This is a genomic window from Paraburkholderia sp. RL17-347-BIC-D (assembly GCF_046027915.1).
Taxonomy (GTDB): Bacteria; Pseudomonadota; Gammaproteobacteria; order Burkholderiales; family Burkholderiaceae; genus Paraburkholderia.
In genome coordinates this window covers 1-57671 of the sequence record NZ_JARESS010000036.1, presented here as the reverse complement: position 1 = coordinate 57671, position 57671 = coordinate 1, and the positions used below count along the sequence as shown (strand labels likewise).

The following is a 57671-nucleotide window of genomic DNA, read 5'->3' as shown; positions in this document are numbered from 1 at the left end:
GCCTCCGCCAGTGAACGGTCGCTGTCCTGTCATCTTGCGCTGGTCGCATGCCGCGACGGACATGGCAACAGCCATCTGGTCAATGAACTTATGCGCGCGGTGTACCTGAGCTGGTATCTGCAGCGTGCTGGTTATGGCAACCAACTGGTGGAGCAGTTCAAGATCGCCGAATATGCCGTTGAGAACACCCTGGCGCACGCTCATGAGACGGGAGAGTGGCTGCTCGCGTCCGAGGTAATCAGCGACTTTGAAGCGCTGCTGGCGCTGTATGACGCCCAGCTCGCAAGGGCTCCTCTTCACGAAGTATTCGAAGCGGAGCGGCAGTTGAGGGTTTTTCTGACGGGAACGGACCATTCCCCGATCCCGTAATCGACGTATCGGCAAGCCTTGGCAGATTGCGATTCAGGTGGAGCACTTGCCGAAGAGGTCGTTGCATTATTGATTTCGTCTGCCGATAAATTTCGGATTCCTACATTTTACATAAAAAGAATTATCACCAATTGAACGGTCGTGCTTTTTTGTGGATCGGAGACGCATCGCGACGCGACAGTCATCGTCAGCCATCGGTCGGTTACCGGGTCACGAAGTCGTTCACGGTCAGCCGCAGCGGTTCGTCGGGCCGCGCGAGTAACTTTCTTTGTGCGACCGCGACGATGCGGTTGCGGCCGCTTTCGAATGTCTTGAGTGTGCGTGCCGCGTCGGCGTCAGGTGGCAGCCAGAAGTGTTCTTCGAGTGCGTCACGTGCAACCGCGGCTTCGACGTCTCGGCCGCGGACCGACAGCATGAACACCACGGCGCGTCCGTCCGGCGAGACGGCGGGCGCGCGATCAAGAACTTCCATGACACACCTCAACGATATCATCCGCGGTCTTTGTATTTGTACTGCGCCGCGCAGCGATTAATTTACCAGAAGTCACAAGCAGATCAATCACCAACGACGTAACGATCTGGCGCGCGGCTGCCGCCCGTGGTCGCTTATCACCATAACGCATTTACCTGGATCTTCATCGCCCTGAGCCTTAGTTGCCAAGCGGGTTTTTGTTCTCGGGTGTGGGCGGTTGAAACCGACACTAGACAAGTGGGCTGCAACCGACAGCGTACGATTTGAACTAAAAAGGTTCACGAGAAGTGATCAATATAATTATGTCAAATCATCAGGGCGATTAACAAAAACTGACAGCCGTGTCGGCTTTGGCAACCAGACAAGGAGGATATAAGACGGCGCTGCACTGGCCATTGCGAGCGGCGAGTGCGAACTAAACTAGAAGCGACGTCCTAGTCATCTCTCTCGAGGAGCAAAGCGTCGAGGCAAGGCTAGCCGACCACCATCATAATCTAGGAGTGTCCGACCGACGGCATCACAAAGAGGCGTTCGTCCCACACCACGGGTTGCGGCCCGGTCACGGCAATCCGCGTCGCGTCGGGGTGTGCGGGATTGACCAGCACATTGAACTCTGCTCGGACGACGACGGAAGGTACGATCAGGAGCGCGGTACGCGACTCGGTCAGCCAAGCGTCGCCGAACTCCCTTGCCGCCTGCAGTGCTGGCGCATCCCATCCCCCCGGCAACGATTCGGCCGAATGGCGTTCGACGCGAATATCGTCGGGAACCGCTGCTTCAACCCATCCGTGTGTCTTCGGTACCTTGCCAATGCGCGCATGAACAAGAACCTCGAGCATCGCACCGGCGAAGGTCGACGCGGCGTAGATAACCGGTCGCCCCGGGCTATTGAAGCGGCCGCCCACCAGCATCGCGCCGGTACCACTCCAGACCGTGTGTCGAGTGTCGGCGATCCGAAACAACTTCACGCCGGCAACCCATAAAACAGTTTCCAGAGCAGTTCTTCGACCCGGCGCGCGCCGAGTTCGGTCAGCGCAACATCGAGCGGCGCCCGCCCTTCGAGCTCCGGGTGCGGCGTCGACAGGAATTCCCGCGCGTCCTCTTCGTCGTTCCAGACGTAGGCCGTCGTCGCGACGATCCTAGCCAGCCGCTCAGTCTTTTCCGATTCGTCTGGCGTCAGCCGATCGCGACGCCGCTTATAGGTCGCTTCGGGGATGATGCGGGCAAGTAGCGCACGCCGGGCGTCGGCACCCTGCGTCGCATGTTCGACGCCCGCGCGCAGCGCGGACTTGGGCAGGCCGTCGCGGACAAGTGCCTCGAGTTCCGCGAGCGTGTGCGGGACCTGCCGCAGTTCCATGACCGCGGCCACTGCTTCAGGCGTAATCAGTGACATGCGACTCCCGATCAAAGTATCAGTTGATACCTAATCATAGCGCAATTGATACTGCCAGCAAATCCATTTTCAATCTAGCTGGCTCCAGCGGGGAGACTGTCGGGGCGGCCACCTCGACATCGTCCGTGCCTGCGAAAATCGCCCACATCGCATGACGGCGCGTTACGACCTACAGAAACCTTCATACACGAAACGCTCAAGCAATTAAGCATCGGCTGGCGGCAGGATGTCGCACTGGCCACACGGATAAACCATTTATAGTGCACTGCACAAGCCCGTGTGGTCGGTAGGTGCGATCTGACGGTCGTGTTATAGTGCACTGCACAAGTTCTGTCCGATCGGCAAGTGCGATCCGATGACCGCGTCCGGCGTTGCCAGGTTGCGGACAGACATGCTGCTGAAGGTGAGTCGACACGCCTGTCAGCTTCGCCCAGTTTCTGTCTACACCATCAAAATGAGGTCCCTGTGAAATACCTTCCCCGCATCGCCGCGTCTGGAGCACTCCTGGTCGTCGCTCTCGGTATCGTCACCTTCGCCCAGATCAAGTTCGCGCCGCAATCCGCAGACAACAACCCGGTCGCACGGATCGTCCTGAACGTCGAGTCGCAACTGAACGGCTGAGCGACTCCACCGCTGTATGTAGCCCGCGCCCCGCAGGCAAAGAAAAACCCGCCAGGTTCTGAAGAGAACTCGCGGGGGCACTTTCAACTTGCCGAGAGTGGGACGGCACTACGGCAGATGTGCCGATTGGTCAGAAGACAGTCGACGGATTTTGGGCGAGTTCGGCGAATTCGCGCCATGCAACGAACCGGGCTGCGAGTTGTTTGCGAGAAAGTGAGGCGCGTAGCAGGTGCCGCTTCAGTGCGAAATGTTGCCGGATCGGTCCGAAGCATGAGAGGAATTCTTGCGTGCGTTTCGGGTCGCGAAAGCCACGCATGCGACGCTCGCGTTCGCGTGTCGGTTGGTGGCTGTTCTCCGCGCGGTTGTTCAGGCGGGCGGCCGCTTTAACGAATACATGCTTCACATTCACCAAAGCTGGAATTTCGGCCTTTGCGGCCGGATAACTTCGCAGCTGATCGGTGCCGATCTTGCGCGGCACAGGGCTGGAGCGCAGCACACGCTTGAAGAAACGTTTGGCTGCGGCTTTGTCGCGCCGCTTTTGTAGCAGGATGTCGAGTTCGGTACCATGCTCGTCGACCGCACGCCACAGCAGATACGGTTCGCCACGCAGCGTGACGAACATTTCGTCGAGGTGCCACGTGCTACCCGGCTGGCGTCTCGCCGCTTTTACCCGGTGCGCAAAGCTTTGACCAAACTTGTCGCACCAGCACCGGATCGTCTCGTATGTAACGGTCACACCGCGCTCGAAGAGGAGTTCCTCAATGTCGCGCAAACTCAACTGAAAGCGGAAATACCAGCGAACTGCCTGGCTGATGACCGCCGCCGGGAAACGATGACCGTGATACAGCGATTTTGCTTTCTTCATTGCTCAATCTTACGCCACAGCCTCGTCAACCTGACAGAGCCCGACAACGCTGCGCGGGCGTTGATGTCCCGTAAAACCCGGACGGTCGGCATCGTGTCACTGCCCGGCGTTATGGAGCCATTCCGGGATCGGCGTATTGGCGCCACCAGATGATCGGCGCTTAGGCGCCAGCGCAGGATCGGCGTTTTGGCGCCAGTCCGTGACCGTTAAGGGTTAGCATCGGTCATTCATACGCGACTGCGTCACCGTCCGTTCCTGGCCGATGTTGTTGAAAAATGCTGTACGCTTTTAGCAAGGCGGAAGCGGCGCCGGTAACACCAACCCAATCGCCCATCCCTCCGTCCAATCGCGCACTTGCATTTTGTGGCGCAAGAGTCCCGCGCGACGGGCTCAGCCTATCCCCAAATGTGCCTGCGTCATCTCGTCCGCATGAGCGTTTGCCTCCTCTGGGCTTTCATAGATATACGTCGAAACGCTACGCTGCTGTAGAACGTCTCCGAGCTTCAGTCTAAGAAAACTGCTCGTCGTATATCTTGTCACTCCGGAGTAATACCGGGAGACGAGGTACGTCACCATGTCCGAATAGGCATCAATGATCTCCGGCCGGATAGAAAAATTGTCGTAATTGACAATCGCATGAGGCTTAAATCGAACGTCGTGCAACCTTGTTTCGACCTCGAATAGAACGGCCTCGACGTCTTCGAGACTGGCAATCTCGTGTCCTTCAAAATTGATAAAAAACATGTTCTGTGCGGCGTCGTAGCTGAATCGTTCGCTAAGGCTCAGTCTGAGAATGACCGCCCGCAGCCCCATCGGTGCAGGCCGAAATATGCGCTCGTCCATCAAACGCGGCGCTCTATCAACGATGGGCACAAATCCCATCTGTGCGACAATATCTCTCCGGATATCGATTCCCGGCGCAATTTCAATAAGCTCAAGGCCAGCGGCGGTCAGCGAGAACACGCACCGCTCGGTAATGTAGAGCACTGTCTGGCCACGCTTTTGCGCGTACTCTCCACTGAAAGTCCGGTGCTCGACCGCATCGACAAATTTCTGGCAGGTTCCATCGCGCATGATTTTTAGCCGTCCGTCTTCAATGGCGATATCAAGGTTGCCAGCGTTAAATGTGCCGACAAAGACAACCTTCTTCGCGCTCTGGCTGATGTTAATAAAGCCACCCGCACCCGCAAGCCTCGGACCGAATTTACTCACGTTCAGATTGCCCTGCCGGTCAGCCTGTGCGAGGCCTAGAAACGCGATGTCCAGCCCCCCTCCATCATAGAAGTCGAATTGATAAGGCTGATCGATGATCGCTTGAGTATTCGCCGCTGCACCAAAACTTAAACCGCCTGCAGGAATGCCCCCGATGACACCCGGCTCGGTCGTCATCGTGAATAGGTCGATGACTTTCTCTTCATTCGCGACGCTAGCGATGCCCTCCGGCATACCGATACCCAGATTAACAACACTATTAGCCATGAGCTCGAACGCGGCCCGGCGCGCGATGACTTTTCTCACGTCCATTTTCATCGCTGGCAGCGACGTCGCAGCAACCCGAAGCTCGCCGGAGAACGCAGCGGAATACTGCTCCCCAAAGGTCTGCCAGTGATTTTCCGGCTTCGCGACCACCACACAGTCAACCATGATGCCCGGTATGCGTACGTCTCTAGGATTGAGAGTGTTCGAGTCCGCCAGTCGTTCGACCTGGACAATCACGACACCACCGGAATTGCGAGCCGCCATGGCGATCGACAGAGACTCGAGTGTGAGAGCCTCTTTCTCCATCGTTATATTTCCCGACGCGTCCGCAGTAGTGCCTCTGATGATGGCGACATCGATCGGAAATGTCTTGTAAAACAGGAACTCGTCGTTGTCGACAGACATCAAGCGAACCAGATCATCGGTAGTCCGTGAGTTAAGCTTTCCTCCACCGTGGCGCGGATCCACAAAGGTCCCTAGCCCGACTTTCGACAGGTGTCCCGGCTTATGCGCAGCGATGTCACGAAACAGATGGGAAATGACGCCCTGCGGAAGATTGTAAGCCTCGATCTGGCCGGCGATTGCCAGTTTCTGTAAGCCGGGGACCAAGCCCCAATGACCGCCGATCACACGACGGACCAGACCCGTATGAGCGAAATGATTCAAACCTTTTGTTTTACCGTCTCCCTGCCCGGCCGCGTAAACCAGCGTCAGGTCTCGTAGGGATTGCCCCTCGGTTTCGCCTACATCGAGGAAGCGCTGCTCCAGCGCAACGGCGATTTCTTCCGCAAATCCGATCCCGACGAAACCGCCAGTCGCGATGGTGTCGCCAGAGCGCACCAGCTGAACCGCTTCCCGTGCGCTCACAACCTTTCCACGCTCAACGCTCCGCGTCGAGGACGGAAACGGATGGTGAAATCCTCCGCTCATGACGTCTCCTTATCGCGCCGCTGGCGTCGATGCGGCGCTGTGTAATAGGCCGAACTCTTTGGCAGTTACACGCGGCAAGCATCGCTGGACTATGCGCGCCCGAACGGAACTGCATTTCCGTTCGGCCGGCTGACTTCTCCCATGCGAAATCGCCGCGGCATAGCCTCCCTCGATGATTCTGCGCCTTGTCCCGCCCAAGCACCAGATGCCGCACCAGAGCGTGCGAAGCGGCCCGTCCACCGGGCAAGTCAATCCGAATGCAATTGCGTCTCGCAACGTCGTCGGCTGCACGTAACAGTTGACGCCACGCCATCGTCGGCCAAAGGCCCTAAGGGTTAACCGCGATGCCTAGTAGCAAGGGAATATCCCGACCATCGCCGACGCTAAATGCTCTCGCATGATGCGCCGTCAGAGCTTGTCAGTCGGAGCAAAGGTTCTTCCTGCACAGGCACGTTGTTCGGCTTGAGTGTCACTCTTATCCTTAGACCCAATCACAGAGATGGGCGAAACAACCATCGAACGCGATCGTGGCCCGGTCGACTTACTCAGACACCCAAGGACGGCTGCTTCGGCTGTTGAAGCCAGTATCCAGTGGCAAGAACGAATACGAATGACGTAGGGCTACAAGCATTCGAGTCGCTGACGCGACAGAGGGCGAATGATTAGGTGGCTCCGGCAAGACGGACCTCATCCGGTGAGACGTCTTGTTGACGTTGTTCAAAGCAGACAAAACAGATCTGCTCTCGAAAAACACCAATTGCATTATTTGCAAGGAGACAAAGTGAAAACTTCTATCAAGCTCGCAGTTCTTGCGGTTGCTTCCGTTGTTGCCCTCGGCGCAAAGGCCGACGAAACAATCAAGTTTGGAGTGTCTGCGCCACTTTCAGGGCCCGGTGCACCATGGGGCAAGGGTGCCGAATTTTTATGTAAGGAGGCGGCCAAGGAGATCAAGGCGACGGGTGGCATCAAAGTCAAAGGCACGAGCTATAACATCGAATGCATCGCCTACGACAACAAGTACACGGCCACCGACGGCACGAAGGTAGCGCAGACACTGCTGAACCGGGACGGTGTGAAGTACATGTGCGCGGTCGGCAGCGCGCCTATCCTAGCGGCGCAATCACTTACCGAACGTCAAGGCGCCCTCCTCTTCACTCAGACGTGGACCAAAAGCGGGAAGGGGCCCGATTTTCCCCTGACCTTTTCGGATATCGTCACGCCGTTCGAAGTGGCCCCGGCAATGATTCAGTACGTGACCAAAGCCTATCCCAAGGCCAAAACGATTGCACTGCTGAATGTGGACGACGCAAACGGCCATGGTGCGGCCGAGATCGTTCGCCCACTGTGGGAGAAAGCTGGCGTCAAGGTGCTCACAAGCGACTTCTATGCGCATGGCACAACTGAGTTCCAGCCGGCCGCCCAGCGACTTGCGGCCCTCAAGCCGGACATGATCGATATTGCGTCAGCTCCGCCAGCCGTTATCGGCCAGGTTCTCAAAGAGCTATCCGTCCTCGGGTACAAGGGCATCAAGATCGCTACCGACGGGACCGCTGCGGAAGGCATCGTAGCCACGGGCGGAGCCGCGGCGGAAGGCCTTTACATGGGCGCCGCCATTACGTTCGACGGACCTAGCGTCACTGAGCATCAGCGCAAGTTGAACGCGGCGGCGAAGCCTTTGATCGGCGAATCCCTGAGCATCGCCAGCAATCCCTGCTATGACGCGGTCTACATGCTGAAAGCTGGCGCCGAGAAAGCACAGAGTCTTGACCCCAAAGCAATCGCTGCAGCCCTACCGACCACGCGATATACGAGTTTCTACGCAGACAACGTTGGCTTCGGTGGCAAGGCTGTCTACGGATCCGACGTTCAACCGAAGTTGCCCGTCTACATCACTCAGATCGAGAACGGAAAAGTCGTCGAAAAGGCAAAGATCATGCCGAATTATTAATCGATGCGTGCCCAACGGACCAGTAGGCATTGCGGGTATCCGCGTCATTGGATTGCGGATACCAACGCAGTCTAGGACTGCATAAGGTGCGGAAAGCGTTTCAAGGTGATTCATCGGTAATCAGGAGTTATTCTCATGCAGACTGCGATGCAGTTGTTTGTGACGACACTGCAGATAAGTGCCGTCTACATCCTTTTCTCACTCGGCCTCACCTTGGTCTTCGGGATCTTGCGGGTCGTCAATTTTGCGCATGGTCACTTCTTCGCGATATCCGCGCTGCTGGTCGGCGTGCTGGTTCCCATGATCGTCGCCGCTGGGTTCGCCATGCATGCCGCCTACCTGATGGCGGCTGCGATTGGGATCCTCGGTTCGTTACTACTTGCACTGCTCGTTTACAAGTTCGGGGTCTCTCGTTTCCTGCGCGATCTTGAGGGCGGTTTTATTCTCACCATGGGGATAGCGCTGATCCTGGATGGCGCCTTTGTCCAGGTTTTCGGTGGAGCTGTCCGTTCATTGCCGCCGATCATCTCGGGAAACACCTCGATCCTGGGTGCTGTTCTCACAACCCAGCGGTTCTTACTGTGCGTAATCGCTGCGGTGATGACGGGCGCCTTGTACTGGACCCTGGCGTCGACAAAACTTGGAAAGGCGCTCCGAGCCGTCGCGGCCGATCGAGAAGCTGCGATGCTGCAAGGCATCCCATACAACCGGCTCGCCCTCATCGGCTTTCTTCTGGCCGCGTTGATGGCAGCTCTCGCAGGTGCACTCATCGCCCCAGTCTCGATGGTCACGCCAACGATGGGCACGGATTACTTGATGAAGTCGTTCGTCGCAGTCGTTATGGGTGGGCTTGGCAGTCTACCTGGCGCCATCCTCGGCGCGCTCATTATCAGCGTCATCGAAGCGGTTGGCGGTTACTTCTTCGATGCTTCGACCGCCACCATCGCGATGTTCGTCCTTGTCATTATGATCCTGGTTTTTAGGCCGAAGGGGCTGATTCCTCATGCGTAATCTCCATATCCGTTGGTGGGCAGTTGGCACCGCTGTCGCAATCGCTATAACGCTCACACTGAAAGGCCCCTATGTCACCAGCGTCATCAATCAACTCGCAATTTCGGCATTGATTGCAGCGAGCCTGCGATTCGGTATGCTCATCGGCGAAGTCAGTTTTGCCACATCGTCCTTCGTTGGCCTGGGGGCCTACGGGGCAGGTATCGCAACCACACTTCTAGGCTGGCCATTTCCACTTGCGATGCTCCTCGGCCCCGCAGTGGTCATCGTTATCAGCGTTTTGTTCGGCCTGATCACACTTAGGGTCAAAGGTCCCTACTTCATGCTGATCGGCTTTGCGTTCGTGGAAGTGGTGAGAATCACGCTCGGCAAAATATCCATCATCGGTGGGGTTGCCGGTATGGGGAACATCTTTCCGCCCCGCTTTCTTGACTCCTGGATGTCCACGGTGGTCATGGCGGTGGTTATCGTCCTATTGCTGGGCCTATATCTGATCGAAAAATCGGACTTCGGAAAGGTGCTGGTCGCGATTCGCGACAACGAGGACATCGCCAAGACTGTGGGGCTGCGGGTCCTCTCCCTGAAGATCACGTGCTTTGCAATCGCCTCGTTTTGTGCCGGTGTTGCCGGCAGCCTCCACGGATTCGTAAACAACGTGATCAGTCCCGACGACTTTGGCTTCCTGGTTACCGTCTTCGCCCTCGCTTTTGTCAAGGTTGGCGGCGAATCGTCGATATTCGGCGCAATTCTCGGCGCGGTTGTTCTAGTCCTAATCAACAGTGTTGCATTGGGTTTTGGCGCGGCCGAGCAGTATGTGTATGGAGGCGCCATCGTACTTGCCATGCTGCTCATGCCGCAGGGTCTAATCGGATTGCCATGGCGCAAGCTCCGGAGCCGACGCGGGACCAAGCGCGCTGCGCACGTCTCCAAATCAGTTGCACGCTAAGTCTGGAGAAAACTATATGACTGGCGAAAACGCTATCCTACTCCGAACGACCGGGCTAACTCGAAAGTTCGGCGGCCTCGTCGCGGTCGCGGATTTGAACCTCGAGATTCGAGAAGGCGAAGTCCTTGGTCTCATCGGGCCCAACGGGGCCGGCAAGAGCACGACCTTCAATCTCATTAGCGGCTTTATCAAGCCATCGTCGGGCTCGCTCGAAGTGTTCGGGCGAGACTGCACTGGACTGTCACCGACGACAATCAGCCGCTTGGGCCTTACCCGTACGTTTCAGCACGGCAGTTACCTGCGCACGATGACCGTGCGCGACAACATTCTCGTAGGAACAGTTCACTGGCTCGCGGGTGCATCGAGCACACAGCGGATGAAGCGTGTCGAAGAAACCGCTGCGATTCTGGGACTCACGCCTCACCTGGAGTCCATCGCAAGCTCTCTTCCACACGGACTTCAGCGACTCGTCAGCATAGCCATTGCATTCGCGACGCGCCCAAAGCTGCTCTGTCTGGACGAACCTCTGACCGGTCTCAACCAGACCGAAGTCGGGACGACCCTCAACATACTTCAATCGATCCGCCGCGATTTCGGCAGCACCATCCTGCTGGTCGAACATAACATGAAGGCCGTGATGTCAGTCTGCGACCGCATCGTTGTGCTGCATCACGGGCGTCAGTTAGTGACCGGCACGCCGGCCGAAGTCCGCTCCAACAAACAGGTCATCACCGCTTACCTCGGGAGCAATCATGTTGCGTGAAGCTCCATCACTACAAGTCGTTGGATTATCTGCGTCGTATGGGGACGTCCCCGCCGTCACAGACGTGTCTCTTGAGGTTCGACGCGGCGAGATCGTTACGATGATCGGTGCAAACGGCGCCGGGAAATCGACGGTAATCAAATGCATCTGCGGCCTGCTCAAGTCAACGGCGGGAAGTGTGAGCCTGTTTGGCGAGGACGTAACCGCCCTGCCTGCGGACCGCCTAGTCAGGAAAGGTCTGTCGGTTGTGCCAGAGGGACGCCGCCTCTTTACCAAAATGACGTTGAAAGAAAATCTTGAACTGGGCGCTTACACGCGAAATGACTCGTCCGCCGTACGCCGCGACATGGAGCGTGTCTTAACTCATTTCCCCGAATTGCGCGATCGACTCTCAGCGATTGCCGGAACGTTCAGCGGTGGGCAGCAGCAGATGGTGGCAGTCGCGCGCGCGATGATGAGCAATCCGAAAATCATGATGCTCGACGAGCCCACCATTGGCCTCGCTCCGGTCGTTGTCGATCGCATTTCGCACCTTCTTCTGGAAATAGCCAAGAGCGGGGTCGATATTCTCGTAATCGAGCAGAACGCTGAAGTCGCCCTCTCGATGTCCAATCGGGCTTACATCCTCGAGGGCGGCCGTGTGATTGCGGAAGACGATGCGAAAACTCTGGCTCAAAGCGAACAGGTTCAGAAAGCTTACCTCGGGATCTAGAGTTTCATGAACCGAGCTTTGACGGAAATTCTCACTCGCACCGCATGGGCGTTAGGTAGTCAGAGCCATTTTTCCTTCAGATTCCTAGCGTGTGCAATGTCGCCCGAGTGTTAGTTATGTACCGGTCACGTCACGCTGATCTGAATGACCAGTCCACACCCTTTCATTGGAATACCGTTGTTCTGCTCGATTCCGATGGCTCAAATCTGGCCGCTAGCCACGGCAGACGACATAAACATGGGGAGCCCCCACTTACATGGAGATTGACATGACAGGGCAACAAGACAATTCACCTGATCGGGCCATCGTGCCCGGCATGATTGGGATTATCACCGGCGCCGCGTCAGGGATCGGGGAAGGCATTGCTATCAAGTTCCTGCAAATGGGCTGCTCAGTTCTTGCAGTTGATATGAATGCGGAGGCCCTTGAGCGGTTCCAGCAGCGCCATGCCGACGCGGGGCCTCGCCTCTCATGTGCTTCGGCCGACGTAACGGACGAAACGAGTCCCGGGAAACTTTTTGCGTTATGCCGCGAACGCCTAGGCGAACCTAATTTTCTGGTCAACAACGCCGGCCTCGGCAGCGCAAAGGCCGCCTTGGAGACTTCCGACGAGACATGGCATCGCTACATCGATATCAATCTCGGTAGCGTATTTCGGATGTCGCGACAGGCAGTGTTGGAAATGAAGGATGGCGGTTCGGTGGTCAACCTCGCGTCTGTGTGGGGCATGGTCGGCTTTCGCGGGAGTGCTCCTTATTCTGCCGCGAAGGCTGGCGTAATCGGCCTCACCCGCCAAATGGCCGCTGACTACAGCCGTCGAGGAGTTCGTTTTAATGCCGTGTCGCCGGGATTTATTGCAACACCGGCCACATTCGAGCGTATCAAGAGCAATCGTTGGCTCGTAGGCGCCATGGTGGATCAGGCGCCGCTCGGTCGCACCGGAACGCCCTCGGATATCGCCGAGGCCGTTTATTTCCTGGCCTCCGGAGCCGCTTCATTCATTACCGGCGTGATCCTGCCCGTCGACGGTGGATGGACAGCAACACACTATGCGCCGGACTTGGAAGAACAAGCCGTCTAGACGCACCGCTTCGACACATCGGGCTGCCCTGTACTTGCCAACGAGTTCGGTAAAGTAATCCGGAGTATTCAAACAAGACAGCCGGTTACGGAACCCATCACCGGAGAAACTTATGAAGTCGGGTACTGCAAAATTGCGTCAATTGATGACGTCGGACATCCCGCCGGTAGTACCGCTCGTGCTTGATCCGATTAGCGCGAAACTCGCAGAGGCTAGTGGCTTTCAGGCGCTTTATCTAGGTGGTGGCGCGTTGGGCTATCTGAAGTCTGTAACCGAGGCTAACCTCACAGTCACGGAGATGGCTCAGGCGGCCCTGGACATCAGAGCGGCATGCCCCCTGCCCCTAATCCTCGACGGCGCGTGCGGTTGGGGAGAGCCGATGCACATGCATCGCACGATCGCGATGGCAGAAGCAGCGGGCTTCGCGGCAATCGAGATCGAAGACCAGATATTCCCTAAGCGCGTTCATCACCACATCGGTATCGAACATGTCGTTCCCATCGAGCTGGCGACCCAGAAAATTGAACAAGCGGTCGCCGCTCGACAAGATGAAGATTTCATCATTATCGCGCGCACCAATGCTTGCATTACCGATGATCTGGACGAAGCGCTGAGGCGAGCAGAGGCATATAAGCGCGCCGGCGCCGATATGCTCATCGTTATCCCTACGAACCCGGAGCAATACCGCGCGATCGGAGAAAGAATTGACGGGCCGCTGGTCTACATGACGCTCGAAGGGCTGGAGTCGATCGGGATGTCGCTCACCGACGTTGGCAGCCTCGGCTACAAACTCGTGATCGATGCAACCACGCCGTTTTATGCCCGCCAGAAGGTCTTGCGCCTTTGTTACGAGGCCATGGCCAAAGGTCTTCCGGATCCTACGCTTGGACGAGGCTACAAGGAAGAACTCTCTCATGTCTTTGATGCCATTAATATCCAGAGACTGATTGATGTCGAGAAGAACACTGTCGAAAAGTAGCAGGTTGCGCCCGCAGGAACATTGCTCCCTCCGGACGGGAGAGAGTTGAGGGAAATCAAAGGGACACGAAATGGACGTCAATCTAAGGGATAAGGTCGCAGTTATCACGGGCGGGACCACGGGAATCGGTTTCGCCACTGCAGAACTGTTCGCGCGAGAAGGTGCCAAAGTCGCGATCTGCAGCAGCACGCAGAAGAATGTGGACCAGGCGATCGCGGCGTTGACAGATAAAGGCTATGACGTCTATGGCCAGGCGGTCGACGTGTCGAATCGCGAGGAAATCCTTGGTTTCGCCGACCGGGTCGAAAACGTCTTCGGGGGTATCGACGTTTGGATCAGCAATGCCGGCACTTTCCTCAAAATGAAGCTGATCGACACCCCTGAGGACGAATGGCACAAGACCATGGACGTCAATCTGAAGTCTGTCTACTACGGCGGATTGATCGCCTCCGACAAACTCAAAAAGCGTGGCGGTGGAGTGTTGATTAACGCGGCGTCGTTCGGAGCGCTGATACCTGTTCTAGGCAGCGGAGCCTACGCTGCCTCCAAAGCAGCAGTGGTCAATATGACCGGTTCGCTCGCTGGTGAACTGGCGCCTTTCAACATCCGGGTCGTTGGCTTTATCCCCGGCCTCATCGAGACGCCGATGACGGCCGATTTTGTTGCGACCAAACGAGACTCGCTGGCAAGTCAGGTCGCGCTGAATCGACTGGGCACTCCCGCCGAGGTCGCCAAGGTGTTGCTGTTTCTTGCCTCCGATTGCGCCTCCTACATTACTGGAACAAGTGTCGAAATTGCCGGCGGAAAATTCTGCGTGCAGAACCCTGCAAACGCATGGGCCTAAGCAACATGTCCCAGCGGACGCACTCATCACGTACCTCAACGAGTCAATAGGAGAAGATTTTGACGAGACTTACCGGCAAGATCGCGTTCGTAAGCGGTGCAGGCGGCGGCATCGGTCACGCTATTTGCGAGCGCTATTTGGCGGAAGGCGCACTGGTGGCTGCCGCTGACATCGACCGTGACATGGCGGAAGCGGCAATAGGGCCATCCAAAGCAGCGGGCCGCGCGATAGCTCTTCGTTGTGACGTAGGTGACAGCGACAGCGTACGCGAAGCCATTTCGCGCACGGTCGCCGCGTTTGGCAGCCTCAACGTGATCTGCAATGTCGCGGGTGGCTCAACGTCCCAAGACGGCCGCGTGACTGAAGCGCCGGAATCTGAATTCTGGCGTGCAATCAAGCTGGACCTATTCGGCACGTTTATATGCTGCAAACATGGCCTGCCGGAACTCATGAAGGCGGGTGGCGGCTCGGTGATCAATATGGCTTCGATGGTCGCTTTAATGGCCGTGCCCGAACGAGATTGCTACACGGCAGCCAAGGGAGGAGTCGTGGCGCTTACGCGCTCGATGGCCGCAGGATATGCACGTCACGCGATCAGAGTGAATGCTATCGCGCCCGGCATTACGCTCACCCCACGCGTGCAGGCTTATCTCGACGCCAACCCCGCATCGAACTCGTTAGCTGACCGGCACCTGCTTGGTTTGGCCGAAACAGTCGATATCGCTCATATGGCGGTCTATCTCGCTTCAGATGAATCGCGTGTCGTCACCGGGCAAGTGCTGGCGGTAGACAGTGGGGTCACGATCTGTTGAACGGCCGCACGCATCTTAAGACGAGCCCGTGAATCCCGACGTCCGCTTGCTGACAACGCTTGTAAGCTCGGACGGAGTTGCCCTCCGGTCCACGCAATCATTCTTCCTGTCGTGCGAACGGAGCACTGAGCCAGGCGAGCGGGCGGGATACGCTCACCCGACCGACCGGCGCGACGTAAGTCCTCCGTCGACGGTAAAAATTGCGCCGGATGTGTATGTCGACTTATCGGACGCGAGGTACACGAAGAGCTCGGCGATCTCGTCCACTGACGCTGCCCTATTCAACGGATAGTTCGCAAGCAGCTCTATGTAACGCGACGGATCTCCGTGTAAGCGCTGTGCGTGCCCCGCAAGCACTCTCCGAACGCGGTCGGTATCGACCGGTCCCGGATTGACACCAATCACGCGAACATTGTCATCCGCGAGGCTGCGGCCGCCCAGCGCACGGGTGAAGGCCATCAACGCCGCATTGCCAGTCGTCCCCGCAATGTAGTTGAAGTCAAAGTTCTCGCCACCACTGCCAATGTTGTTCAGGATCACCCCGCCGCCGCGCGCTTTCATCAAAGGATAAATTGCGCGGGTAAGGTTGATATAGCCGAACACCTTCAGCTCCCAGCCAGCTCGCCATTGTGCTTCATCTACTTCCCATAGGTCTCCACCTGGAATGTCGCCTGCGTTGTTGATCAGCACGTCGGCGTCTCGGCCAAACCCGGCGATCTGAGCGGCGGCACCCGGTGCCGTCATATCGACTGACAGTACCTCTGTACTCACGCCAAACGCGGCGTCGGCGCGCTTTGAGATCGCATCTAGCTTGTCGGCCGAGCGCGCCACAAGGAGAAGATCGCAGCCTTCGCGGGCAAACGACATCGCGAGTCCTTCGCCGATGCCTTGAGACGCGCCGGTAATCAAAACTTTCTTTGCCTTCAGGCCCAGATCCATGTCATTCCCTTCGAGACGTCTGCTGGCATCGAGCGATGCGTCTAAGAAAAGTGCAGATCGGGTGATGTTTGAGCTCCAACCCGCTGCCCATGGCGACCGCGTCACGTTCTTCTAGTGATGGGTCGAACTCTAAAACAGTCGGCATATTTGGTTTCGATCAATGCTGGACGGCGGGCGTGCCGCGTCCCAAGGCTATTCCACGGCCTCGGTCGCAGGGCTTGGAGGACGTTGTGGTCGCGTGCGATGTTTTTCGCGCGGGCGAGGAAAGGACCGGAGCGCGATCCTCCCCGTCAGTTTCCGTCAGAACTTGTGGCGAATTGCGAGACGAGTCACGAATTGATGGTTGTTCGACGAGTCCCCCCCAATCGTAAAGTCTGCGACTGCAGGCGCGCCGGTCGATGACGTCCCGGTTGCCCTTTGATAGCCCGCTGCCAGATATACATCGGTGCGCTTCGACAGGATGTATTGGCCCATGATAGCCACCTGATTGTAGTGCTGGTCCCCGATGGTTACGCCCTTCGTCGTCTGCACGCCCTTTCCGACAAGATAGTCGTATCCAATGCCCAATATCACGTCAGGTCGGTACGCGTAGGTCAAGCCGATATCAGCGTTGTTGAAGCGCGCAGTCTGCCCCGCCAAGGTCCCGGTCATGTTCGCGTACTGGACATTGGAACCGGACGCAGCCAAGGTAAAAGGGCCAATCTTATAACTGGCGGCGATGACACCCACCTGATATGCCGATGCGCTGACATATCCCTTATTGAGAGAGAAAGCGAGCAGCGACACTCCGTTGGCGTTTGACGTGAACCACCCCTGCCCCGCTGTCGCAGAAGTAGGATTCTTGAAATACTCGAACGCAGCAGCAATCGAAAACGGTCCCCCGGTATAACCCATCCCTAGCGAGTAGCCGCTATTGCCGGTCACATTACCAGCCACGCCTCCGACCATATATTCCGCGCCGTAGGAGAAGCCGTGATAGTTTGGGCTCATGTAGCGTATCGAGTTATTCGCCCGAATAGAATTTGCCGTGTTATCGATATCACCCGGGTGCGAAAAGATGGATGTCGAGATCAATCCTGCGACAGACAGCGGCGACGGAAAGTAGACCACCATGTCGATCTGCCGACCGAATGTCAGGCTGCCGTAACTATCGCTGGCCAGCCCAACCCATGCCTGACGTCCAAACGCCGTCCCACCCTGCGCGAACTGACCGTTGTTGATGTTAAGTCCGGATTCGAGCGTGAAGATTGCACGCAGGCCGCCGCCAAGATCTTCCTTCCCGGTTAAACCCCATCGGCTTCCGTTGATGCCGTTTATGGAGTCCAGATACACCCGTCTACCGCCGGCATTGTTGCTCTGGAACATGACTCCTTCGTCGAGAACCCCGTATAGAGTGACCGAGCTCTGGGCTTGCACGCCGGAAGCGAACATGGAAAGGGCCACGCAGAATAGCAATTTTCGTTTCATCCTTGTCTCCTTGGTACGTCATACTAATTAATTATTAGACTTGTTATATTTCGCCTGACTTGCTGCCACAATGGATGGCACGCAATCGCTGTCGCAAATACATGAAGCAATTCCGTAAGACGGCATGCAATGAACCCCTCACCTAGTCATCGTCGGTTCTTCGACAACTAGCCGTTCTCTGCCCGCTGGCCGAAAGGAGCCTTGATACTCTCGCTTTCATCTCGATTAACGAATGCTTGCCGTTGGCACCGGGAATTCCTGACCGTCCGGCTCATTGTAGGTGTCTCTCTGCCCCCAAGTTTTGCTAATTCTGGCAAGCACCTTTGCTCACTTCTTGCTACAGCTTCGTGGTCGCACTGCGTAACAAATAGCGGTCGCGGTTCATTTCAGTCGCCCATGGATACCAGAGATACTCCGGTGTCCTTAAGCACTGTAAGCGCTCATTTCCGTGGAATAGGGGTTTATCCGCAGTTCCGCATCGTCGGCTCAATGTAGTGGCTTCCAGAACTCACCTTGACGCGAAACCGGATGAGCGAACCCACGCGTCGCAACTTCGGCGATTCGCCGCATCGCTTTCAAGCAACTAACCCCCAGCAATCGCGTCAACCAAAACTCCAACCGTCGTGACACCCGACGGCTGAATCACGACATCACGTATGTCGATCGCCGAGGACGCGCATTCACGTCCCCCACCTTTGCATCATCAGCAAGGGTGCTTGCCACTACGCCACGTAGGCACGGCCACACCCGAGTCCTAGAATCCTCAACATCGATTCGCAGCTATTCAGTCGCAGGATTTCCGTAACGGAAGGGATGAACAATGGAAGAATTGACCGCAAGCTGGACCCGTCCAGGCAGCGTCGCCGACGGAGATCATGTCGGAATCTGGTTGGCAGACTTTGAGGAGGCACTGCGCGCAGGGGACGGAGCCAATCTGGCGTCGCTGTTCGCCGACGAATGTCATTGGCGCGACCTGCTCGCCTTCACATGGAATATCAGCCCGCACGAGGGCACAGCGGCGATCGTGAACTGCCTGCTCGCGGTCCAACCCACAATTCAGGCCCAAAATTTCAGAGTGGCTACGAACCGTACCCCGCCACGTGAGGTCAAGCGCGCAGGCGTGTCCGTCATCGAAGCGATATTCGAGTTTGAGACGACGCTTGGACGGGCACACGGCGTCGTTCGACTACTCGCCGCGCAACCGGACAAGGCATGGGTGCTGATGACCTCCCTCGATGAACTAAAGGGTCGTGAGGAGCCGATCAATGAGCGGCGCCCCGGTGGGTCCGCGTATTCGCGAAATTTCGGCGGTGAAAACTGGGCGGATCGGCGCGCCAAAGAGCAGGCGTTTGACGACCGCGAACCTTCGGTGCTGATCATCGGGGCCGGTCAGGCGGGACTCAGCGTCGCGGCAAGGTTGAGGCGAATGGGGGTCGACGCTCTGGTTGTCGACAAGCTGGCGAAGGTTGGGGACGTTTGGCGCGAACGGTATCACTCATTGGCGCTTCATAACCAGGTTGCGCTGAACCATATGGCTTATATGCCCTTCCCTCCGAGTTGGCCAAAGTATCTCCCCAAGGACATGCTCGGCAACTGGATGGAGACCTACGCGTGGGCCATGGAAATCAACGTGTGGACCGGCACGACGTTTGTCGAGGGACGATATGACGAGGCCGTTGGCCATTGGAATGCGCAAATCCGTCGCGCCGATGGGTCCGAGCGTGTGTTGCACCCGCGGCACGTCGTTTTCGCAAACGGCGTTGTAGGCGCTCCCAAGAAAGCAAAGGCTCCCGGCCTTGAGGACTTCAAAGGCGAAATCTTGCATACGCACGGCTACACCGAAGGTTCCCGTTGGCGTGGAAAAAACGCATTGGTTCTTGGCGCGGGCACAAGCGGCCACGATATCGCGCAAGATCTCTGCGAAAGCGGCGCAAACGTCAAGCTCATCCAGCGGGGTTCGATCACCGTGGCCAGCGTCGATGCCGCCGGCATCAACCACGGGCTCTACTACAACGAAGGACTGCCGCTTGAGGATTGCGATCTGATCGCCGCCTCCGGCACCTATCCGTTGCTCGTGCGTGGCTACAAAATGAACGTCAAAAAGATGCAAGAGATCGACAAAGATCTGCTTGCAGGCCTTGAAGCCAGAGGAATGAAACTGGACTTTGGGGAGGACGGCACGGGCCATCAGATGAAGCTGCGCCGGCGCTTCGGCGGCTATTACCTTAACTGCGGCGCATCTGATTTGATCATCAACGGCCAGATTGGACTCCTGCAATACGAGGACTTCGAGCGCTTCGTGGCCGACGGCGCGTTGATGAAAGACGGTCGCGTTGAGAAGGCCGATCTTCTGGTCACCGCCACTGGGTACCAGAATCAACAGGAAGTGGTACGGGAAATCCTTGGCGAGGAAATTGCCGGCAAAGTTGGGCCGATCTGGGGCCTCGATGCCGATGGCGAACTTGCGAACATGTTCAAGCCAACTGCCCAGAAGGGACTGTGGTTCATCGGCGGCGGTTTCGCCCATGCCCGGATCTATTCGCACTACATGGCACTGCAAATTACAGCGCGCGAAGCTGGCTTGATCGCTTGAGATCGCAACACGGAGTGTTTAATGCATGATTTGAGTGGAAAGGTGGCGCTCGTCACCGGTGCAGGTTCAGTTGGCGAAGGCTGGGGCAACGGCAAGGCAACGGCCGTGCTCCTCGCCCGTCAGGGCGCCAACGTCTACGGAGTGGACATTAGTGCGGAAGCTCTCGCCAGCACAAGCGCGATCATGAAGCAGGAGGGGCATAGCAATTGGGCCGCTCGCGCCTGCAACATGATGGTAAGCACGGACGTGAAGGCAGCGGTCGACGACTGTCTTGCACGGTTCGGCCGCATTGACATCCTCGTCAACAATGTCGGTGGCAGTGCGCCAGGGGATCCGGTCACCATGACCGAGGAAGTTTGGGACACGCAGTTGGACCTGAACCTCAAGACAGCATTCCTCGGCTGCAAGCACGTGCTACCTGTCATGGAGCAACAGTTCGAGGCTGAGGGAAAAGGCGGCGCAATTGTCAACGTGTCCAGCATTGGATACATGAGTTTCCAGGTCGGAGGGCGTGTAAACGCTGCATATGCGGCCTCGAAAGCCGGCGTTGTAGCGTTCAGCCGTTCCACCGCAATTGCATATGTCAAGAAGGGCATCCGCGTTAATACGGTCATCCCCGGGGTCATGCACACACCCCTCGTCGAGCATCGGCTCGTCAGCCAACTAGGCTCCTCCGACGCTGCGGCGCTCGTAGCCAAACGGAATGCAAGTGTGCCAATGGGCCGAATGGGCGACGCGTGGGACGTGGCCAACGCTGTGCTCTTCCTCGCCAGCGATGAAGCACGCTACATCACTGCCACGCAGCTGGTCGTAGACGGTGGCATGACCGCTGCCCGGCCCGGAGCCTGAAGCACAGTCACTTTGGTTCAGGCCACTGGACCGATGCGCACTTTAGCGCTTCGGCAAGCCGCCGAATTGTTGGCGAAGCAAAGAAACAGGAGACCCACATGAGCCGCTCAATTATCATTTCCTGCGCCCTAACGGGCGGAGGCGACACGACCGCCCTAAGCCCGCATGTCCCCGTCACGCCTGAGCAGATCGCCAACGAGGCGTTGGCTGCTCGCGCTGCCGGCGCCTCGATCGTGCACATCCACGTGCGCGACCCTGAGACCGGAAAGCCTAGTCGCGAAACAGCCCTTTACGCAGAGGTTGTGCGCCGAATCCGCAACTCGGGCAGCGACGTGCTGATCAACCTGACGACCGGCGCTGGCGGCCGATACATCCCTGACGACACCGATCCGAACCGCAATGCGATCGACGGGATGGCAAGCCCCGAAGATCGGATGGCACACGTCCTTGAATTGCGCCCCGATATCTGCAGCCTCGATATCGGGACAATGAACTTCAGCAAGTACGCGTTCCTCAATCTTCCGAGTCACGTGGAGCGGATGGCAGCGGCAATTCGCGAGGCTGGCGTGAAACCAGAACTTGAGGTATTCGATCTCGGACACGCAGCGTTCGCGCGCCATCTGTGCGAGCGAGGTTTGTTTGCTGATCCTCCGTGGCTGCAGCTTTGTCTGGGCATCCCGTGGGGTGCCCCAGCAAGCACTGAGTCGATGCAAGCACTCAAGAATATGGTTCCCGAAGGCAGCCAATGGAGCGCCTTCGGAATTTCGCGTCATCAGTTCCCGATGGCGGCGCAGGCGGTCCTCCTGGGCGGCCACGTGCGCGTGGGGCTGGAGGACAATCTCTATTTGAGCCGTGGCCAGCTCTCACCCGGCAATGCGCCGATGGTTGAACGAGCCGCGCGCATCATCGGCGAACTCGACGCAGAGGTGGCGACACCCGCACAGGCACGCGAAATCCTGCACATTGGCTGAGTGGTAAAAGCAGAGGAGCACACAATATGTCTCGCTTGGAGATGCCGCCAGAAGCGGCCATGACGCCGGCGCAAGCAGCAGTTTGTGCTGAAACGGTCGCAGGGCGCCGAGGGAAGGTACCGGCGCCAATGATCGCGTGGCTGCGCAATCCGGAGTTGGCACGTCGCGGGCAGAAACTCGGAGAGCTACTGCGCTTCGAGACCACACTGGAGCCGAACCTCACGGAGCTCGCGATCCTTGTTTGCGGGCGCCATTGGACCTCGCATCATGAGTGGACAGCGCACAAGGCGATGGCGTTGAAGGCCGGACTTGATCCAGACGTCATCGCGGCGATTGCTGCACGTTCCACACCGCGATTCGACGATGCGAGGCAACGGGCAGTCTACGAGGTTTCATCGACCCTGCTCTCAAGTGGCCGCGTGCCAGACGCTCTGTATGCGTTTGGCGTTGATCTGCTTGGCGAACAGGGGATGGTAGAGCTTGTCGGCGTTCTTGGGTACTACTGCTTTGTGTCGCTGACCCTCAACACGTTCGAGCTTGGCCTGCCGAGCAGCATCGCGCCGGAATTACAAGATCCGGACTTTCAGCAGCGCGCGGCAAAGGAATGAGCAGCGAGACCCGGTCGCATAACGCAGTGCGGCTCGACTGGCTGGCCACTCAGCGTGAAGACCCGCTGGATCCAGGGCAGCCCATCGTCGACGCCCATCATCATCTATACGATAGGCCGGGATCCAGGTATCTGCTGGACGACATTCTCACCGACCTGCGCAGCGGCCACAACGTGCTCGCGACAGTATTCGTGCAAGCAAGGGCGATGCACCGGGCCAGCGGCCCGGAGGCCATGAAGTCGATCGGCGAAACGGAGTTTGCTAATGGGATCGCAGCCATGTGCGCCAGTGGCAGTTATGGCAACGTGCGAGTATGCGAGGCGATCGTTGGGTTTGCGGATCTACGGATCGGAGGTTCGGTACAACCCGTGCTGGAGGCCCACATCGCTGCCGCCGGCGGCCCGGTATCGTCAGGTGGCCGTTTCCGCGGAATCCGGCAAATCGCTGCCTGGGATCCCGATTCGGCCTTATTGAACCCAGCGTACCCAACGAGCGAGGATATGTTTGATACGCCGGAGTTTCGCGCAGGGTTCGCTCGACTAGCGCCCTCTGGCCTCAGCTTCGATACGTGGCTGTTTTTTCATCAGATTCCACGACTGACTGCGCTCGCGCGCGCGTTCCCACAGACACCGATTGCGGTCAATCATTGCGGCGGGATTCTCGGAATCGGACGTTATGCCGGGCGCCGCAAGGAAGTATTCGCCCAGTGGTCAGCATCGCTGAGCGAGCTCGCCGCCTGTCCGAACGTTGTAATGAAACTGGGCGGACTCGGCATGCGGCTATCAGGGTTTGAGTTCGACGCGCTGGAACACGCGCCCTCGTCCATTCAATTGGCAGAAGCGTGGCGGCCGTGGATCGAAACGTGCATCGAGGCGTTCGGACCTGAGCGCTGTATGTTCGAGAGCAACTTTCCCGTAGACAAGGGAAGCTACAGCTATGGCATTGGCTGGAACGCCATGAAGCGCCTCGTTGCTGGCGCGAGTACCGACGAAAAGACCAACCTTTTCTGGCGCAGTGCCTCGCGCTTCTATCGTCTGCAAAGTCTGCCCGCGCGCGCGTGACGACAATCCTTAGGAGTCGACAGACGTGAATAGCCGTTTCGAGACGGCTAGAGAGACGGCCGCGCACAACGCTAACGCGCAAGACGCCGCAGTGTGGCGTTGGTTCACTGACCTGATCGAAGATGGAAGACTGCGCTGGTGCAAAGCCCCTGCGGGTTGGCTAGTCAGCTTGGATAACAGGCATCTCGCCACCGAGTCAAATTTTTATGAGGCTATCCGAGTTGCAAAAGCACGGGCAACGGTTGAAGGTTCCAGACAACACGACTCTTCCTCGCGCGGACGCTAGCGCGGCTGTAACTTTTGTCGTTCAAGGCAACTCTGCCAGACAGGCATTGTCGATCTTTTGATGCTCTACCATCTGGCTAGTCAACCCATACAGCGTGTCTCATTGACTTACAAGGACAACTCTCCCGTCATGCTACGTGGGGTGTACTAAACGAAACAAGGCGCCTGAGCGCCTCGCTTTGTTCCAGCGCTGTGGCTGCCAGACTATCAGGGGAGATTCCGCAACTGGACTGGCAACCGCAGTTAGGTCGAGCCACTACTGGCTTGCCGCAGCGCCACTCCCCGCCTTCTTCTGAGCGTTCTGAAGGTTTTGCGGATAGTTTGTGTCGTTGCGTGCTCCCGGGTTATACCCGTTGCTTTCCAGTTGCTTCAATTCGGCATTTTTCTTCGCGCGCGCCTCTTTACGCGCAGCCTTGCGTTGAGCCTTCGTCGTAGCCGCCGATTTCGAAGCCGCTACCGGATTGGCTGCATCCGGGTTGTTACCACTCGTCCCACCACCGCCGCTCTGCGCAAACGCCGGGGCAAAGCATGCCATACTCACTGCAACCGTTGCCAGAAGTACCGCCAATTTTCTTGCAGGTGGGTATCTCATTCTTGTTTCCAGTCGGGTTGTCTATAACAACAGGACGATGCGTCCGCGCATCTCAAGCGAAGCACTGTCTACATCGATATTCCGGCTTGCCGCGATCGGCCTACATGCTCCACCCCGATATCGGGTAACAACGTATAGTGCGGCCGGCCTACCAATATCGCAATCAAACTGACAACTGCAATCAAAATCGTATAAGTCACAAACGGCCAGAGAGCGCCGCCATGCGAAGCAATCAGCAGCGTCGCTATCATCGGCAGCGGACCGGCGAAAATCGCACCTGATGCTTGATAACCGGCGGACAAGCCCGAATACCGCACTGCAGTCGGAAACATCTCGGCGAAGAGCGAAGCCTGTGACGCGAAGGTCGCCGAATGACCGACCCCGAGCAAAGCCGCATACGCTACAGCAATCCAAACCAGGTCCTTCGTCTGAAGGATGATAAAGAAGGGGAAGGCGGCAATCCCCAAAAATATCAGTCCGCCAATGAATACCTTGCGTCGGCCCACGCGGTCCGCCAACATGCCAAAGAGCGGCAGCGTGCAGACCTCTACTGCCGCACCGACGCAGACGACGCCTAGCATGCCCGTCTGGCTAATGCCCAGCGTCTTCACGGCGTATGAAACCATAAAGACAGCGCACATCCAAAAGAAGGTATTCGGAGCTGCTTGAGCCAGCATGACCGAGATGAGTTGCCTCGGGTAGTGTCGAATCAATGTCAACAAGGGTTGACGTTCTGTCGTTCCTTCCGCCCGTGCCTTGACGAAGTCGGGCGACTCAGCCATTCGCCCGCGAATAACGACTCCGATGATCAACATCACCGCACTAGCGAGGAAGGGAACCCGCCACCCCCAAGCCATCAGAGGAGCATGATCTAACTTCGTGATCAGATAGAAAGTGCCGTTGCCGATAAGGAGGCCCAACATCGCCCCGACCTGAGACACGCTCCCATAGAAGCCGCGCTTCGATAGCTCCGCGTGTTCGACAACGGTCACCACCGCGCCCCCATACTCAGCGCCTGCCGATAATCCCTGCACAATGCGCAGCAAAACTAGCAGCATGGCTCCTACAGAACCGGCAGTTTCATAAGTTGGCAAGAGGCCGATCATCACGGTAGCCGCTCCCATGATGACCAGGCTCCACATAAGTGTGGTCTTGCGTCCGATTCTGTCACCGAGATGGCCCGCGATCACACCTCCAATCGGTCGCGCCAGCCAGGCGGTCGAGAAGGTCATGAAGCCAAGAAAAGTCCCCGTCGTCGAATCGAAGGTTGGAAAGAACAGCTTATTCAGGAACAGGGCGGATATGACGCCAAAGATGAAGAAGTCATACCATTCGACAGTTGCGCCGGCCAAGGTTGATGCAACCACAAACCTTCGCTGCCGCGCGCTAGAAGGATAAACATTCGTAGCCATACTGCCGTCTCCTGTCTGCTTTCTTGTAGACATTGCGCCTTCCGCCTGTCTGTATCAATAGCGCCGGCTCGACCAGAGCGTACAGGTCGCCAGGCTCTTCATCGGTTGAGGCCGTCCGGCCGCCGCTACTTCTTGATAAAGGCCGCCCGCGTGCCCCCGTCGACGGGCAAAATCGTACCGTTCACGAATCTGGAAGCATCACTCAGGAAAAACATGATCACGTCGACAATATCTTCTGGTTGCGCGATCCGACCAAGCGGCGAGTCGCCAGAAAGCTTATATCCCGAACCATCTTGCGAGGTTTGCACCGACTCGATCATGGGCGTCGCGACGGTGCCAGGTGCGACTGCATTGACAATCACCCCGGTAGGAGCGAGTTCCGCGGCGAGCACGCCCGTGAGAACATGGACAGCCGCCTTTGTGGCCCCGTAGAAACCCGTCCCCACCTTCGGCCGGATACCTCCAATTGACCCAACGATGACCACGCGCGAAGGATCGGTGACACTCGAGTCCTTTCGTAGCAACGGAAGCGCTTCGCGGACACAGAGCCACGGACCTTTAAGGTTTACGCCAATCATGGCGTCAACTTGCTCCAGCGTATGTTGCTCCAAAGACCCCGTTCGGATCACCCCCGCAGAACAGATCATCGCGTCGAGTTTCTCCGAATGTCGCTTGATCTCATCGAAGGCGGCCTTAACGCTCTCAGCGTTTCCGACGTCACATCGTTGGAAGCGATATCGTGGAGCGTCCGCCGATTCCTCTGCTTTGCCTTCCGAAAGGTCGAGCACCCACACTGTCCAGCCGTCCGTCATAAGCTTCTCGACGGTGCACCGGCCGATGCCCGACGCTCCTCCGGTTACAACTGCTGTCTTTGACATAGACCTACCCTCTCCTAGATATGAAATATTTGATGGCGGCAATGCAAAACAAGCGCACGAAAAGCCGCCTCTGTGCGCTCAAGTATAGACTCCACGGGGCGTCCAATCTTTGCGCCAGACGGTAAGGATCTTGCCCGATTTGGTGCATTCGAACTGCTAATATGGGAGCCGAATTGATGCATTCTTGACAGGTCAACGCGCGCTTTATCAAAAGCGCTGTTCGCCATCAGCTCTATATATTCCACTCGGATTACCGGAACGCCAACGGTTAATCACATTTGGTATTAAATTAAGGAGACTTGCATGTCCGACGATTCCATCCGGGCCGCAATCAAAGCACACCTCGGCGTTAATCTCGAATGGCTTGCGAAAAGGCGGGAAGACATCGTCGACGCCGATCTGAAGATTGTCGATCCCCACCATCATGTGTGGGACATGCCGGGCAACCGATACCTGTTCGACGAGGCCTTGGCCGACTTTCAGTCTGGACACAATGTCGTGTCCACCGTTCACGTCCAGTGCCATTCCATGTATCGGGCTGAAGGACCTGAAGAAATGAAGCCAGTCGGAGAAACCGAGTTCGTCAATGGTGTCGCTGCCCAAAGCGCAAGCGGCGAATACGGTTCAGCCAGGGTTTGCTCGGGGATCATCGGAACCACCGACCTCATGTTAGGTGATCGCGTCCAGCCGGTTCTGGAAGCGCATCTTCTGGCAGGCGGTGGACGTTTTCGGGGGATCAGGCCTACTGCGGCGTGGCACGAAAGCTCACAGGTCCGGGCGCTGAACATCCCGCCGCATATCTTGATGCAAGACCAGGCGCGAGCCGCTATCAAGTGCATAGACCATCTTCGGCTTACGCTCGATTTGTGGGTGTTCTTTACTCAACTCGACGAGGCTCTCGATGTCTGTCGCTCGTTCCCAAATCTGAAGGTCATCATCAATCATGTCGGCGGCCCGGTCGGAATTGGCCCTTACGTCGACCAGAAGGAGGCTGTATTCAAGGAATGGCGAAGCAGGATTGAAGCGTTGGCCAAGCAACCCAATACCGTCATCAAGCTCGGTGGTCTCGCAATGCGCTACGGCGGGTTTAATTTCAATCAGCTCCCAGAACCGCCTTCGTCGGATCTTCTCGTTGAGAAATGGAAGCCGTATATTGATGTCTGTATCGAAAGTTTTGGTCCTCAGCGATGCATGTTTGAAAGCAATTTCCCGGTAGATCGCGGCATGTGCAATTACCACGTGCTTTGGAATGCGTACAAGAAGATGACGCGCTCCTACTCTGCCGACGAACGCGAGTATTTATTCAGCAAGACCGCGGCAGAGACTTACCGCTTAGCCATTTAGTCGCAATTACATTCGCCCGAGGAGCAGTAACGATCGTAGATTTTGCAGGTATCCTTGGGCGAATTTCCTACAGCAGGCGAAGCCTGTGGTTTGTCGACCAATAGTACGCATTCCTGCGGCCTGCACTCGGCACGCCGAGCTGCCGCCGCAGAGAAAACGCCCTTACTGGCTCAATAGATCAACCATTTCAGGAACTGCAGCGAATAGATCGCCAATAAGACCATAGTCGGCCACACTAAAGATTGGCGCCTCTGCATCCTTGTTGACCGCGACGATCACCTTCGAGTCTTTCATGCCTGCCAGATGTTGAATAGCCCCCGAGATGCCGACCGCAATATACAATTTCGGTGCGACGATCTTGCCCGTTTGTCCCACCTGGTAGTCGTTGGGGACGAAGCCGGCATCTACTGCCGCACGCGACGCACCCAGCGCGCCGCCCAATCTATCGGCTAGGGGTTCGAGCACCTTCGTGTAGTTCTCTCCACTACCCAAACCACGCCCACCCGATACGACAACGTCCGCACCGGTGAGCTCCGGTCGATCGAGCTTTGTCACCTGACGGCTCATGAACAGTGAGACTCCCGAATCTGGAGCTGCCGCAATCTTCTCGATCGAGGCGCTGCCGCCGTTAGTGGCCGCAGCGTCGAAGCCCGTCGCCCGCACCGTAATCACCTTGATCGGATCAGCCGACTGCACCGTTGCAATCACATTGCCCGCGAACACGGGACGTATGAATGTGTCCGAGCTTTCAACTGCAGTGATGTCGCTGATCTGCGCAACGTCAAGCCTCGCTGCGATGCGCGGAGCAACGTTCTTTCCGTACGCCGTCGCTGGTAACACGATGTGCGAGTAGTTATCCGCAACGCTTACAACAGTCCCTTCAACATTTTCGGCAAGCCTCTCAGCCAGATGAGGCGCGTCAGCCAGCAGGACCTTGGAAACGCCGGCTATTTTTGTTGCTACCTCAGTTGCCTCCTGCGCGTCGTATCCAGCGATCAGCAGGTGAATCTCGCCGCCGGTAAAAAGTGAGATGACCGCCGCTGCAGTCACCGCGTTCAAAGTAGCGCCCTTGACGGCCGCATTGTCATGCTCGGCTACTACAAGAATCGTCATTCTGCTCACTCCTTTCACATCACCTTTGCTTCGCTTCTCAGCTTCTCGACAAGCGTCTTTACGTCCGGAACGATCACACCGGCCGAACGCTTCGGCGGGTCGGCGAACTTCAGCGTCTTCAGACGTGGCGTCACATCGACGCACAGATCCTCGGGCTTTATCATTTGCAAGGGCTTCTTCTTTGCTTTCATCAGGTTAGGCAGCGTCACGTAGCGCGGCTCGTTCAGTCGCAGATCGGTCGTCACCACGGCCGGCAATGCCAGCGAAAGGGTCTCTGCACCACCGTCTACCTCGCGCGAAACGATGACCCGACCGTCGACGACGTCGACCTTCGAAGCAAACGTCGCCTGCGGCAGACCAGCCAACGCGGCCATCATCTGACCGGTTTGGTTCGAGTCGTCATCGATCGCCTGTTTGCCGAAGATGATCAGCTGTGGCTGCTCCTTATCAACTACCGCCTTGAGCAGCTTTGCGACCGCCAGTGGCTGCAGTTCTTCGTTCGACTCAATCAGGATTGCGCGATCCGCTCCCATCGCCAGCGCGGCACGCAACGTTTCCTGGCATTGCGCGACGCCTGCCGAAACTACGACCACTTCCGTCGCTACACCCGACTCCCTCAAGCGCACAGCCTCTTCAACTGCGATCTCGTCGAAAGGGTTCATCGACATCTTGACGTTCGTAACATCAACGCCACCGCCGTCCGATCTCAAACGTACCTTGACGTTGTAATCGACAACTCTCTTTACCGCGACGATAACTCGCACTCGTCCTCCGATTTCACTGATTCGACTTGTCCGCACCTTTCGGCGCAGGACCTTCGGCCATAGGTCGCTACATCAATATGATTTCGGCAAGCCGAGCACCTTCTCTGCGATGAAGCACATGATCATCTGGGGGCTAACGGGAGCCAAACGCGGAATAAAGGATTCTCTCAAGTACCGCTCAACGTGATATTCCTTGGCATACCCCATGCCGCCCAATGTTGCGATCGCCGTCTGGCACGACTGAAAAGCGGCTTCGGCCGCGAGATATTTGGCGCTGTTGGCCTCTGCACCGCATGACTTGCCGGAATCGTAGAGCGTCGCGGCCTTCATCACCATCAGGTTTGCGGCCTCGAGTTGCATCCATGCCTGCGCTAGCGGGTGCTGAATCGCCTGGTTTTGCCCGATCGGACGACCGAACACGACGCGTTCCTTTGCATACTGCGTGGCGCGCCGCAGCGCGACCTGTCCAAGGCCAATTGCTTCGGCCGCGATAAGAATGCGCTCCGGGTTGAGCCCGTGGAGCAGATATTTGAACCCTTGCCCTTCCTCGCCGATCATGTCCGCGACCGGAACGCGCAACCCGTCGATGAACAACATATTCGAATCAACGGCCTTGCGACCCATCTTTTCGATCTCCCGTACCTCCACACGGCTACGGTCGAGATCGGTATAAAACAGACTCAGGCCGTCAGTCGGCTTAGCCGCCTTTTCCAAGGCGGTGGTGCGCGCGATGATCAGCATCTTGTTCGCTACCTGAGCCGTCGAAATCCAGATTTTTCTACCAGTAATAACAAAGTGGTCCCCGTCGCGCACAGCCTGCGTCTTCAAATGGGTGGTATCAAGTCCTGCGTCCGGCTCCGTAACCGCGAAGCACGCTTTGTGCTCACCTCTGATGAGCGGCGGGAGGAATCTTTTCTTTTGGTCTTCTGTTCCAAAAACCTGAACAGGGTTAAGGCCAAATATATTCATGTGAACCGCCGAGGCGCCCGACAAGCCCGCTCCCGAAGCGCTGATCGTTCGCATCATCAGTGCAGCTTCGGTCATCCCTAGACCCGCCCCACCGTAATCGGGCGACATCGCGATGCCAAGCCAGCCGTTCTCCGCCAGAGTTTGATGAAAATCGTGAGGAAAGCTGCCGCTACGATCACGCTCCAGCCAGTACTCGTCGTCAAACTTCTCACACACCTTTTCGATGGACGCCTGTATCGACAGTTGATCCTCGTTGAGATCAAAATTCATAATATTGCACTCCTAAAGTTCTATTTGATACTAACTAAAGCAATCAAGGTAGAAGTAGATCCAGCATGGGATTAGGCCAGTCCTTGCCGCTCTAATTGTCCAGGTTCTTCCGAATCCATCGAGCCGATGCAGTCTACGCAGAGCCCCTTATGAACGTTCAGACGACAGCAACCTTTCCGCTAGCCGAAGATGAGGCCGATCAACCATTTTTCCGTCCAACGTCGCGACGCCGTCGCCTGCGTCAAACGCGGCGATGATGCGGCGCGCCCAGGCGAGTTCCTCTTCGGATGGCGTAAACACTTGGTTGATCGGACGAAGTTGCCCGGGATGTATTGCTGCCTTCGCCGAGAAACCATCTTCCTTCGCCTCTCGCGCTTCACCCTCCACGCTCCGCATATCCGTAATTTCGGCTGAGATCGCGTCGACGGCCTGCACCCCCGCGTTGGCCGCGGCAATTAAGCACAGAGCTCGCGCATGCGCGAATGCACCCACCCACCGACCGTTCGCCTTTCTCCGGACAGCGCCGATATCCGCAGCAAGATCTTCGGCGCCCCACATCAGCGCCACAAGCCTCGGCGAGACGTCCCTGTATGACTCAAGACGAAAGAGTGACGACGACGTTTCAGTCACGATCGGTAGAATCTTTGCTGGCGATCCATTACGAGGGTACACCGCCTCGAACGCGTCGAGATAATGTCCGAGCTGTCGAACATCTTCGGCACTGGTCGATTTCGGCAAGACGATTCCGTCTGGCCGGTGCCGCATGACAATGGCGAGATCGTCCAACGTAGCGCCGCTTTCGAGATCGTTTACTCGAACGTACAAATGCTTGTTGACCTCGCTTCGGCGTTGAGCAAGAAATACGTCCAGACATGCTCTTGCTTCAGATTTCTTGCTCGCCGCGACGGAATCCTCCAAGTCGAAGATTAACGCGTCCGCTTCGCCCTCGATCGACTTTTCAAGTTTCCGAAGGCTATCCGCCGGCACAAACATAAACGAGCGAATCATGCTGCGCTCCGACGCATCATCGCAGTGCGCACGCATCGGCAAACGGTCTCACCAGTCTGTTTGGTTGCGATATGCTCGAACTCAACGAGCCCCGCATTCGGACGAGACCGACTTTCGCGCAAAGTGAGCACTGTTGTGCGTGCTCGAATGGTGTCCCCGTGGAAAACCGGATTCGGGAAAGTTACCTCGCTCATCCCCAAATTTCCGATTGTCGTGCCAATCGTTGTGTCGTTGACGGTCATCCCAATCAGCAACCCCAATGTAAACAGGCTGTTCACTAAGGGCTTCCCGAACTCCGTCTTGCCAGCAAACTCCGCATCAATGTGAAGTGGTTGAACGTTCAGCGTTAAGCAACTGAAAAGAACGTTGTCCGTCTCCGTAACAGTACGAGACCACGGGTGATCGAAGATCCTCCCAATCTCAAAGTCCTCAAAATACAAGCCAGCCATCGTCACGTCTCCATAACTAAGTGGTATGCCGGTGCCCCTTCTTCCCACAAAAAAAACACGACACCCTAGGACCGTTCTTCCCAAGCCCTTCGCTCGGGTTGTCTCGCCACAAAGGCGCTCTGGTGCATTCGCGAAGCCGCGTTCATCCGCCAGATCTAGTGCGGCGAGAACGGTCCTTATTCAGCAAAGCCTCCGCGCCAAGAACGTATCCCTCCAGCCCCATTAGTGCGGCAAGCTGGAATACCTCCAAGATTTCGTCACGGGTCGCGTCGTGTTTGAGCGCATTTCGAATGTGAAGCGCGAGACCGGGTCCATACATATGAGTTACGGAGCAGTCGATTGCGATATAGACAAACTCCCGCTCCTTGGGCGTTAGTGCGCCATTTTTCCACGGTTCCGCCGACAACTCGGATAGCGCCCGAAAGTAGTTGGGCATAAGCCGCGCCAATGCGTCTCGGTCTTCGTTCCAGAAACCTCGCATCTTGATAAAGTCTTCCTTAACCGCTTCGACGTCGGCCCGCGGCGCAGGCATCTTCGCCTCTTCTTCACGTCCCGCTTGATCCAACTCTTTCATGAGGATCGGCACTGCGGAATACAAGGCGTGATTCGCGAGCCCAACGATCGAAAGCAAAACGTCCAGTACATCTTCTTCGGATGCACCCGCTACTCTGGAGCGCTCTATGTGGCGTCTGATTGCGTCCGCATTGATCGACGTCGCCGAGGCGTGTAGAGCAAGGAGAATGAGTTCCTTCATCCGTGGCGACAGCAATACGCCCTTGAAGGCGGCCTCCCAGAAGTGCGTCGCTGCAGAATATGAAGTCGCAGTGAGCTCACGCAATCGGTCCGGCACCGACGAGTCACTGAAGGCTGAGTCTAGTCGGGCGAGGTCGTCCTTCTTCATTCGTGAATGCATGTCTCGTGGTTTTCCGTAATGGTCGTTGTGCAATCAAGGTTAGGAGTAGGCGCATCCTGCGTCAACCAGCCCCCGGGAGCAAGCTCCTTGCCAGCAGTCGCAAAGATAGACCTTGCGTAAATTCGGTCGGCTTGCGTGCGGCACTTGTGCTCAGCCAAGCAGTTCGATCAGTTCCGCAATATCTGTCACTTCACGAAAATTCTGAAGCAAGTGAATGCAGGTTCTGATCTTGTCCGGTTCCACACCGGCCAGTGGACACAAGGCTTCGAATTTTGCTTCGACATCCGGCCATTCAATTCCCCTCGACGCAGAGCCTCGAGGGGCGTAGACAGTCTTCGAGAAGCTGTGACCCTCACGCGTTCTCACGGTGACTGTGGCGCCCTGCCTATAGCGCTCCAAATTTTCGGTCGGCGGATCACCCACCTCTACGAGATCGAGAAGCCGTCGGATGTTGGGCTCCATGATCTTTCCCGGCGAGAGATGCTGCCAGGTGAAGTCGCGATCTGCCACACTGGCTGCGGCGAAATAGACGGGGCTGTGCGCTGCGCCGATTAAATCTGTGGGATGGCGCGGGCCGCTGAATTTGCGCATCTTGGGCAGTGAACAGACGATAGCCACAACTTCGCCAGCCGGCACATTAGCCATAAGCGAAGCCTCTGCGGCGGCTTCTGCCATAGCGTGATACGGGTGCGCCCCCGGAACCAGCTTGATGGCCATTTCTTCGAGAATCTTCCAGCTCTCGCCCAACCCGCGCGTGACCTGCGCGACACGGCCTGATTCGTGAGCGTCCACACCATAGGTATGGAAAAAGCCGCTTGGATGCTCGAAGACGCCTCCCTCTGATTTATAGCCGAGACCGGCTAGCTGCGCGGCCTCCACGCCCAACATTGCGGCGAGTCCAGCGTGGTGCTCACGAGCGGTACTCGTATTGGCTGCCGCCAGCAGCCCGGCGTTGGACGTCGCCGCGAGGCCAAGTGCGTGAGTCAACTGTTCGGCGTCCAACTTCAGCAACAAAGCCGAGGCGACTGTCGCGCCGAAGATTGCGATCATGCAGCCGTGAAAACCTTTTTCCCAAATGAGTCCGGGCACTACACCGCCGTTGATGCGCCCAGCGATCTCATAACCAAGGGTAATGGCGGTCAGAACATCTTTGCCGCTAGAGCCCGTTTTCTGCGCTACAGCAAGCGAAGCGGCGACCAGCGGGGTGCCCGGGTGGGTTACGTTACGGAGGTCACTGTCGTCGGACGCTGCGGCGTCGCTCATGACCGCATTGATTCGCGCGGCTCTTGCCGCAGGCAGCCTCGTTGGACCACTAAACCAGGCCCGTGAATCAGGCATGCCGCCGTTTTCGATCTCAAAGCGACGCACAATTTGCGCTGACTCAAGGTTCGCTCCCATGGCTGCGCTCGCTACGGTGCTAGCGATCAGCATGGCGGCGTAGTCGGTTGCTTTTGTGGGTATGTCCTGAAACTGAGTGCGGGCGGCAAACAGCGCGAGCTCGGCTGCAATGGTCATACTGTCTCCACTTTAGTTTCGAATACAGACATTAGCGGTCGCCGTGTTGGCAGGGCGACTTGAACTTGCCAGAAGAGGTTGCTGCGCTCACCAGCGGGGCTGGATCGCAACTCGCTCCATTAGCGTTTCGCCTCTTTGTTGGCGACGATGCATCGCTTCCGAGTATATCGACCGGCTAACCCCTCACCTTTGCCGGTATTGGCAAGCACCTTGCCTTGCTATTTCATTGTTGCGGCAGAAGACCGCGAGTAATCGAACGAATCAAAACCGCGAACAGGCCTTTGCGAATACCTAATTTCGTCTGCGCCAACTATCTACGTTTCGATTGTAGAATCAAATAGCGTATTTCATGGTCGGCCGTTCCGTATTGGACGGGTATATGCACCATGTACCGTCCTTGTGACGGAAGAAGATCAATGCCACGGGGCCGGCCGACCGCATCGCTTCGACGCGTACGTAGTACTCACGCTTGACTCGCATCCGTCCGAATTCGGTGACTCTCACCTTGATTGAAGGGTCCGTGACGAGCCAATTTTCGACCATCGAGCGCAAAGACTTTCCTGCGGTAGCCATCGTCAGCTCCTTCCAGTTCGTGCACGTTCTCGGACATCCGCCGCACGCCGCTTGACGCCGTCGCTGAGGTCGACCTCAGCATTCGGATTTATCGCCTGTTGCTAACAGCTCGTTTGACGTGCTGCATTTTCCGTCGGTAAATCGTCCATCCTTAAAACGATTGTAGATGGCCAGCCGTCACCGATTTTTGCTATTTCTGGCAAGCACCTTGGCTCGTCATTTTGCATTGAGCAGTGTCGACGAACGCACGGCAGGTTGGTCGGCCTCTACCGACGTGGGACGTTTTGGATCACCGTCGTCCCCATGGTGCTCTTTGGGGAACAGCCCATCGTCGTTTTGGCCAATGCGTCGCTCGTGAGCTCTGTCGCCAATTTGTCAACCATCAAGACATCAATTGTCTGGCGTTCTAGCGTAATTGCTGCCGGATCACCAAACCTACCGGGTTCACGCTTGAACAGACCGTGCAAGCGGCCCCGGGGGCGACGGTGTTTCGACGGGCCGAATCTGTCCGGGCTTAACTATTCGTCTCGCGCGGATCGACAGCGGGTTTACGCGCATCTTTGCCGTTACGGTATGGTCAGTTCTTACAGCGAAGGGTTCAAAATTCTGGACCCCGCTTTACCTCCGCCCGCGCCATCGCACCGCATTCGGCAGCCCCCGCCTCGCCGCCCCACGTCACTGGCGGGCTCGGCAATCCGATCCCTCATCATCCGTGCACAAGCACCGAATTCGCAGGCCTGCGAAGGCATGCCGTCACCCGGGAGTTCGGTCATCTTCTCATCCACACGACATAGGGATTTTCACCATTCGGTATTAAGTCAAAGTCTGTCAAGATCCAAGTGGCTGGCGCCGAGTCGATCAACGCTTTTACTGGCTGTTTCGATCCCGTCTGCAGGGCTGGTCGCGCTGGGACTCTCCTCTAGGAAGCCGTTCTCTCGGGCATTAGGACCAGCCTGCCTGATCGCGGTCGAACCGGGCCATGGCGTCGCACCAAAATCACTAGCGCGCTCATAGACAAGTGTTTGACAGGCCGGCTTAGAAAAATACAAGCGATCCAAGGTGGATTCAAATGGACGATTTCACACGCATAGAGACTTTCATCAAGGTCGCCGAGGTTGGCAGCTTTTCTGCGGCCGCTCGCTGTACGGATAGCTCGATCAGCTCGGTAGCGAGACAGGTGCAGTCGCTCGAAGAAGAGCTTGGCATACGACTTCTCAACCGCAGTACCCGTAGCTTGTCTCTTACCGAACCAGGTCGGATGTTCTACGACCGCGCATGCGCCATCGCCAGAGATCTCAGCAACGCAAAATCCGAAGCCACATCCTTTCAGGAGAGTGTGAAGGGAGTCTTGAGGATCCTGCTACGTGTATCGACAGGCACCACGATTATTGTTCCAGCACTCCCCAAACTCCTGGCTCAATACCCCGAGCTAAGCTTTGATATTTCGCTGACTGACGAACGACTGGACCTCGTCGCCAACAATATCGACGTGGCTGTGTGGATGGGCCATATACCCGACTCCGAGATTGTCGCAAGACGCTTAAGTCCCAGCCAACGAATCGTGTGCGGCTCTCCGAAATATTTTGAGCAGAAGGGCGTCCCGGAGCGTCCAGATGACCTGGAGCATCATAACTGCCTGCTTTATACGGCGCGCTCGTACAGCAACGTCTGGGGATTTGCCCAAAACGACGCCCGTCAGGAGATCAAGGTTCAAGGCAACCTGCGCTCCGATAATGGTTCGGTATTGCTTTCCGCAGCGTTGGCAGATCTTGGCGTCATCATGGTTCATGAATGGATGGTTCGCGCACCCATCTCACGTGGCAGGCTCGTCAGAGTACTCAGCGAATATAGCGTTAGCCCGAAAGCCGGTGACGCGGAACTGTATGCTGTATATCCAAGCAGTCGCGGACTTTCCCGCAAGGTCCGAATTTTTATCGATTTTCTGGTAGAGCTGTTCAAGGGACAAGATGTGCAACCCGAAGCCACTGGACTGGCAACCGTTGCCCCTCTAAACAGCCCGATGCGGTGATTGCCCTCTCTTCGGGATAACCACGTCGGGCGCGATCCGGCCGCCGGTTCCCGATACCCTAACCACTGCAAGCGCTCGCGAACCGCGTGCCTCGCTGTCAGTCACCCAAGGGGCAGGCGATAGCCGGCCCAGTACCCGGCTTAACGCTGATGCGCGGGGCTCCCCGGGATCACATCGTCGACATGGCCGGGGCTGCACCGAGTAATCGCGTGCAATGAAGCTGCAGCTGCGACCGCCGGCACGGCGAGCATGCCGAACACATTACCGAATCGCCAGCCCAATCCGAGTAGCCCGGCTCCAAGGAAGGCGCCCGCTACCGCGCCGACACGCCCGACGCCAAGGGTCCAAGCCACTCCGGTCGCACGACCTGCAATGGGATAGAGGCTCGCAGCGTAAGCCGAGGTGGAGGTTGCCGCGCTTGTAACCACCATCCCGCAGATGAAGACCAGCACACCAATCAATAATGGCGGGTCGCCGATGCACTGTCCCACAACCACCACCAGTGCTGCCGCCAGCAGATAAGCAATGACGATTGTGCGATTGGCGCTGAACCGGTCCATCAGCCAGCCGGCAGAAAACGTGCCCACTATACCGCCAAGCGGAAATAAGGCGGTCAACAGAGCACCATCCGCGACGTTGAAGCCAGCGTCTCTGAACAACGTTGGCATCCAGTTGGTCAATAGATAGTAAATTAGACAACCCATGAAATACGCCGTCCACAGCAGGAGAGTGCGAGGAAGGTAACGACGGGAGACCACAAGGGCGAGCGCCGAACCTCCCTGCCCCGAGTCTTGATCGGCCTGCGTGACGACAAACTCACAATCGTCAAAGCGCTGCTGCGGAGTGATGCGGGTCAGAATTCGAACAATACGCTGATGCGTTCCTTCGCGAACTGCAAGGAACTGCACCGACTCAGGAAGCAACAACGCTAGCAATACGGCGAGCACGAGCGGCCCATAGCCGCCCGCTGTCAATACGCTTTGCCATCCTGCATGTGGAATCAGCCATGCCGAGGCGACGCCTCCTGCTACAAGTCCGCATGAGAATCCGCAGACCATTGTATTAACAACGATACCCCGCAAGCGCGCCGGCGCGTATTCCGACATGAGTGTTATCGCGTTCGGAAGCGACGCACCGAGGCCAAGCCCTGCCAGGAGACGATACGCGGTCAGCGCACCGATGGTTTGCGCGTGTGCCGCGACGAGGCTCCATCCTCCGAAGAAGGCTACGGACAAAACAAGGACAGATTTCCTTCCGAACCGATCCGCGATAGGCCCTGCGAGAAGCGCTCCGATGCCAAGGCCAACTAACGCCGCGCTCATTACCGACCCAAGCGCGCCCCGCTCAATGCCCCAATCGTGCACCAAAGAAGGAGCGATAAAGCCGATCGCCGCAGTGTCGAAGCCATCGGCGGCGAGGATGAGAAAACACAGAACCAGAACCAGCCACTGGCACGGGGAAAATCGTTCAGCGTCGATAAACGATCGAACGTCGAGCGTGCGAGTTGCCTGTTTCATGCGCGACGTCTCAATGAAATAGCTAGTATGTTTGACAGCGACCAAGGCCAGCGAACATCTCGGCGTGAACCACCGGCAAACCCGTCTGCGAGTGGCCTCAGGCCGCCAGTTGCTTGTATGACAACAACTTTGCTATGGCTGACACGACTGCAGTGTGTAGTATGCAACGCCTGCGCTCACGAAGTGGCGACCAAAGTGAAGTGCTCCATCCTTGGTGGCTGCGCAAAGAACGGAGTGACGATCGAGCGCCAGATCTCGCGTTCCGGCGTGCCAATGTAGGTAACCATGTGATCTTCCAGCGACTCCCACAAAACCTGCATCACATATCGCTCCGGCGACTCCACACCTTTATGCAAGTTATAGCTTGTCGCACCTTTTGCCTTCGCGGTAATCGTTCGCAATGCACGTCCGATGGCCTCTTCGAAAGCCTCGTACTCGCCGGGGCGGATGTAAATCTCGGCGATTTCCAGAACCATCTCATGCTCCTTGAACTCGGTTGAAGAAATTGCAGCAACAACGCTGCCGTGTCGAACTTAAGCGATCGTGATGATCGTCCGATTCTGACGTTTCAGGCGTCGTATCAGCGTCAGTCGCCGCTCGGCGGCAAACCAGCGATGCGCCGCCAGTGATCGAAAGTCTCGTCGCCAAGAGAATCGATTAAAGCTTTCATGGCTCGAACCGCAGGGTATCGCCCCTTAGCGTGAGAAGCCATTTCAACGGCGAGGGTAAGGTCCTTGCGCATGATCGCCCCAACCCCTGCATAAGACTTGCGATCCTGCACCCACTCCGAATACCCTGCTTGCGGGCCTGCCGGGTCTTTAGAGCGAGCGTTTCGACCGGAGCAGGCCTCGAGTACATGTGAGACTCGAATTGGATCCAAGCCTCGCTCAATGGCGAGACGGTATGCCTCACCTGCGATGACTGTGACGGACACGCCGATGACGTTGTTGACGATCTTCATCGTCTGCGCAGTACCGAGACGACCACAATGAATTCGCTGCGCTCCGAGCTTCTCAAGGACGGGCTCGACCGTTTTGATGTCTCGCTCATCGCCGCCCGTCAAAATCGTAAGCGTGCCCTGCTCTGCCCCACGCACACCGCCGCTGATCGGCGCGTCGATAATGCGAACGGCCGCCGGGCGCAACTGTTCCGCAATGTCTTCGATGACCTCCGCGGAAACCGTGCTCATGACCGTTAGAATCGGCGATCTCTGCGCGGTGACTGCGCTCAGAATGCCGTCCTCTCCCATGATCACTTCCCAAACCTGATCTGGGGTGGCGACTAGAATCAGGATGACATCTGCGTCCGCACAAGCTTCCGGCGTCGGCGCGACGCGAGCTCCCGTGCCTGCGAACATTGCCACGACGTCAGCATTTCTTTCACACACGATAAGCTCGAAGCCTGCGTCCTGAACACGGCGTGCTATCGGAGCACCCATGGCTCCGAGCCCGATAACGGCAACCGACCGGATTGTCATGACAAATCCTCCCTGTACGCGTCCATGAAACTCAAGTCTGCCCACTCGTCGTCCGCCAATAACCTGTACGATAAGTGCGGCACCCAACTTCAACAACCCGCCAGCAAAAGCAAGGATCTTTGCGTCGGACGGGAAACCCAGAACTACGACAGTGTCGGAAGATTGGGACACCGCCTAAGTGGCGACCTAACACCAAAAAATCCACGAATTGAATGAGGACGATCCAGACATCTCAAAGCGCAGCGTCTATCGCTCGTTATACGCAATTTTGCGTATACGTACATGACGAATGTGACTTCTATAATAGCCTTAGTTTTCACGTTACTTTGGATAACCAACTATGTCGCTCAATACGCTTTTCTCTCACATCCGCCCGAATGACACCGAGTACCAGAGTGATGGACTACGTGATTTCTTCGAATACCGTGATCTCGGCATCGTCAACGCGACCAACGGTAAAGTGATTGCGCATCTCGTGCGAGCCAAGAACGAGCCAGAAGCAGGAACCGGATGGCATGTTCACGAGGCTGACTTTCAGATCGTCATCATGCTTAAGGGATGGGCAAAGTTCATGTACGAAGACAGGGAGACACTCGTTTCTGCTGGAGACTGCGTGCATCAGGCTCCCGGCATCCGTCACTTCCTCTTCGACTACTCCGAGGACATGGAGTATCTGGAGATTGTTGGTCCTGCGGACTTCAAGAGCGTTCCTGTCAACGTTCCATTCGAGGTTCCGGAACCGACAGGCTGGAAAAAGTAAATCGAGGAGGCGCGCTGAGTCGCGCCCCTTTTTCGGCCTTCGTGTTGATGGCCTGATCAGACAATTCTTAGCACAGACCTCAGTCCAACACCCACTGTACGTGCTGGGTTTCGAGGAATTCCTGGATTCCGTCTTCCCCCCATTCACGTCCAAGGCCACTATGTTTCCAACCGGACAACACGCCGTCGATTCTCAACGTACCGGTGCCATTGATGGAGACTGTACCCGCTCGGATCTTCTCGGCAACTTCCTTCGCCTCATCGAGCGGCCCCCATATTGCACCGCCCAACCCGAGATCTGAATCGTTGGCCATTGCGATCGCCTCGCTCACTGTGTCATACGTCATGATGACGCCGACCGGACCGAACAACTCCTCGCGCGCAATCTCTGCCTGGTTGGTCACGTTCCCCACCAAGGTCGAATTCATATACCAGCCGCGCTCCATCTCAGGCCGCCCACCGCCGATTTCGATCTTTGCGCCACTTGACACAGCTCGCGCCACATAACCTTCCACGCGCTCGCGATGTTTCTCGGTAATCAGCGGGCCGGCCGTGGTCGCCGGGTCCCATGGGTCACCCACCTGAATCTTTGCGTAAGCTTCGCGGCTTGCATCAATGAAGTCATCAAGCTGTTTTTTCTGCACGAGGACCCGGGTTGGAGAGAGACAGCCCTGACCAGCATTGCGCAGATAGCGACCATGAATTGGCAGGGCAATCTTCGCCAGATCGGCGCCTGGCAGAACGATAGCGGCGGATTTCCCGCCTAGTTCCAAAACGGTGCCCTTGAAGCTGTCGGCTGCCTGAAGTGCCACCTGGCGACCTACCTGCACCGATCCCGTGAAACTGATCTTATCGACATCCTTGTGCATCGTCAGTGCACGGCTGATCTCCAAACCGCCAATTATCACGTTCACGACACCCGGCGGGAAACCCGCCTCGCGGATCAGGTCGGCAAGCATTAGCGTCGCGAGCGGCGTCTGCGGACTGGGCATCAGCACGACAGTACACCCCGCACTCAAGGCTGCGGCAATCTTGCCGACCGCAATCAAGATTGGGAAATTGTAGGCGCTGATCGCTGCGACCACTCCTACCGGCTCGTATCTGATAAGACTCTCGGTGGCCGGCGGCCCGGCATCACGACCCAGCGAACGCGTCCGATCTTTCGTCGCAGCATTCGCATTGAACCGCAGCATCTTGATGGGCGTACCCAACTGCATTGCATGGCAAATCGAAAGTGGCGTACCAACCTCTTCGATCAACGCAGCGCAAAACTGATCGGCGCGTTCTTCCAAGAGGTCCGCAAGGCGACACAACAGGCGCTGCCGTTCTTCGGCGTCGCGCCAAATGCCGGAATTGAATGCCCGGCGCGCGGCGGTCACCGCCTTCTCAAGCTGAGCCATTGAGGCTTCCCGAGGGCTCGCCAGAATCTCTTCAGTAGCGGGATTTTCGACCGGGAGCGGAGCACCTTCTCCCTTTACCATCTCTCCATTGATCAGGAGATCTAGTACCCAATTGACGTTTCGACTTTCCGCGGCATTAACCATCTGAGTGTTCATCCATAGGGTTTGTGGCAAATCGCATCAGTTGCACGATAGGGGCAGCCGTGGTCACGATCAACGCGCTTGAGCAGGAAGCTCCTTTGCGGACTGAGACAAGCGATAAACGCCAAGCGTCAACGGCCCGCAGCGGTGCTTAACGAGAACTCTCGGCGCACACATGCCCAAAGGCTTACGCATCTTGCCCAAGCTTTTGCGCACCTCGAAGCGCAGTGTCAAGATAGACACGCGAGTCGGACTCATCGGGCAACTGCGCCTGCGGCTGACTGAGCTGGCGCCCCAGTTTCTCGCCGATCATCATGCACGCAGCGTTGATATTGCCGCTTGGCAAGTCCGGCATGATCGACGCGTCTGCGATCCAGAGGTTTTCGAGCCCCCTGACTTTCATATCGGGCGTCACCACGGCATTTTCGTCAATTCCCATCCGGCAAGTCCCTGCGGGGTGGTACGACAGTCCCGTCCGTCCCCTGACGTAGTCGGCCAGCGCTTCACGGGTCGTGCAATCTTTGCCCGGTTCGACTTCTTCGACGATCATCTCAGCCATTGGCGTTGTAGAAGCGATGCGGCGGACGAGCTCAATGGCCCGCACCAATGTCCCCACGTCACGTTCGTCACTCAACAAGTTTGGCTCGATGAGCGGTGCGGCTTTGGGATCAGCGCTTGCCAATCTGATCTGCCCGCGACTGAGCGGATAAGACTTGTTGATAAACACGGAAAAGGACGGAAACGGCAACATGTTCAATCCCTTGTGGACCTTCGGATCGTCTGAATAGACAATGCCGATCGGCGCAAAGTGCATCTGTACGTCTGGCGCAGGTTCTTCTGGAGAGGTTCTTAGGAAAGCTTGCCCCTCCACTGGCGTCGCTATCGGACCTTGTCCGGTTAACAGGAATTTGGCGACGAAGCTGGCTTTCTGCCAAAAACCCTCGGTCGGACTGTAGCTCGGCTTTTTGACCCGATAGCTTGGTCGAATTAAAGGGTGCTCAATCAAGTCTTTCCCAACCGAGGGCCTATCCAAGACAACCTCAATACCCAGCTCTTGCAGGGCTTTTGCATCGCCGATTCCCGACAGCATCAGAAGCTGCGGCGTGCTGATTGCGCCGCCGCACAAAACCACCTTGTCGGCGTACGCCTCATGCATTGCGCCTTCCCTTTCATAGCGGACACCGGTGACGCGGGAATCCTGGAACAGCAGCTTATGCACAAAGGCGTCGGTCAGCACATGTAGATTCTTTCGGTGCGAAACCGGTTTTAGGAATGCGTCTGCCGAGCTGTAACGCATCCCCCTGCGCTGATTGAACTGACCATATCCAACCCCTTCCTGGCTGACGCCGTTGTAATCGCTGTTGTACCGATAGCCAGCCGCTTGGGCGGCCTTGATGAATGCATCCGTCAGTGGATGGCAGTCTCTGACTTCGCGAATCGGCAACGGGCCAGAACGCCCTCTGATCGAGTAGTCGGGTGGCGTACGGTAGCCGGGCTCGCAGTGCTCCAAAGCCTGAAACAATGGCATGACATCCTTGCCCCCCCAACCGGTATTGCCTAAAGCCGCCCACCGGTCGTAGTCCTCGGCCGTGCCACGCACATAGTTCATGCCATTGATGCTGCTCGACCCCCCGAGTACGCGCCCCCGACGCCAATGGTCTGATCGCATCCCTCGAGTAGGGTCAGGCTGCGACCAGAAGTGCCATTCGAACCTCGACAGGTTCACATACCAACTTGCACCGGCCGGCTTCATCAGCGGCGTATCCGGCGGACCCGCCTCCAGCAACAAGACCCGACGTGAACCGGATTCGCTAAGACGATTTACCAGAACGCAGCCCGCGCTGCCGGCGCCGACGACGATGTAATCCCAAGTCGACTGATCAGAATGCATGTCTTCCTTTTCCAACTGTTGAATGGCAATCGATCCTTGCTTCCAAACCTGGAAGCGAGCGACCTATGGCGCAATACAGAATATGGATGCCGCAGTACGCGAACCGCGTCTCGTCGCCTACCGTAGATTCGCAGGGCTTCCGACCGAAGACGCATTGCAATCCCGCATGTTCCGGCCGCCGATACTGAGGACGATGCCAATCGAGCGGTGCCGGTGGAGCGGGTTCGTTGACGCTGCTTTTCAGATGCGTGTCTTGCCAGCGCTCGGCACAAAGCAGGTTTGATCTGGAATCGTGGCCAACGGACGCACGCAGAGGGACGATACGTCGCTCGACAGACCCGGAGGCGTCAATCACTCCACTGACCATGTTTTTTCCTAATGTCTCCAGATTTGTAGTGGTCCGTCGCCTGCAAGCGTTCGGACCGTACGTTCTTTTTCCGTCAGGCGCGAAGCGAACACCTGTCGACAAAACGTTGCGTTCCGGGGATACAGGACAGTCGCATCGCAATGGGAGGCAGAAACCCATTGCACGGTATCAGTCCAATCGCCCCCCGCGCACGCCGGGTCCAACATGCGCCGCGTCTCATGCTCCTCACGGCAACCTTCAGGCTGCGCACCTAGGGTATAGCGCGCGTTTCGAGGGATCAATACACCTTAACAGGCAAGGAACTTCCCGAATTTTGCAAAGGTGGGCGCTGCATCTGCAGCAAGTCAGCAGACTTGCCTCACAGCAACGGTTGAATGCTGGCAGCAGTTACAAAATTGCGCATGCGCTCAGCCCGTGGAATATCTAGCTTGCGTCTAATTCGCGCGGTGAACTTTTGCACCTTCCGCAAAGGTCCTTGCCCCCAGATCGGGTAGAAGTGCGTCTCCCAGTCAAGTAGTGTTGTAATTGAAAATGGCGGTAAAACTCGGCGAAACGCTTGTCCGACAACGACACGACGATCTAACTTCAGGCCGGCTCAAATCCGGCTAGCCGGATGCTTGAGACCATGGGGCACATCCGTTATCTCCTTGAGCAGTTCTGATTCCGCTGAGTTCTGCTATCAATTGTGAAAATACAAGGGTGCGCTGGCACGCTATCAAACCCAGCTCATCGGGCAAACTTATGTGACTCTCTATCCGACGTCCGATAAAGTCAGACTCATTGCGGGAATTGAGCTTACCCGCGATGGTGGGTTTGGCTCGCATTAGCTGGGTGCATTTAAGTGATCTGCATCTTCACAGCCGCGTTAAACGAGGGGACAAGATGAACCGAGTAGCTAAAGCACATTCTAATATTCATGCCTTTATTGATGGCGAACCGTCGGCGTTAGATGTTGACCAGCTAGAACTTAGATCGGCCAGGCGTGCCCTCCGCTTGCTGAAGGAGCGCATCACCCCCGAGCAGATGGACGAATTGCTTGCCGACGACCTCAAGTCAACCGACGAGCAATGGCGAAAATGGGCCGCAGCGTCCGACGGGGTGTGGAAGGTCGCGGAAGTCGAATTTCAGGTTGCTGGGATATCGAAGCAACAGTTTTCGGACTGGTGGTCTGCCGCGCTCACCGACTTGCACACCGTCGTTTATCCAGCGTTCCCCGAACACTACCGCTTTGGATGGGTGAAGGACCCCCGAGGCGTAGATGAGCCATGCTACATAGTTGTCGAGGAACTGGGACACATTCCGTTTCGGATGTACTGCTCTTTTGATCCGTCCTGCGCGCCGGTCGAACCTGCTGCCGGCTACGACGCAATGATGGTGGGGGTGGGCCGTCTTGCGGACGGCACCGAGGTAGTGAGATTCATGAACCAGCTTATGGATACCGACGAGGGGTTTGTGATGAAAGTCGCCGTCTATGTAGTATCCGCAGTGCCTGACAGCGTCGTGCAATCTCACGTGGAGCAGGAGCTCGTGGAATGGACACGCTGGCTCGAGATGGTAACGAAGATTGTCCAAGATAACTAATTACAACGATTGCTCTTTCGCGCAATTTTCCATTGCCGCAAAAGGCGGCTCCCCACTTTCAGTTCGCACGAGCTGAAGTCCATCCTCGGAACAACTATGCCTCAATAGCGAGACAACGATAGTTACGAGGTGGATCGCGGCATCCCGGCGACTCATCCAAACTGGTCGAGGAGAAGCTGCCCATGCTGATTTTCAGCATAGCCAATCTTCCTGCTGCGCTCAGTTATCTCTCGATGGCTATCGCGTAGCTATTGTTCGTCGGCGCATTTGCCACCCTACCGCCATGCGCAATCAGTTTGTACGCTTTGTAAAGATATCCTTTGCAATTAGAGCCGCCGACATCGCATTCGGCCAGCCAGCGTAAAACGCCAGATGAGTAATCACCTCGACCACCTGTTCCTGCGTCATTCCATTGTCCATGGCCTTGTTGACGTGAAAGGGAATCTGCGCGGACTGACCAACTGAAATAAGCGCCGCGATAGTGCAAAGACTACGATCCCGCGGCGCAAGCGCTGCTCGCAACCATAGATCGTGAAAGAGTGCCTGGGTGGTATAGTCCGCGAGAACATGAAACGCCGGTCCGACCAACTGATCCACTGCAGCAGTACGCGTCGCTTCGAACGCTTCATCAACCTCGAGCTCGGCTCCTCGAACTGGCGGCAACTGCTCCACTAGGATGTTTTGCTCTTTGAAGACATCCTTCGCGATCGAAACGGCCATCAAAGCATTTGCCCATCCCGAGTAGAACGCTAGGTGCGCGATAACCTCGGAAATCTCACCTGGCGTAACGCCATTGGTCAACGCGAGGGACAAGTGGTGCTTCATCTCAATGCTTTGATTCCGTGCGATCAAGGCGGAAACGGTGACGATGCTTCGATCGCGAGCTTGCAGTTGCGCTCGCTCCCAGACGTCCGACAGTAGTAGGTCCTCGGTATAGTGACCGAGGACTGGCGAAACGGCACGAATATCATTAACGGTCATTGCTCCCATCCAGGGTAGGTTGATTTCTCTAGCTTAGGCCAGTTGGCCATAAAGATAACGAACGGTTGAAGTATTGGCGTTGACTGTCAGCGCCCAGTAACACGCAATCGCCTTCCAAGTAACGCATCACTATTGCGAATAGGAAACGCGCGGCGTAAACGTTTCTGATTGCCTCCGCCATCGTTTCGATGACCTGAGGTGAGTCGTGGTTATGATCGTGCTTTCCACTGCAGCCATAGATGAGGCTAGCATTGCCGCAGACAAAATGAGCTTTCGACCTGCCGCGCCAACCCGGCCTGGTTACCTGCCCCCGTCTAACAAGCATTCATGCCTCGCTTGCTGCACCATTCCACATGCCCTCGCCGAGGCCTTGCTACGTGGGCGGACTCTCACCCGCCGTGTCAGTCACTCACGCGACTGCTGAGCGTTATAGACGGACCAAACGTCAACAGCGGCCCAAGCTCCTTCATTAGCTCTGCCACATGTGGATTGATGGCATGCTTGTCGACCGCTTCCTCGTTCGCCCAGCCATCGATGATGAAAAACGTATTTGGGTCGTCAAGCTTCTGGTGAAGATCGTAGTAGAGACAGCCCTCTTCGAGCCTTGCAGGCTCAACAAATTGAAGCACGAGTTGCCGAACTCTTTCACGGTTAGCAGTCTCACAACGCAACTCACAAATGATGTGACGTTCCTCTAATTTTCGGTGTTGCATTATCTGTTCCTTCGTAGGGCATGTCAGTTTCCACGGATCCAAGACGAGTCGGGGCGATTTCTGCGATCAGTTCTTGCCTGCATAGACGCGCGTCATGCCGCCATCGACGACGAGGTCAATGCCTCGGATGTAGCTGCTCGCGTCGGACGCAAGAAAGACGAGTGCATCGGCGATATCGTTGGCGGTCCCAACGCGGCCAGCCGGAATTTCGCCCGTAACCCGCGCGACGTAGGAAGCGATATCTTCGTCGCTCATTTTCTGTTCATGGCTGTAGCCTTCGGTGGGCACCACGCCGGGGCTGATCGTATTGACCCGAATGTTGCGTCCCTTGAGGTCAGTGGTCCAACTGCGGGCAAGCGACCTTACCGCCGCTTTCGTGGCGGCATAGACGGCAAAGCCCGGTAGGCCCATGTCCGCTGTGATCGAGGCATTCAGGACAATAGAGGCTCCATCCCGAAGAACGGGGAGCAGACCTTGCACCGTCAGGATGACGCCCTTGACGTTGATGCTGAGTTCACTGTCGATCTGCGCTTCGGTAAGTTCTTCGAGCGGCATGGCATGGCCGCCCCCGGCGTTGGCAAAGACAATGTCGAGCTGACCATGCGCGGCCCGGACGGTCTCGGCTACACGGAGCATGTCGTTTTTGCTGGAGGCGTCCGCCTGAATCGCAGTGACCGAAGTGCCGAGGCTAGAGGCAGCAGCGTCGAGCGCACTCTGTCTCCGGCCAGTGATGTAAACGAATGCGCCATGCTCGATCAATCTCTTGGCTGCACCGAACCCTAGACCGGTCGTTCCGCCTGTGATCAGTGCAACGCGTCCCTGCAAAACCTGCGCGTCCATTGCTTATTTTCCTCTGTAAATTTCTTCACTATCTCGCGCAGGCGGGGACCGGATCTCCACCGTCGACGACCAAGGTGGATGAGCGGATGTGATCCCTGCATCTACTGCGGTTGGCTAAAATTTTCACGTTCCGTCGCTCAATCCGGTTCCACCGGCGTCCCGAGATATTGCTCGTCCGTCACGGGTTCCATCCAGTCAACGTGTTTGCCGTTCAGGGACTCGGTAATCGCCATGTGCGCCATGGCGGTGGATGCGGTCGCGCCGTGCCAGTGGCGGCGCTGGCAAGGACACCAAATAATGTCCCCAGCGCGAATCTCTTTTTTCGGTCCGCCCTCGCACTGCGTCCATCCCACCCCCTGTGTCACCACCAGCGTCTGTCCGAGCGGATGCGTATGCCAATTCGTACGCGCTCCAGGTTCGAAAGTGACAAGCGCACCAACTGTGCGCGCCGGCTCCTCCGCCTTGAACGGACTATCGACCCGCACAACTCCTGTAAAACATTCCGCTGTGGCCGTCTGCGATGGCACGCTGCCGACACGGGTTATCTTCATGGTCTATTTCCAAAGAATCTAGTTTCAGCTGTAATGCCTTGACGAAGCAAAAGCTCCGCGCGTGATAAACGGCCACCGAAGCGAAGACTTTCCAGCTCGGTGAACCGGGTACCGAATAGCTAGAATAATTAGCGATTCACAGTCTTCATCATCTGCTCGTTGTATCGGGCGCCTTGAACTGGCTGCCTTGAAAGCAAGTCGTTAAGGACTTGCAAGTCGCCAGACGCAAGCTCAACGGCAGCACCACCGATGTTTTCTTCGAGGCGATGCAACTTCGTGGTACCTGGAATGGGTACGATCCATTGCTTCTGGGCCAAAAGCCACGCGAGCGCGACCTGCGCAGGCGTCGCGTTCTTGGCTTTTGCTATTTCCCCGATTAGCGCAACCAACTTGGCATTTGCTTCAACGGCTTCGCCGGAGAAACGCGGCAACGTACTGCGCACATCCCCTTCCTTGAACTTCGTCGAATTGTCGATCTTGCCGCCAAGCAGACCCTTGCCGAGCGGGCTAAAGCACACGAAGCCGATGCCCAGTTCTTCCAAAGTCGGCAAGATCTCTGCCTCAATATCACGCGTGAACATCGAGTATTCGCTTTGTAGGGCGGTGAGCGGCTGAACGGCGTGCGCGCGGCGAATCATGTCAACACCGGCTTCCGACATGCCAAAGTGCTTCACCTTGCCTTCCGCAATGAGGTCCTTGACCGTGCCTGCGACGTCCTCGATCGGGACGCTCGGATCTACACGGTGCTGATAGAACAGGTCAATGACATCGGTTCTCAGCCGCTTCAACGACTGCTCTGCTACCAAACGGATCCGCTCAGGGCGGCTATCGAGGCCTTCTTTGGTGTTGCCATTCTTGAACCCAAACTTTGTGGCGATAACCACTTTCCCCTTATAAGGTGAGAGCGCCTCGCCGAGCATCTCCTCATTCTCGGCGCCGTACGCCTCGGCCGAGTCGAAAAACGTCACGCCGCGCTCAACCGCAGTTCGAATCAGGCTAGTAGCCTCGGATTTATCCGTAGCAGGCCCGTAGCCAAACGTCAGTCCCATACAGCCCATGCCGATGGCAGAAACTTCAAGATTTTTTCCAAGCGTGCGCGTTTTCATAACGGTCCTCTATACAAGTGATGGACAACTATAGCCCGTGCCCGGTCAGTTGATTAGATGGTATAAAGAACATACCGTTATAAGCAGGGCTAATACCGTGGCGCGCGACAATCTTCAGGACATTTCTGCTTTTCTTGCGGTGGCGCGAGAGCGAAGCTTCACCCGAGCCGCCGCGAAGCTTGGGATCTCTCAGTCGGCGCTTAGCCAGACTGTGCGGGCGCTGGAGGAGAGGCTTGGAATTCGGCTATTGACGCGCAACACGCGCGGGGTCGCGCCCACAGAAGCAGGCGAACTTTTGCTTCAGACGGTTGGGCCGCACTTCGACGGCATCAATGCAGGGATTGCCGCACTGAGTGGGTTGCGCGAGAAACCCGCTGGCACGGTGCGCATTACCGCCGATCAGCATGCGGCGGAGGACGTACTCTGGCCCGCACTCGACAAATTTCTTCCCGATTTTCCAGATATCAAAGTTGAGATAGTCGTTGACTACGGATTGACTGACATCATTGCCGAGCAATACGACGCCGGGGTCCGCATCGGGCAGGTCATTGCCAAGGACATGATTGCAGTTCCGATCGGGCCGGATATGCGGATGATCGTTGTCGCGGCGCCCAGCTATCTGAAGCGGAATGACGCTCCCGTCATCCCTCAGGACCTCACAAACCATAACTGCATCAATCTGCGCCTGCCGACCTATGGCGGTCTTTACGCTTGGGAATTTCAGAAAGAAGGGCGAGAACTGAACGTCCGGGTGGATGGGCAACTGATGTTTAACAACATTGCGTTGATTACCAAGGCGGCCCTCGCCGGGCACGGACTCGCCTATGTGTCCGAGGCGCGCGTTGCGGACCATCTGGCAAGTGGTCAGTTGATCCCGCTTCTGGAAGACTGGTGCCCCTGGTTTCCCGGATACCATCTCTATTACCCTAGCCGACGTCAGCCCTTGCCAGCTTTCGCAGCCGTTGCTAACGCACTGCGATATCGCGGCGTTGCGGCAAGAGAGCGTTTCTGAAAGCCGACGACGGGCCGTTGAGCGTCGGCGAGCAGTTGTCGGCTGCCTGTGAGCAACGCGATTTTCGACTGTCCATTTTGGCAGTGTCGGCGACCGTCCGAAGCTGGCCGGGTACCCGAGCATTGCACAAGTGGCGGATGGTGGCGAAATTCGTACAGCACCGGGCCGGAATCAGTCTGCACGAGCGTGCGCGTGACGCAGTCATTTGCGTTGCCGGCTTCATCGAAATGCGTGAGCGTGCTCGCGCTGAAGCGAGCGAAAAATTTCCTTGTCGAGCATCCCAACGAAATCGCGGTCGACGCGCACGAATTGCAAGTTGCCCAAGGGCGTGACGAGCAGGGGCGGACGCGTTGCTTTGCGCATGAACGCTATTCGCGAACCAGGTGGCTACGAACGCAGCTAGGAACAGTCGTCTGATGTTACCTTCTAATGCTTCGCCGATTTGCCGTCGGCCCTAGTGCTAATGGCAGTGCTCAAGAAAACAGCGGCAAAGATTCGACGGTGGTCTGGCGCCGACGGCGCGGAGGCCCGGATCGACTGGTTCGTACGGGACCTTTCTCGCCGACCGAGCCGAGGTGCTTGTTGAGATCCGAAAGTGCGTTGCAGACAGACGTGCGATCGGGGATTACCACCAATGCCAGCTCAAGCCGGTCTAGCAGTACCGGCAGACTCAATTCTCCAGTTACCTTTCCTGCTAACTTCCGCTTCCGCATAAGACTGCTCCCTGATCGGGCAAACGCCGCCTGATGGCGTCACCACAGATCCTTAAGATTCGGCGACATCTGTTTTTTCGCCTTGGCGTTAAACGGTGCGTCGGATGCATCTCCGTTTCGCAACGTCACTTTTAGCACGTCGAGATGGAAAACCACCTCGCCACAGATCCGGACGAATCCAACATTCTCCCGCTTCGAGTCCTCGGCGCCTTTCGGGATATCAATGATGCCCACTATCTTCACCGTCGTCACGTTCACGCAACGTCAGCCAGCATCGACTGACGACAGTCCGCCGCGGCGCACCGGCATGTGTACTGGGCCCGAACGTCTTCATCCAGGGGATCGTCGGTATCCAGCAGATACTCAATAAACAGTTCTTCACCGGCCTCGATAGCCCGGAGCGTGTGAATGAAGATGCGCCCAGCGTCTTCGATGGTCTCGCAGTTCGGCGCGCACGCGTGGTTCAACCATCGGGCGCTGTTGCCACCACGGCTGCCGTCGATGACGCGCCCGTCCGACAGGCCGAAGAGGAATGTGTGCCCCGCGACGCCCTCACGACGGTGACGACGAACGGCATCGCGCCACGAGGTAATTTCCCCCTTGTACTGCAGCACGCGCTCGCCCGTCGCGAGCGGTTTCACTGCGAACACGCCTTTGCCGTGGACTAACGATCGCCGGACGATCACACGCCTCATACTGTTACCTCGACTGATATGCGCGCCAGTATAGAAGAGGCAGAAATCCGCATCCACACTGACGTGGATGCGTTGCTCGCGAAGGTTGTGGTGACCGCGCTGCATTGCAACTGGAAGTTTGTTTTGGCACAATCAGCTGGAGGTTGGGAACCCGCTCGACTGAAGGCAGCGCCGGACTAGAACAGCTGGGCCCCGAGTTCGCGCAGGCTGTTCCACTTGACGGTGCTGACGAAGGTCCTGCCCGTCGTATCGAGTGACTCGATCATCGCGCGTTGCCCACGCGCTTCTGCGATCACACGGACGATGCGCGTGCGGTAGCGCAACAGCGCACCGATCGGTGGACACAGCGGCTCCCGCCTGCTCCGCGATCGTTTCTTTCCCATACGGCTATCTAGCTAGATGTGCAGCGAATCGAAGGGGCTGCGGCAAGTCGTAGCATCTCGCCACCGATGCTACCAGGCCGGCTTGCCCAGGTCCAGGCTCTAGCACTATTACGTCCACTCCCTGTCGTCGGGCAACGGTGGAGCGATGTGACCGGCTGAGTACCGCCGGCAGGAACCTGGCCGACGGCTTGTGCACGATCTCAGCCGGCGTTCACCGCATCCTTGAATGCCTTGCCGGCCGTGAACTTGACGGTCTTCGCCGCAGGGATCTGCATCTCGACGCCAGTCGCCGGATTGCGACCGACCCGGGCGGCACGCGCACCGGTGGAAAACGAGCCAAAGCCGATCAGTTGCACTGTCTTGCCCTTGGTCACCTCGCCAGTGATTGCCGCGATCACCGCGTCAACCGTCTCACCCGTCGCGGCCTTGCTTTCTCCGGTCGCCGCAGCGACTGCATCCACCCGTTCCTGTTTGTTCATTGATTTTTTCCTCGTTGAGTGAATGACGATGCCAACACCCTACCCGATCGGCGCGCCTCCGCGCAATCGGCACGCGCCTGCACGAGATTCACGCCCCGGGGCACCACTCTATGCCGACGCGTCGTCTGGCCGTGCCGGATACGCGCTTGCTGGGCGCCAGAGGTAGTTGGTACATGCGGGACAGGAACGCTGACCGCGACATGTCAAACCGCCAAGGTTGTGCGCCGCAGACCGGGCATTCCCGGGATCGGCCGGCCACGACGATCCTGCTTCGCATCCCCAAGGCACGCGTCGGGTGCGCACGGAGTCACGCCAGGTGCCATCTGGCGACGTCATCCGGCTCCTATAAGGGCCAATGTCCACAAACGAAGGGTCGGATAGCTCTGATCCGGGACTTCATTTACGTCGCCCGTGGTGCGACGCGACTGAAAGACTACCGCCGCGCGCCGGTGCAGTGACTATCATGTAGACGTGGTCGGTGCTCACGGCACGTGACCACACACGGAGCGGCGACGGGGCTGGCGGGCAAACTGGCCGCCCGTCTCTGCTCCGCCATGACCCGGTCCGCGCTGTGCGGGCCGTTTTTTTGCGCCGTTTTAATGCCGATAAGTCGTATTAGCTGCTTTGCATTTAATGTTCTGGCGGCCCGCAGACCGCTCCGGACATGCAAATCGAAATGCGGACGCCCCTTTGCAACCATCCACACCGGCGACAATGTCGGTTTCCTCCGCAGATGTTCAGCCCTCTCCTGCTCGTGCCCTGCGTTCTGGCTTCCCCTCATTCAAAGATCCGGGCTCATCACGACGGTTTGCTCATCCCACGAACCACCAAGGCACGATTATCAAATAATCCTCAGGTTGCGAATTCGACCAATTGACGGGGACCGCTCGAGAATCAGTTTGATGATGAACTCGGGCAATTAGGCCCGAGGCACCGTGGCCGGTAAATTGCAGCCCATCTGCGACGGGACGTGAACGATGAAATCGTCCGGCGCCGACCGCAGGCTGTGCTCGTAGGTGACTTGATAGTCCATGCTATGGTTGGTCAGATAATCCAGAGGCTTTGTCCGTCTGGAGTTCCGCCTCAATCTGCTCAATCGACGGCAGGTTAGGCATTAGAGGCGCCGGGATATCGCGCAGCAACTGATACTCAGCGACGCCCATAGGACTTGCAATCCCGCGCAGCGCGTATTCGGCGACCAGGCGATTATTTTCCTTGCACAGTAGCAAGCCTATCGTGGGCTCGTCGTGCGGCCCTTTGACTTGGGCATCCACGGCTGAGAGATAGAAATTGAGCTGACCGGCATATTCGGGCTTGAATGGCGTTGTTTTCAATTCGACGACAACGTAACACCGCAGCTTGAGATGGTAAAAGAGCAGGTCGACAAGAAACTCGTCTCCTCCGACTACCAGGCGGTATTGCCGCGCCACAAATGCAAACCCGGCACCAAGCTCAAGCAGGAAACGGGTGATGTGCCGGGTGAGCGCGTTTTCGATGTCCCGTTCCTGAGCGCTTTCAGTCAGACCCAGAAAATCGAAGATGTAAGGATCCTTGAGCGAATCGCGGGCTAGATCGGACCGCGAAGGGGGCAGGCGGTCGCGAAAATTTGTCACGGCGCTGCCCTGTCTTTCCCGCAGGCGACTCTCGATCTGCATCACCAGCACGTTTCGGGACCAGCCGTGTTCGATCGACTTTTCAGCATACCAATCGCGTGCTTCCGGCGCTTTCAGCTTGTCGAGCAACGTGACGACATGGGACCAGGGCAATTGTGCAACAGCCTGTTGCACAAACTCTTTGCCCGGCCAGGCCTCGGCCAGCGCCCGCATGTACTTCAGGTTCCGCGGCGAAAATCCGCGCATGTCGGGAAACGCCGTTCGCAGATCGCGTGCCAACTGATCAACGACCTTTGCGCCCCACCCCGCCCGCCCCTGCCGATCGAGGATTTCATGCCCGATCTGCCAATACAGCGAAATCAGTTCCCGGTTGACCGACAAAACGGCCCGCTGCCGCGCCTGCTCAACACGCGACTTAAGACCAGTCAGCCAGGCGTTATAGTCACCTACGTCGAAAGACATTTCCGTCATACTGCCCTGTGGAAAATATTGGCCGGCAGTGCCGGCGCATTTGCAACGATTATCAACGGTCACCACGCAGCCCGCAACTGCGCCGACGGCGCACCGCCGGCTTGCAGCAGTGACTGCTGCCCTCCCGGTTGCGCCCAACATGGTTGGTCAATTGTAGGCGCTGCCGGCTGCTCTGATCCCGTCCTTCCGGCCGTGTGACGATGCCGGCTGACTCGATCCGCGCTTCTTCGAGCGTCGCGTCGGAATATTGCGTAATGTCTCTTGCCACTCGACCAGAAGTTGCGCGATCACAGCTCCATCCGGCTTTTCGCAATTGCTACGGCGGCCTTCCGGTGCCAGGCCGCGATCGGCTTTACAGGCGACCCATGTTGACTTCGCGAATGCCCTTCGCGTCGCGCAACGCGATCGCGGCACGATTCAGTTCGCCTCTCAGCTGCTCGGCGCCGCGCATCCCGGGAAGACGCCACTGCGGATTGTTCGAGTCGCTGGTCAGCACGAGTACCGTGCCAATACAGAAAGGTCGTTGCCACCAGGGATGCAACGACGTCACATCCTGGATACGGAAGAGTTCGAGGCTCTGCACCTGCCGGCTGAGAATGCCCTGCCTGCAGGTGATGCGGGCCATGTCAATGATGGTTTCGGTGTAACCCGTACGCAGGTACGCACCGACGCCGCCCACCGCGATCGCGAGCAACGCGACGACCGGTGCAATCCAGAGCACTGGCCAGCGCGTCAGCGCATACAGGTAGGCGGCAAAAACAGCGATCGCGCCGGCGCCGCCCTTGATGTCGGTTGGCAGGTTCACGATCTGTGACGGCGTGCCGCTGAATACTACGCCGGGCACGACCGCAACCGGGCCGTCGCGGTCGAGGTGTGCAAGCTGATTCATTTTCTTCTCTCAGTTTGATGTTTCATCGGTCAATATCTGGCCCACTGCCGGGTGCATCGGGATCAGCAGGCGATGCCGCATCCTGGTCTGGATTGGACGGATCTTCCGGAGTGGGTGGCGGCGGATGGCGCACGGCATCGCGCAACTCGTCGCGTTCCCATGTCTCGCGCTCACGCTGCGCCGCCCGACGCTCCAGCGCCTCGGCATCGAGCTCTGCTACACGGACCTGTCGGATACTCTCCAGCTCCGGCTGCTCAAACACGAT

At 57.3% G+C, this 57671-nt stretch carries 56 protein-coding genes and 1 pseudogene (1 of these 57 running past the window's edge); 21 read left to right on the top strand and 36 right to left on the bottom strand.

What is annotated here, in order from left to right:
* Positions 1–369, top strand: partial view of a hypothetical protein gene (locus P0D96_RS34140; protein ID WP_408318030.1) — the 3' portion only. The gene continues 9 nt to the left of window position 1, outside the view; only the last 369 of its 378 coding nucleotides appear in the window; its start codon lies beyond the left edge, outside the window; the stop codon is at positions 367–369.
* A gap of 202 nt (positions 370–571) precedes the next feature.
* On the opposite strand, the gene P0D96_RS34135 is transcribed toward P0D96_RS34140, so the two are convergent.
* The 3 genes from P0D96_RS34135 to P0D96_RS34125 form a co-directional block, all read right to left on the bottom strand.
* Positions 572–841 (bottom strand): DUF1488 family protein, encoded by a 270-nt coding sequence (locus P0D96_RS34135; protein WP_408318028.1) that lies wholly within the window; start codon positions 839–841, stop codon positions 572–574.
* Between the two features lie 494 nt (positions 842–1335).
* Positions 1336–1809 carry an RES family NAD+ phosphorylase gene (locus P0D96_RS34130; protein ID WP_408318026.1) on the bottom strand — a complete coding sequence of 158 codons (474 nt, stop codon included), beginning with the start codon at positions 1807–1809 and terminating at the stop codon, positions 1336–1338.
* Positions 1806–2234 carry an Xre family toxin-antitoxin system antitoxin gene (locus P0D96_RS34125; RefSeq protein ID WP_046565320.1) on the bottom strand — a complete coding sequence of 143 codons (429 nt, stop codon included), beginning with the start codon at positions 2232–2234 and terminating at the stop codon, positions 1806–1808. The genes P0D96_RS34130 and P0D96_RS34125 overlap by 4 nt, the downstream gene beginning before the upstream one ends.
* A gap of 465 nt (positions 2235–2699) precedes the next feature.
* On the opposite strand from P0D96_RS34125, the gene P0D96_RS34120 reads away from it, so the two are divergent.
* The gene (locus tag P0D96_RS34120) at positions 2700–2855 is read left to right on the top strand and encodes a hypothetical protein (protein WP_158608233.1); all 156 of its coding nucleotides are present in this window, start codon (positions 2700–2702) and stop codon (positions 2853–2855) included.
* A gap of 130 nt (positions 2856–2985) precedes the next feature.
* Here the strand turns inward: P0D96_RS34120 and P0D96_RS34115 are convergent, their stop codons facing one another.
* Complete coding sequence (locus P0D96_RS34115) at positions 2986–3720, bottom strand: IS6 family transposase (RefSeq protein ID WP_408318024.1); 735 nt, start codon at positions 3718–3720, stop codon at positions 2986–2988.
* A 390-nt stretch (positions 3721–4110) separates the two neighbouring features.
* Complete coding sequence (locus tag P0D96_RS34110; protein ID WP_408318022.1) at positions 4111–6129, bottom strand: acyl CoA:acetate/3-ketoacid CoA transferase; 2019 nt, start codon at positions 6127–6129, stop codon at positions 4111–4113.
* 781 nt (positions 6130–6910) lie between these two features.
* Here P0D96_RS34110 and P0D96_RS34105 point away from each other — a divergent pair.
* The 9 genes from P0D96_RS34105 (at position 6911) to P0D96_RS34065 (ending at position 15225) form a co-directional block, all read left to right on the top strand.
* Positions 6911–8077, top strand: coding sequence for an ABC transporter substrate-binding protein (locus P0D96_RS34105; protein ID WP_408318020.1), 1167 nt, complete (start codon positions 6911–6913; stop codon positions 8075–8077).
* Between the two features lie 135 nt (positions 8078–8212).
* Entirely contained in the window at positions 8213–9088 is an 876-nt protein-coding gene (locus P0D96_RS34100) for a branched-chain amino acid ABC transporter permease (RefSeq protein WP_408318018.1), read from the top strand.
* The gene (locus tag P0D96_RS34095) at positions 9081–10034 is read left to right on the top strand and encodes a branched-chain amino acid ABC transporter permease (protein ID WP_408318016.1); all 954 of its coding nucleotides are present in this window, start codon (positions 9081–9083) and stop codon (positions 10032–10034) included. The genes P0D96_RS34100 and P0D96_RS34095 overlap by 8 nt, the downstream gene beginning before the upstream one ends.
* Positions 10035–10050: 16 nt before the next feature.
* Positions 10051–10797, top strand: coding sequence for an ABC transporter ATP-binding protein (locus P0D96_RS34090; protein ID WP_408318014.1), 747 nt, complete (start codon positions 10051–10053; stop codon positions 10795–10797).
* Positions 10787–11509 (top strand): ABC transporter ATP-binding protein, encoded by a 723-nt coding sequence (locus tag P0D96_RS34085; RefSeq protein WP_408318012.1) that lies wholly within the window; start codon positions 10787–10789, stop codon positions 11507–11509. Before P0D96_RS34090 ends, P0D96_RS34085 begins: the two co-directional genes overlap by 11 nt.
* Positions 11510–11777: 268 nt before the next feature.
* The gene (locus P0D96_RS34080; RefSeq protein ID WP_408318010.1) at positions 11778–12590 is read left to right on the top strand and encodes an SDR family NAD(P)-dependent oxidoreductase; all 813 of its coding nucleotides are present in this window, start codon (positions 11778–11780) and stop codon (positions 12588–12590) included.
* Between the two features lie 112 nt (positions 12591–12702).
* Complete coding sequence (locus P0D96_RS34075) at positions 12703–13569, top strand: isocitrate lyase/PEP mutase family protein (protein WP_408318008.1); 867 nt, start codon at positions 12703–12705, stop codon at positions 13567–13569.
* A gap of 70 nt (positions 13570–13639) precedes the next feature.
* The gene (locus tag P0D96_RS34070; protein WP_408318006.1) at positions 13640–14413 is read left to right on the top strand and encodes an SDR family NAD(P)-dependent oxidoreductase; all 774 of its coding nucleotides are present in this window, start codon (positions 13640–13642) and stop codon (positions 14411–14413) included.
* Between the two features lie 59 nt (positions 14414–14472).
* The gene (locus P0D96_RS34065; protein WP_408318004.1) at positions 14473–15225 is read left to right on the top strand and encodes an SDR family NAD(P)-dependent oxidoreductase; all 753 of its coding nucleotides are present in this window, start codon (positions 14473–14475) and stop codon (positions 15223–15225) included.
* A gap of 153 nt (positions 15226–15378) precedes the next feature.
* On the opposite strand, the gene P0D96_RS34060 is transcribed toward P0D96_RS34065, so the two are convergent.
* The gene (locus tag P0D96_RS34060; protein ID WP_408318002.1) at positions 15379–16164 is read right to left on the bottom strand and encodes an SDR family oxidoreductase; all 786 of its coding nucleotides are present in this window, start codon (positions 16162–16164) and stop codon (positions 15379–15381) included.
* Positions 16165–16464: 300 nt separating this feature from the next.
* Positions 16465–17631 carry a porin gene (locus tag P0D96_RS34055; protein WP_408318000.1) on the bottom strand — a complete coding sequence of 389 codons (1167 nt, stop codon included), beginning with the start codon at positions 17629–17631 and terminating at the stop codon, positions 16465–16467.
* An 820-nt stretch (positions 17632–18451) separates the two neighbouring features.
* Here P0D96_RS34055 and P0D96_RS34050 point away from each other — a divergent pair.
* From P0D96_RS34050 to P0D96_RS34030, 5 genes are all read left to right on the top strand, one after another.
* Complete coding sequence (locus P0D96_RS34050) at positions 18452–20224, top strand: NAD(P)-binding domain-containing protein (protein WP_408317998.1); 1773 nt, start codon at positions 18452–18454, stop codon at positions 20222–20224.
* Positions 20225–20245: 21 nt separating this feature from the next.
* Complete coding sequence (locus P0D96_RS34045) at positions 20246–21073, top strand: SDR family NAD(P)-dependent oxidoreductase (RefSeq protein ID WP_408317996.1); 828 nt, start codon at positions 20246–20248, stop codon at positions 21071–21073.
* 98 nt (positions 21074–21171) lie between these two features.
* Complete coding sequence (locus P0D96_RS34040; RefSeq protein WP_408317994.1) at positions 21172–22044, top strand: beta-keto acid cleavage family enzyme; 873 nt, start codon at positions 21172–21174, stop codon at positions 22042–22044.
* A gap of 128 nt (positions 22045–22172) precedes the next feature.
* Positions 22173–22652, top strand: coding sequence for a carboxymuconolactone decarboxylase family protein (locus P0D96_RS34035; RefSeq protein WP_408317992.1), 480 nt, complete (start codon positions 22173–22175; stop codon positions 22650–22652).
* A complete protein-coding gene (locus P0D96_RS34030) occupies positions 22649–23713 on the top strand; it encodes an amidohydrolase family protein (RefSeq protein WP_408317990.1) in 1065 nt (354 codons plus the stop codon). Before P0D96_RS34035 ends, P0D96_RS34030 begins: the two co-directional genes overlap by 4 nt.
* A 541-nt stretch (positions 23714–24254) precedes the next feature.
* On the opposite strand, the gene P0D96_RS34025 is transcribed toward P0D96_RS34030, so the two are convergent.
* The 3 genes from P0D96_RS34025 to P0D96_RS34015 all read right to left on the bottom strand — a co-directional run bounded on the left by P0D96_RS34025 (position 24255) and on the right by P0D96_RS34015 (position 26880).
* Entirely contained in the window at positions 24255–24590 is a 336-nt protein-coding gene (locus P0D96_RS34025) for a DUF4148 domain-containing protein (protein WP_408317988.1), read from the bottom strand.
* Positions 24591–24658: 68 nt separating this feature from the next.
* Positions 24659–26002: an MFS transporter gene (locus tag P0D96_RS34020; protein ID WP_408317986.1), complete on the bottom strand. Its 1344-nt coding sequence runs from the start codon at positions 26000–26002 to the stop codon at positions 24659–24661.
* 125 nt (positions 26003–26127) lie between these two features.
* Positions 26128–26880 (bottom strand): SDR family NAD(P)-dependent oxidoreductase, encoded by a 753-nt coding sequence (locus P0D96_RS34015; RefSeq protein ID WP_408317984.1) that lies wholly within the window; start codon positions 26878–26880, stop codon positions 26128–26130.
* 303 nt (positions 26881–27183) lie between these two features.
* Between P0D96_RS34015 and P0D96_RS34010 the strand changes: the two genes are divergently transcribed.
* Positions 27184–28224: an amidohydrolase family protein gene (locus tag P0D96_RS34010; RefSeq protein WP_408317982.1), complete on the top strand. Its 1041-nt coding sequence runs from the start codon at positions 27184–27186 to the stop codon at positions 28222–28224.
* Positions 28225–28386: 162 nt separating this feature from the next.
* Here P0D96_RS34010 and P0D96_RS34005 read toward each other — a convergent pair whose 3' ends face one another.
* The 8 genes from P0D96_RS34005 to P0D96_RS33970 form a co-directional block, all read right to left on the bottom strand.
* Positions 28387–29337: an electron transfer flavoprotein subunit alpha/FixB family protein gene (locus tag P0D96_RS34005; protein ID WP_408317978.1), complete on the bottom strand. Its 951-nt coding sequence runs from the start codon at positions 29335–29337 to the stop codon at positions 28387–28389.
* Positions 29338–29351: 14 nt separating this feature from the next.
* Complete coding sequence (locus P0D96_RS34000) at positions 29352–30101, bottom strand: electron transfer flavoprotein subunit beta/FixA family protein (RefSeq protein ID WP_408317976.1); 750 nt, start codon at positions 30099–30101, stop codon at positions 29352–29354.
* A 72-nt stretch (positions 30102–30173) separates the two neighbouring features.
* Positions 30174–31340, bottom strand: a complete 1167-nt coding sequence (locus P0D96_RS33995; protein ID WP_408317974.1) for an acyl-CoA dehydrogenase family protein — start codon at positions 31338–31340, stop codon at positions 30174–30176.
* Between the two features lie 147 nt (positions 31341–31487).
* Positions 31488–32348 carry an HpcH/HpaI aldolase/citrate lyase family protein gene (locus P0D96_RS33990; RefSeq protein ID WP_408317972.1) on the bottom strand — a complete coding sequence of 287 codons (861 nt, stop codon included), beginning with the start codon at positions 32346–32348 and terminating at the stop codon, positions 31488–31490.
* Positions 32345–32797 (bottom strand): MaoC family dehydratase, encoded by a 453-nt coding sequence (locus P0D96_RS33985; protein ID WP_408317970.1) that lies wholly within the window; start codon positions 32795–32797, stop codon positions 32345–32347. The genes P0D96_RS33990 and P0D96_RS33985 overlap by 4 nt, the downstream gene beginning before the upstream one ends.
* Before the next feature lie 142 nt (positions 32798–32939).
* A complete protein-coding gene (locus P0D96_RS33980; RefSeq protein WP_408317968.1) occupies positions 32940–33698 on the bottom strand; it encodes a carboxymuconolactone decarboxylase family protein in 759 nt (252 codons plus the stop codon).
* A gap of 162 nt (positions 33699–33860) precedes the next feature.
* On the bottom strand, positions 33861–35225 hold the full coding sequence (locus tag P0D96_RS33975; protein WP_408317966.1) for an MmgE/PrpD family protein: 1365 nt from the start codon (positions 35223–35225) through the stop codon (positions 33861–33863).
* A 333-nt stretch (positions 35226–35558) separates the two neighbouring features.
* Entirely contained in the window at positions 35559–35798 is a 240-nt protein-coding gene (locus P0D96_RS33970) for a hypothetical protein (protein WP_408317965.1), read from the bottom strand.
* A 1069-nt stretch (positions 35799–36867) separates the two neighbouring features.
* Between P0D96_RS33970 and P0D96_RS33965 the strand changes: the two genes are divergently transcribed.
* On the top strand, positions 36868–37827 hold the full coding sequence (locus tag P0D96_RS33965; RefSeq protein ID WP_408317963.1) for a LysR family transcriptional regulator: 960 nt from the start codon (positions 36868–36870) through the stop codon (positions 37825–37827).
* 140 nt (positions 37828–37967) lie between these two features.
* Here P0D96_RS33965 and P0D96_RS33960 read toward each other — a convergent pair whose 3' ends face one another.
* The 3 genes from P0D96_RS33960 to P0D96_RS33950 form a co-directional block, all read right to left on the bottom strand.
* Positions 37968–39344: an MFS transporter gene (locus tag P0D96_RS33960; RefSeq protein ID WP_408317961.1), complete on the bottom strand. Its 1377-nt coding sequence runs from the start codon at positions 39342–39344 to the stop codon at positions 37968–37970.
* A gap of 176 nt (positions 39345–39520) precedes the next feature.
* Complete coding sequence (locus P0D96_RS33955; RefSeq protein ID WP_408317959.1) at positions 39521–39820, bottom strand: antibiotic biosynthesis monooxygenase family protein; 300 nt, start codon at positions 39818–39820, stop codon at positions 39521–39523.
* 110 nt (positions 39821–39930) lie between these two features.
* A complete protein-coding gene (locus tag P0D96_RS33950; protein WP_408317957.1) occupies positions 39931–40821 on the bottom strand; it encodes an NAD(P)-dependent oxidoreductase in 891 nt (296 codons plus the stop codon).
* Between the two features lie 340 nt (positions 40822–41161).
* Here P0D96_RS33950 and P0D96_RS33945 point away from each other — a divergent pair, with 340 nt between their 5' ends.
* A complete protein-coding gene (locus P0D96_RS33945) occupies positions 41162–41581 on the top strand; it encodes a cupin domain-containing protein (protein ID WP_408317956.1) in 420 nt (139 codons plus the stop codon).
* Positions 41582–41660: 79 nt separating this feature from the next.
* On the opposite strand, the gene P0D96_RS33940 is transcribed toward P0D96_RS33945, so the two are convergent.
* Together P0D96_RS33940 and P0D96_RS33935 are read right to left on the bottom strand one after the other, a co-directional pair.
* Positions 41661–43136: an aldehyde dehydrogenase family protein gene (locus P0D96_RS33940; RefSeq protein WP_408317954.1), complete on the bottom strand. Its 1476-nt coding sequence runs from the start codon at positions 43134–43136 to the stop codon at positions 41661–41663.
* Positions 43137–43308: 172 nt separating this feature from the next.
* The gene (locus P0D96_RS33935) at positions 43309–45012 is read right to left on the bottom strand and encodes a GMC family oxidoreductase (RefSeq protein ID WP_408317953.1); all 1704 of its coding nucleotides are present in this window, start codon (positions 45010–45012) and stop codon (positions 43309–43311) included.
* A gap of 1249 nt (positions 45013–46261) precedes the next feature.
* On the opposite strand from P0D96_RS33935, the gene P0D96_RS33930 reads away from it, so the two are divergent.
* Positions 46262–46960: a hypothetical protein gene (locus P0D96_RS33930; RefSeq protein ID WP_408317951.1), complete on the top strand. Its 699-nt coding sequence runs from the start codon at positions 46262–46264 to the stop codon at positions 46958–46960.
* Positions 46961–47251: 291 nt separating this feature from the next.
* Here P0D96_RS33930 and P0D96_RS33925 read toward each other — a convergent pair whose 3' ends face one another.
* The 5 genes from P0D96_RS33925 to P0D96_RS33905 all read right to left on the bottom strand — a co-directional run bounded on the left by P0D96_RS33925 (position 47252) and on the right by P0D96_RS33905 (position 51151).
* A complete protein-coding gene (locus tag P0D96_RS33925; protein WP_408317949.1) occupies positions 47252–47941 on the bottom strand; it encodes a carboxymuconolactone decarboxylase family protein in 690 nt (229 codons plus the stop codon).
* Between the two features lie 401 nt (positions 47942–48342).
* The gene (locus P0D96_RS33920) at positions 48343–48654 is read right to left on the bottom strand and encodes a putative quinol monooxygenase (protein WP_408317947.1); all 312 of its coding nucleotides are present in this window, start codon (positions 48652–48654) and stop codon (positions 48343–48345) included.
* A gap of 66 nt (positions 48655–48720) precedes the next feature.
* On the bottom strand, positions 48721–49494 hold the full coding sequence (locus P0D96_RS33915; protein ID WP_408317945.1) for an SDR family oxidoreductase: 774 nt from the start codon (positions 49492–49494) through the stop codon (positions 48721–48723).
* A gap of 137 nt (positions 49495–49631) precedes the next feature.
* A complete protein-coding gene (locus tag P0D96_RS33910) occupies positions 49632–50045 on the bottom strand; it encodes a (R)-mandelonitrile lyase (RefSeq protein WP_408317943.1) in 414 nt (137 codons plus the stop codon).
* Between the two features lie 128 nt (positions 50046–50173).
* Complete coding sequence (locus P0D96_RS33905) at positions 50174–51151, bottom strand: aldo/keto reductase (RefSeq protein WP_408317941.1); 978 nt, start codon at positions 51149–51151, stop codon at positions 50174–50176.
* Positions 51152–51248: 97 nt separating this feature from the next.
* On the opposite strand from P0D96_RS33905, the gene P0D96_RS33900 reads away from it, so the two are divergent.
* The gene (locus P0D96_RS33900) at positions 51249–52163 is read left to right on the top strand and encodes a LysR family transcriptional regulator (RefSeq protein ID WP_408317939.1); all 915 of its coding nucleotides are present in this window, start codon (positions 51249–51251) and stop codon (positions 52161–52163) included.
* A 752-nt stretch (positions 52164–52915) separates the two neighbouring features.
* Here the strand turns inward: P0D96_RS33900 and P0D96_RS33895 are convergent.
* From P0D96_RS33895 to P0D96_RS33860, 8 genes and pseudogenes are all read right to left on the bottom strand, one after another.
* A complete protein-coding gene (locus tag P0D96_RS33895) occupies positions 52916–53134 on the bottom strand; it encodes a hypothetical protein (protein WP_408317937.1) in 219 nt (72 codons plus the stop codon).
* Complete coding sequence (locus P0D96_RS33890) at positions 53131–53571, bottom strand: SET domain-containing protein (RefSeq protein WP_408318084.1); 441 nt, start codon at positions 53569–53571, stop codon at positions 53131–53133. The genes P0D96_RS33895 and P0D96_RS33890 overlap by 4 nt, the downstream gene beginning before the upstream one ends.
* A gap of 176 nt (positions 53572–53747) precedes the next feature.
* Complete coding sequence (locus P0D96_RS33885) at positions 53748–53954, bottom strand: hypothetical protein (protein WP_408317935.1); 207 nt, start codon at positions 53952–53954, stop codon at positions 53748–53750.
* Between the two features lie 200 nt (positions 53955–54154).
* On the bottom strand, positions 54155–54457 hold the full coding sequence (locus tag P0D96_RS33880; RefSeq protein WP_408318082.1) for an HU family DNA-binding protein: 303 nt from the start codon (positions 54455–54457) through the stop codon (positions 54155–54157).
* An 817-nt stretch (positions 54458–55274) separates the two neighbouring features.
* Positions 55275–55466 (bottom strand): annotated as a pseudogene (locus tag P0D96_RS33875) (hypothetical protein).
* 1 nt (position 55467) lies between these two features.
* Complete coding sequence (locus tag P0D96_RS33870; RefSeq protein WP_408318080.1) at positions 55468–56517, bottom strand: PDDEXK nuclease domain-containing protein; 1050 nt, start codon at positions 56515–56517, stop codon at positions 55468–55470.
* Positions 56518–56869: 352 nt separating this feature from the next.
* Complete coding sequence (locus P0D96_RS33865) at positions 56870–57406, bottom strand: PH domain-containing protein (RefSeq protein WP_408317933.1); 537 nt, start codon at positions 57404–57406, stop codon at positions 56870–56872.
* 22 nt (positions 57407–57428) lie between these two features.
* Positions 57429–57671 (bottom strand): hypothetical protein (locus P0D96_RS33860; RefSeq protein ID WP_408317931.1); only part of this gene is annotated, 243 nt, incomplete at its 5' end.

Coding starts and splice junctions, on each gene's coding strand:
- P0D96_RS34135 (WP_408318028.1), bottom strand. CDS start 841: ATGGAAGTTCTTGATCGCGCGCCCGCCGTCTCGCCGGACGGACGCGCC.
- P0D96_RS34125 (WP_046565320.1), bottom strand. CDS start 2,234: ATGTCACTGATTACGCCTGAAGCAGTGGCCGCGGTCATGGAACTGCGG.
- P0D96_RS34115 (WP_408318024.1), bottom strand. CDS start 3,720: ATGAAGAAAGCAAAATCGCTGTATCACGGTCATCGTTTCCCGGCGGCG.
- P0D96_RS34110 (WP_408318022.1), bottom strand. CDS start 6,129: ATGAGCGGAGGATTTCACCATCCGTTTCCGTCCTCGACGCGGAGCGTT.
- P0D96_RS34100 (WP_408318018.1), top strand. CDS start 8,213: ATGCAGACTGCGATGCAGTTGTTTGTGACGACACTGCAGATAAGTGCC.
- P0D96_RS34095 (WP_408318016.1), top strand. CDS start 9,081: ATGCGTAATCTCCATATCCGTTGGTGGGCAGTTGGCACCGCTGTCGCA.
- P0D96_RS34090 (WP_408318014.1), top strand. CDS start 10,051: ATGACTGGCGAAAACGCTATCCTACTCCGAACGACCGGGCTAACTCGA.
- P0D96_RS34085 (WP_408318012.1), top strand. CDS start 10,787: ATGTTGCGTGAAGCTCCATCACTACAAGTCGTTGGATTATCTGCGTCG.
- P0D96_RS34080 (WP_408318010.1), top strand. CDS start 11,778: ATGACAGGGCAACAAGACAATTCACCTGATCGGGCCATCGTGCCCGGC.
- P0D96_RS34075 (WP_408318008.1), top strand. CDS start 12,703: ATGAAGTCGGGTACTGCAAAATTGCGTCAATTGATGACGTCGGACATC.
- P0D96_RS34070 (WP_408318006.1), top strand. CDS start 13,640: ATGGACGTCAATCTAAGGGATAAGGTCGCAGTTATCACGGGCGGGACC.
- P0D96_RS34060 (WP_408318002.1), bottom strand. CDS start 16,164: ATGGATCTGGGCCTGAAGGCAAAGAAAGTTTTGATTACCGGCGCGTCT.
- P0D96_RS34055 (WP_408318000.1), bottom strand. CDS start 17,631: ATGAAACGAAAATTGCTATTCTGCGTGGCCCTTTCCATGTTCGCTTCC.
- P0D96_RS34050 (WP_408317998.1), top strand. CDS start 18,452: ATGGAAGAATTGACCGCAAGCTGGACCCGTCCAGGCAGCGTCGCCGAC.
- P0D96_RS34045 (WP_408317996.1), top strand. CDS start 20,246: ATGCATGATTTGAGTGGAAAGGTGGCGCTCGTCACCGGTGCAGGTTCA.
- P0D96_RS34040 (WP_408317994.1), top strand. CDS start 21,172: ATGAGCCGCTCAATTATCATTTCCTGCGCCCTAACGGGCGGAGGCGAC.
- P0D96_RS34035 (WP_408317992.1), top strand. CDS start 22,173: ATGATCGCGTGGCTGCGCAATCCGGAGTTGGCACGTCGCGGGCAGAAA.
- P0D96_RS34030 (WP_408317990.1), top strand. CDS start 22,649: ATGAGCAGCGAGACCCGGTCGCATAACGCAGTGCGGCTCGACTGGCTG.
- P0D96_RS34025 (WP_408317988.1), bottom strand. CDS start 24,590: ATGAGATACCCACCTGCAAGAAAATTGGCGGTACTTCTGGCAACGGTT.
- P0D96_RS34020 (WP_408317986.1), bottom strand. CDS start 26,002: ATGGCTACGAATGTTTATCCTTCTAGCGCGCGGCAGCGAAGGTTTGTG.
- P0D96_RS34015 (WP_408317984.1), bottom strand. CDS start 26,880: ATGTCAAAGACAGCAGTTGTAACCGGAGGAGCGTCGGGCATCGGCCGG.
- P0D96_RS34010 (WP_408317982.1), top strand. CDS start 27,184: ATGTCCGACGATTCCATCCGGGCCGCAATCAAAGCACACCTCGGCGTT.
- P0D96_RS34005 (WP_408317978.1), bottom strand. CDS start 29,337: ATGACGATTCTTGTAGTAGCCGAGCATGACAATGCGGCCGTCAAGGGC.
- P0D96_RS33995 (WP_408317974.1), bottom strand. CDS start 31,340: ATGAATTTTGATCTCAACGAGGATCAACTGTCGATACAGGCGTCCATC.
- P0D96_RS33990 (WP_408317972.1), bottom strand. CDS start 32,348: ATGATTCGCTCGTTTATGTTTGTGCCGGCGGATAGCCTTCGGAAACTT.
- P0D96_RS33985 (WP_408317970.1), bottom strand. CDS start 32,797: ATGGCTGGCTTGTATTTTGAGGACTTTGAGATTGGGAGGATCTTCGAT.
- P0D96_RS33980 (WP_408317968.1), bottom strand. CDS start 33,698: ATGAAGAAGGACGACCTCGCCCGACTAGACTCAGCCTTCAGTGACTCG.
- P0D96_RS33975 (WP_408317966.1), bottom strand. CDS start 35,225: ATGACCATTGCAGCCGAGCTCGCGCTGTTTGCCGCCCGCACTCAGTTT.
- P0D96_RS33970 (WP_408317965.1), bottom strand. CDS start 35,798: ATGGCTACCGCAGGAAAGTCTTTGCGCTCGATGGTCGAAAATTGGCTC.
- P0D96_RS33965 (WP_408317963.1), top strand. CDS start 36,868: ATGGACGATTTCACACGCATAGAGACTTTCATCAAGGTCGCCGAGGTT.
- P0D96_RS33960 (WP_408317961.1), bottom strand. CDS start 39,344: ATGAAACAGGCAACTCGCACGCTCGACGTTCGATCGTTTATCGACGCT.
- P0D96_RS33955 (WP_408317959.1), bottom strand. CDS start 39,820: ATGGTTCTGGAAATCGCCGAGATTTACATCCGCCCCGGCGAGTACGAG.
- P0D96_RS33950 (WP_408317957.1), bottom strand. CDS start 40,821: ATGACAATCCGGTCGGTTGCCGTTATCGGGCTCGGAGCCATGGGTGCT.
- P0D96_RS33945 (WP_408317956.1), top strand. CDS start 41,162: ATGTCGCTCAATACGCTTTTCTCTCACATCCGCCCGAATGACACCGAG.
- P0D96_RS33940 (WP_408317954.1), bottom strand. CDS start 43,136: ATGAACACTCAGATGGTTAATGCCGCGGAAAGTCGAAACGTCAATTGG.
- P0D96_RS33935 (WP_408317953.1), bottom strand. CDS start 45,012: ATGCATTCTGATCAGTCGACTTGGGATTACATCGTCGTCGGCGCCGGC.
- P0D96_RS33930 (WP_408317951.1), top strand. CDS start 46,262: ATGAACCGAGTAGCTAAAGCACATTCTAATATTCATGCCTTTATTGAT.
- P0D96_RS33925 (WP_408317949.1), bottom strand. CDS start 47,941: ATGACCGTTAATGATATTCGTGCCGTTTCGCCAGTCCTCGGTCACTAT.
- P0D96_RS33920 (WP_408317947.1), bottom strand. CDS start 48,654: ATGCAACACCGAAAATTAGAGGAACGTCACATCATTTGTGAGTTGCGT.
- P0D96_RS33915 (WP_408317945.1), bottom strand. CDS start 49,494: ATGGACGCGCAGGTTTTGCAGGGACGCGTTGCACTGATCACAGGCGGA.
- P0D96_RS33910 (WP_408317943.1), bottom strand. CDS start 50,045: ATGAAGATAACCCGTGTCGGCAGCGTGCCATCGCAGACGGCCACAGCG.
- P0D96_RS33905 (WP_408317941.1), bottom strand. CDS start 51,151: ATGAAAACGCGCACGCTTGGAAAAAATCTTGAAGTTTCTGCCATCGGC.
- P0D96_RS33890 (WP_408318084.1), bottom strand. CDS start 53,571: ATGAGGCGTGTGATCGTCCGGCGATCGTTAGTCCACGGCAAAGGCGTG.
- P0D96_RS33885 (WP_408317935.1), bottom strand. CDS start 53,954: ATGGGAAAGAAACGATCGCGGAGCAGGCGGGAGCCGCTGTGTCCACCG.
- P0D96_RS33870 (WP_408318080.1), bottom strand. CDS start 56,517: ATGACGGAAATGTCTTTCGACGTAGGTGACTATAACGCCTGGCTGACT.
- P0D96_RS33865 (WP_408317933.1), bottom strand. CDS start 57,406: ATGAATCAGCTTGCACACCTCGACCGCGACGGCCCGGTTGCGGTCGTG.